The sequence below is a fragment of the Salinispora pacifica DSM 45544 genome (genome assembly GCF_000378845.1).
Taxonomy (GTDB): domain Bacteria; phylum Actinomycetota; class Actinomycetes; order Mycobacteriales; family Micromonosporaceae; genus Micromonospora; species Micromonospora pacifica.
Genome location: NZ_KB905359.1, coordinates 2,795,658 through 2,852,546, shown reverse-complemented (window position 1 = coordinate 2,852,546; position 56,889 = coordinate 2,795,658). Strand labels below are relative to the sequence as shown.

The following is a 56,889-nucleotide window of genomic DNA, read 5'->3' as shown; positions in this document are numbered from 1 at the left end:
TGCCGCTGCTCATCGCCGGAGGTCGGCACGAGTGGGATCAGGATTGCCGGTCGGCCCAACGCGGTCAGCTCGGCTACTGTGCCGGCGCCACTGCGCGCGACCACGATGTCGGCGGCGGCGAGCACGTCGGGCAGTTGCCCATGGATATAGTCCACGACGCGGTAGCGGGCCTGTAGGTGCGGCGGTAACTGCGCGGCGACCTGTCGCATGCGGTCCAGACTGTGTTCCCCGCACTGGTGCAGCACCTGGCAGCGTTGCAGGACATCGGGGAGGACCTCGGCGATCATCTGGTTTACCTGCACCGCGCCCTGCGCCCCGCCGGTGACGAAGACCAGTGGCAGGTGCGGCTCCAGTCCGTAGGCGGCACGGCCGGCAGCCGGGTCTCCGGTGAGCATGTCGGGGCGGACCGGGTTGCCGGTGACCACCGCTCTGGCCTGCGCTCGCTTCGACAGGTTCGGCAACGAGGAGGTGTGGCTTAGCAGCACCCGGCGGGCGACCAGGGCGAGAATCCGGTTGGCCAGGCCCAGGTTGAGGGTTTGCTCGTGCATGACCAGGGGGCGCCGGGCCAGCCAGGCGGCCAGACCGATCGGGACGGAGACGTAGCCGCCGGTGGAGAGGACCACGTGCGGCCGGACCCGCAGTACGGTCGCCATGGCCTGCAGTACGCCGATCGGAATCCGGAACGCGTCGGTGATGTTGCGCCACAGCTCCTGACGGTTGGGGGACCGCCGTAGCTTTCCGGTGGTGATGGCGCGGAAGGGTAGGCCCTCCTGCCGGGCGATCCTCGCCTCCAGTCCCTGCTCGACGCCGACCCAGAGAATGTCGGGCTCGGCGCCGGTTTCGGCGAGGCGGGCGCGGAGCGTTCGGATGGTCGTCAGTGCCGGATAGGTGTGCCCCCCGGTGCCGCCGCCGGTGACGATGATTCGCAAGCCGTGGAGCTGTCGAGCACTGTAGACGGCCATGCGTTCCCCTGTGCGGTGTCCGTCTGGCTCGGCGCGTCGAGGTGCTGGCATCCCTGCCGGCGAGCCAGGATGGACTGGGTGGGCGTTCTGACGTTGTGGTGGATCGACTATAACGTCAGCGAACCCCGTCGCTTCGTCGCCCGCCGCGCCGCCGCCGTGCTGCCCGCCGCCGGAGGATTGTCGGGTGCGGTGGCGGGTAGGTAACCAGGATGCAGACGTTCCTTCCGTACCCCGACTTCCTGGCCAGCGCGGCCGCGCTGGACCAACGTCGGCTCGGTAAGCAGCGGGTGGAGGCGATACAGGTGCTGCGGGGGCTGACCCGTCCGGGTTACGGCTGGCGACACCATCCGGCGGTGAAGATGTGGGCCGGCTACGAGGAGGCGCTGACCCGGTACGGGTTGGACGTGTGCGCGGTCTGGTGCGAGTCGGGCCGAGCCGACACCTGTGCCGCGACGCTCGTCACCGACTTCGCCGCCGCCCGGGGCGGGCGTATCGTACGCACCCAGGCCGAGCTGGCTGACGCCGGTGAGCTACCGCCCTGGTTGGGCCGCGACGACCTGCACCTGAGCCACCGTTCGTCGCTGCTGCGCAAGGACCCCGAGCACTATCGCCCCCAGTTTGGGGACATCCCGATCGATCTGGAATACGTCTGGCCCCGCTCTGATCGCGCCACCGGCTAGGGAGAACCACCGGCGGGCAGGAGCCGCCAGACCGTGACCGGCGTCACCGAGATGGGGCGGGGCGGCGGCTGCGTCGATATCGTCACCGCGGCGACACGGACCGGAGGGAGAGTGGCGGTGGCGGACGCGGAACTGCTTGTCGAGGTGGCCGGTCCGGTGGCGACCGTGGTGATCCATAATCCGGCCCGGCGAAACGCGATGACCCCGGCGATGTGGCGACGACTACCGGGGATGCTCGATCAGCTGGAGGCTGACCCGGCGGTACGGGCCCTGGTGCTCACCGGAGCCGACGGCACCTTCTGCGCCGGCGCGGACCTCGGTGACCTGGACGAGCTGCTGGACGCCGGTGACGCCAGTATCGCCGTCACGGCCGAGGAGCGGCTCGTCGACTTCGCCAAGCCGACAGTCGCCGCGATTCGGGGCGCCTGCGTCGGTGGTGGGTGTCAACTCGCCGTCGCCTGCGATCTGCGGCTCGCCGCCGCCGACGCGCGCTTCGGCGTACCTCCGGCCCGGCTCGGCCTGGTCTATCCGGCACCCACCACCCACCGGCTGGCCCGACTGGTCGGGCCGTCCACGGCGAAGGCTCTGCTCTTCACGGCGGAGCTGATCGACGCCGAGCGGGCGCTCCGGGTTGGTCTGGTGGACGAGGTGCTGCCCGCCGCCGCCCTCTCGGCCCGGGTCGGTGCGGTTACCGCCGCGGTGACCGCGCGGTCTCAGCTCAGCGTCAGGGCGGCCAAGGAAATCATCGACGGGCGGGCGGACGACAACCGGATCGCCTGGTGGCACGGGCAGGTGCGGGCCAGCGGGGAGGCCCGGGAGGGCGTGGCGGCGGCCAACGAGCGCCGACCGGCCCGCTTTCCGTGGTCCCCGCCCGAGATGGGGCCCGGCGAAACGGGCGGCACCGGGTAGCGGTTTGGGCGCCCCCGCCCGATCAGTGCCCTCGGGCGAGCAGGCCCCGAGGGCGGATCGAGTGGACCGGCTCGGTCGCGCCGCCCTCGTCCCGCAGGATGTGGTTGGCCGCGAGGATGCCGGTGGCGGCGGAGCGCTCCATCAGCGCACTGGGGAAGTCGGTGCGGATGCCGTCGCCGGCCAGGTAGAGCCGGGCGGCGTCGGTGCGGACGCCGGGCCGCTCCGCGTGGCTGCCGGGCGGGAACGCGGGCGCCTGGGCCTCCACCCGGGCCCGCAGCTCACGGATCCGCAGCCGCCCCGCCTCCGGCCAGAGGGGCCTCAGCTCGCGCCACATCCGTTCGGCCAGTTCCTCGGCGGGCACGTCCGGCTCGCAGGCGTACGCGTGCAACTCGACCACCGCGCCGCCGTTGCGCGCCGCCCAGCGGCGGGACTCCGCCTCCAGCCGGTGGTAGAGCGTCACCGAGTCGAGGGTGGGCTGCCGGGAGACCCCGCTGAAGACGGCCCGCCCGGGATCCACATCCCCGGCACACCAGTAGCGGGCCACCGCGTACGGCGGACCGGGTCGGCCGAACGCGGGCATTCGCGCTACCAGGTCGGGGGCGGCTTCGGCGAGGATGGGGGAGGCCGCGACCAGCGCCGCGAGGGCCGGTGGGTCGACGGCGAGCACGACGTGCCGGGCCTCGTACGCGCCGGCGGCGCTCACCACCTGCCAGCCGGCGGCGTCGCGGTGCAGCCCGGTGACCGCGGCCTCGGTGATGATCCGGCCGCCGTGTTGTTCGAGGTGCCGGGTGAGGGGCTGCCAGATCGAGGTCGCGTAGTCCGCCGTGGGGCAGTCGAAGGCCAGCCCTTCCGGGTTGCCCAGCAGGTAGAAGTGGAACTGGGCGATCATTTCGGCGGCGGACATCTCCGCTTCGTGGTTGAAGAACGAGTGGGAGAAGACCTCAAAGAGCATCGCCCGGGCTCGGTCCGGCAGCCGGAGCGAGGTGAGCAGGGCGTCGGCGGTGGTGTCGTCGAACTCGGCGTACGTCTGGATCGGGTCGTAGCTGAGCAACGGCAGCGCGGCGTCTCGGTTCATCGCGCGTAGGTCCCGCAGGCGCAGGCTGGGGCTGCGGAGCAGAAGGGCGAGCAGGTTCGCTGGCGCCGCGGGCGGCAGCTTGCCGAACTCCTCGGTCGGCCAGCGCGCGGACAGGACCGGGTAGCGCGGGATCTGCCGGAGGAAGCCCAGCGTCGGGTCGACCCGGCGGAGGATGTTCCGCCAGTTGTAGTACTGGCGGAAGAAGGCGTGGAACCCGTGTTCGTTGGTCCGGGTGCCGTCGGGCGACGCCTCCGGCCACGCGCCGAGCCGTCCGCCGATGGTGGGGGCGGCCTCCAGGACGGTGACCGGCACTCCCCGTTCGGCCAGCACCACCGCTGCGGACATGCCGGCGATTCCGCCGCCGACCACCACGGTCGGTGCGGGGCGCGGTACGCGCGACGGGCCCCCACCGCCCTGCTCCACCACCTGCTCGCGGACGCCGAGCAGCCGACCCGCCAGTTGCGACAGCGTCATCGTCCCAGTTTGCCGGAGTCGGACCGGGGTGGAGATTGGACTCGCGCTACTGATCCGTCACGATCGTGATCGATGGGCTGCGCGAGGGGTGCCGGCTGTCTACGATGCGCCACATGACGGGGCCCTTCGATCGTGCGTGGTGGACCGGGCGGCGGCTCCGAGGCAACAACGACCCCTGGACCCACTACGTGGTCTGTGGCCACGACGCCCTGGCGTACTGGGTGGTGAAGTCACTGCTCGGCACCGAGCCGCAGCTGACCCGGATCCGGATCACGCTGGTGGTGCCCAGGCGGCAGCGGACGGACAGCCCGGACGGTCGAGATCTCGACGGCATCGAGGTCATCCGGGCTGACCGGCTCGACGAGGTGACGTTTCGCCAGGCCCGGCTGGACCGGGCCGAGGGTTTGGCGTTGCTGCACCAAGACGATGTGGGCAACATGCACGCCGCGCTCTGCGCACAGGAGGTCCAGCCGAGCCTGCGGTTGGTGGTGCGGATGTTCAACACCAGCCTGGCCAACGGGGTGCGACAGATCTTCCCCGACTCGGCGGTGCTCTCCGACGCCGCGATGGCGGCCCCTGCCTTCGTCGCCGCCGCGCTGGGTGAGGTCGCGCCGGCTCACTTCCGACACGGCGGCCGGACCCTCTATGTGGCCCGCCGCGTCGATCTTCGCGACGAGGACATCGTCTGCCCGGTGGCGGATACCCGCGATCCGCGGGAGGTTCGGGTCCTGCCCGCGGACGCGACCGCCGCCGACGTGGTGCTCGCCGGGGCGGCCGGTACGCCACCGGGCACCGAGGTGGCAGCACGCCGACTGCGCCGGGCCCGGCGGTGGCGCCGGCCGGCCACGATGCTGCTCCGGGCGGTCCGCGGCTTCGCCACCCGTCGGATCGGCATCGCCGTGTTGGTGCTGCTGGCGGTGATCGTCGTGCTCGGCGGCCTCTACGCCAGCACCGCCGAGGTGAGCTGGGGGGAGGCGCTCTACCTGACCCTGGTCACCGCCCTGAGCGGGCAGGACCCGGACGCCGCCAAGCCGCTCGGCGAACAGGTCCTCCAGGTGGTCCTCAATCTCTCCGGGCTGGCCCTGATTCCGTTGATCACCGCTGTGGTGGTGGACGGTCTCGTCAACGCCCGGCTGGCGCTGCACTCCGGGCGGCCCCTGACCGACCGTGCCGGGCACGTGGTCGTGGTCGGCCTCGGCAACATCGGGATGCGGGTGACCGCCCAACTCCGCGACTTCGGCGTCGAGGTGGTCGCTATCGACAAGAACCCGGAGGCGCGCGGTGCGTCGCTGGCCCGGCGGCTCGGTGTGCCGCTGGTGGTGGGGGACGCCTCCGCCGAGGAGACCCTGCGTGCCGCCTCGGTAGCTACCTGCCAGGCCCTCGTCGTGGTCTCCACCGACGACGGGGTGAACCTGCGGGCCGCGCTGACCGCCCGCTCTCTTAACGACGATGTTCAGGTGGTGCTGCGGCTCTTTGATGGGCATTTCGCCGAGCGCGTCCAACGGTCCTTCGGTATCGGTGTCTCGCGGAGCGTGTCGTACCTGGCGGCGCCGTCGTTCGCCGGCGCCCTGCTGGACCGTGCCGTCATCGCCACCATCTCGGTTGGCCGGCACGCCCTGTTGGTCACCGAGGTCCCGGTAGCCGCCGGCTCCGCACTCGAAGGTCAGCCGCTCGCCGCCGTTGGTCGCGCGGGGAGCGTCCGGCTCCTCGCCCATGCCCGCTCCGGCCAGCGGTACGAGTGGGAGTTCGACCACCGGCTAGTGATCATGGCCGGGGACCGGTTGACGGTGGTTGCCCGCCGGGCCGGGCTGAACGCCCTGCTCCGTGCGGCCGGCCCGCTCGATGCAGAGGTTCCCGGACCCCCGGCCGGCTCGTCTCCGGAGGCCGCACTGCCCTCGGGTGGCTCGTCTCCGGGGGCCGCACTGCCCTCGGGTGGCTCGTCTCCGGAGGCCGCACTGCCCTCGGGTGGCTCGTCTCCGGAGGCCGTACTGCCCCCGGGTGGCCCGCCACTGCCTCGGGCGGGGGAGCAGGACGGTTCGGTTGGTCAACAACCCGACCCTGCCGACTAGCCCAGATCTCGGAAGGGCGCCAGCACCAGGGAGAAGCCCCTGATGCCCATGCCGCTGGCCGGGACCAGTGTTGTTCGGTCACCGTTCGGCTGGTCAGGAGGGTGCGCCGCTGAGGACCTCGACGGCACCGGTGTCGAGGGAGTAATAGGCGCCGACGATGGCGAGGTCCTGCTTCGCCACGAGTGGGGCGAGGTCCGGGCTGGAACGCAGGCCGTTCGCGGCCAACTCGATCTGGGCACGGATCATGGCATCGATCGGGTCGCTGCCCCCCGCGGCGGCTACCTGTTCGTACGCCGGCTGCAGGGCGGTGACGACCTCCGGCAGGTTGCCGGGCAGCGTTTCGCCGTCATGAAGGGAGGCGTACGCCGCCTTGATGGCGCCGCAACGTTGGTGACCGAGGACGACGATGAGCGGAGTGCCGCTGGTCAGGGGCCCGAATTCGACAGAACCGGTAACCACCGGGTCAACCGCCTCGCCGCCGGTGCGCGTCACGAAGAGGTCGCCCAGGCCGACGTCGAAGATGAGCTCCGGTGGCACTCGCGAGTCAATGCAGGAGAGGACCGCCGCGAAGGGCTTCTGCTCTTGGGCTACGGCCTGACGCCGGGCCGGGTCCCGGTTGGGGGCCTGCGGGTCGCCCTGTGCCCACCGCTGGTTGCCCTCCATCAGCCGTTCGAGTGCTGCCTTGGGTGTGGTGGGTGGTGCTTCGGGGGAGGCGCTGGTCGTTGGCGTCTGCGCCTCCGTCGATGAGCAGCCCGCGAGCGCGGCCACCGTGCCGACGAGCGCGCTGGAGAGCAACGCCCGCCGATTCGGGCGTACCACTCTATTCATTAATTTCCCCTGAACTTATTCATAGCCATACTCTCACCCTTGACCAGGGGAATTATACGTCGAAGCTCCCAGAAGCGGATACAATAGGCGATGCCACTTGGGTGCTGAGCAGCTCCACGCCCTCGACCCACGCGACAGCGGTCCGAGTCAGTTCGCGCGCTCGGAGGTCCGCCGCCGACGGTCCTGGTCGATCCGCCGAGGCAGCGGCACGTCATCCCAGGGCACCCGGTGCAGCACCCGGTCCAGCAGGAGGCCGAGGAGCAGCCCGGCGATCGAGTCCGTCAGCCAGTGCCAGCCCAGGTACATGGTCGTGGCGAATACCACCAGGGGCGGGACGACCCGCGCCGCGACGGCGAGCCGGGGTGGCAACGTGCGCCCGTATGTCTCCAGCAACCGGGCGAGGAGCAGGACGATCACGCCCCACCAGATGATCGTGTTGACGACGTGCCCGGACGGGTAGGAGCGGGTGAACTGCAGCGCCAACTCGTGCTGGAAGAGCGGCAGAGTCTGCTCCGGCGCGAGGAAGGGCTCTTTCCCGCTCGCGCTGGGCGCGGGCCGGGCCGTCGTCACCTTGAGTCCGCCGACGACAAGGTTGATCAGGATGAACCCGGCGACCGGTGGCAGCAGTGGGCGGGCGGAGCGGAGTCGTACGGCGAGCAGAACGCCGAGCCCGACGGCGGTCAGGGTCAGTGGGCCGCCCTGGCCGAGGTAGTTGAGGATGAGGGCGGCCCAGTACGCGGCGGCCGGGCGGTGCGCGTCCGACCAGTCGGCCACCGCCCGGTCGAGGCCGAAGAGGTGGTCGGCGGCGAGGGCGGTGGTCAGGGCCACCAGACCGGCGAGGAGCAGCCCGTCGAACCACCAGCCGGCCGGGCGGACCGGCCGGAGCCGTACCGCTCGCCACCGGGTCATTGCCTGCCGCATCTCGGCCACGCTACCGGCCCGTTCGGCCCCCGGCCCGGTTCGGGTGGCTGTGTGCCAAACCACGCGGGGAGGCGTTCCGGCGGGTGAGGGCGCAAACTGGAGTGCGTGCGGATCACCTCGGCTCTCGTAGACCCGGCGCTACTCGACCTGCCCTGGTCGACCCCGCTGGTGGAGTGGCCGGCGCAGCACCTGGTGGCGCTGCCGCAGGGCATCTCTCGGCACGTGGTCCGGTTCGTTCGGCTCGGCGGCTACGTGTACGCGGTCAAGGAGACCGGTGAGCGGGTGGCCGAGCGGGAGTACGACCTGCTGCGGGCCCTGGAACGGATCGACTTCCCAACGGTGGAGGCGGTGGCGATCGTCGCCGACCGGCAGACCGAAGCCGGGGAACCGCTGGACCCGGTGTTGATCACCCGGCACCTCCAGTTCTCCCTGCCGTACCGGGCGCTCTTCTCGCACACGCTGCGGCCGGAGACGATGGAGCGACTCCTCGACGCGTTGGCCGCGCTGCTGGTCCGGATGCACCTGACCGGCTTCTTCTGGGGCGACTGCTCGCTGTCGAACACCCTCTTCCGTCGGGACGCGGGCGCGTTCGCGGCCTACCTGGTGGACGCGGAGACCGGGGTGCTGCACCGCTCGTTGTCGAACGGGCAGCGCGGTGAGGACCTGGAGATCGCCCGGGTGAACATCTTCGGTGAGGCGTTGGATCTACAGGCGGCCGGGCTGCTGCACGAGTCGATCGACCCGGCCGTGGTGTGCGAGGAGGTCGTACAGCGGTACGAGCGGCTGTGGCATGAGATCACCTACGAGCAGCAGATCGAGCGGGAGGCTCGGCACGACATCGAGGGCCGGATCCGCGGGCTCAACGAGCTGGGTTTCGACGTGGCCGAGATCGCCGTGTCGACGATCGACAACGGGCGGTATCTGGTGCGGCCGAAGGTGGTGGACGCCGGCTACCACACCCGGCGGCTGCTTCGCCTCACCGGTCTGGACGCGGAGGAGAACCAGGCGCGTCGGCTCCTCAACGACCTGGACGCCTACCGGGCCGAGAGCGACCTGGTCGATGAGCAGCAGGCGGCACACCGCTGGCTGACCGAGGTCTTCGAGCCGGTGGTCCGCGCCGTGCCAGCGCACCTACGCCGCAAGCTGGAACCCCAGGAGATCTTCGCGCAGATCATCGAGCACAAGTGGCTGCTCTCCCAGCGGGCCGGCCGGGACGTCGGCATGGCCCCGGCGGTGCAGTCGTACCTCGGGGACGTGCTGGCGCACCGCCCCGACGAGCAGGCGGTGCTCGGGGTGGAGATCTCGCCCCCGGGCTGACTGGCGGCGCGCGCCGCCGTGGACCGACGCGGCCCGGTCAGTCCAGCCAGGTGCCGGCGCGCATCACCCGGACGACGTTCAGGTCGTCTCCGAGCACCACCAGGTCCGCTCGGAGACCCGGCTGGAGGGCGCCGACCCGATCGCCGAGACCGATCGCCCGGGCGGGCGTGGTGGCCACCATCCGGGCGGCCTCCGGGACGGCGACCCCGGTGGCGACCGCGTTCCGGAAGGCGGCATCCATCGTCAGCGTGCTGCCGGCGACCGCCCCGTCGCTGGCGAGCCGGGCCACGCCGGCAGTCACCGTGACCCGCTGTCCGCCCAGCTCGTACTCGCCGTCGGGCTGGCCGGCGGCGGCCATCGCGTCGGTGACCAGGGCGGTCCGCTCCACACCGGCGGTGGTGGTGGCGAAGGCGAGCATTCCGTCGTGTAGGTGTACTCCGTCGGCGACCAGTTCGCAGACCACGGTGGGAGCTTCCAGCAGGGCGATCACCGGCCCCGGCTCCCGGTGGTGCACCGGGCGCATCGCGTTGAACAGGTGGGTGGCGACGCTCGCGCCGGCGGCGACGGCGGCCTGGGTCTGCTGGTACGTGGCATCGGTGTGGCCGATCGCCGCGACCACGCCCTGGGCGGCGAGTAGCTTGATCGCCGCGGTCGCTCCCTCGCGCTCCGGGGCGAGGGTGACCATCCGGATCGTCCCCTGGCCCAGCTTCAGCAGCTCGGTCAGCTCCGCGGTGGAGGGGTCGCGCAGGTACGCCGGGTTCTGCGCCCCGCAACGGGCCGCGGAGAGGTACGGGCCCTCGAAGTGAATCCCGGCGAGCACCCCCTCGGCGACCAGTGGCCGATAGGCGGTGGTGGCGGCGCGCATCAGCTCGAACGGCGAACTCACCAGGCTGGCCAGCAGGGTGGTGGTGCCGTGCCGGAGGTGGAAGCCGGTGGCAGCCCGGGCCTCGTCGGGGTCTCCGGTGGTGAAGGTGTGTCCACCGCCGCCGTGGGTGTGGATGTCCACGAACCCGGGGAGGATCCAGTGCCCGTCCCGCCCGGACGGGTACTCGGCGACCGCGGTGATCTGCTCGTTGTTGATCTCTACGCAGCCCTGGCGGATCACCCCGGCGGGGGTCACCACCCTACCGGTCACCCGTACCGTCATCGCTTCTCCAGGCTGTCGAGGGCGAGTAGGGCGGCGCCGAGGCAGCCCGCCTCGGCGCCGAGGGCCGCCGGGACCAGCCGTGGCTCGCGGTGGAAGGTCATCCGGTCGTGCAGCGCGGCCCGCAGCGGGTCGAGCAGTTGGGCGCCGGCCCGGGCCAGCCCGCCGCCGAGCACGACCGTCTCGACGTCGAAGAGCGCCTGGCCGGTGGCGAGCCCGTCGGCGAGGGCCGCGACCGCCTCCGTCCAGACCTGCTGGGCCAGCCGATCGCCGGCGGCGGCGCGGGCGGCTACCTCGGCCGCGCTCGGCCCTGGTGTGCTGCCGGTCAGCTCCGCGTAGCGGCGGGCGACCGCTGCGGCGGACGCGACCGCCTCCAGACAACCGGCCTGCCCGCAGCCGCAGCGCGGACCGCCGGGACGGACCAGGATGTGGCCGAGCTCCCCGGCAGCGCCGTGCGCGCCGGCGGCAGCCGTTCCGTCGATCACATGGGCGGCGGCGATGCCGGTGCCGATGGCGACGAAGAGGACGTGTCGGTCGTTCTGGCCGGCGCCGAGGCGCGCTTCGGCGATGCCGCCGACGCGGACGTCATGGCCGAGCACCGCCGGTATCCCGAGCCGGGTCGTGGCCAGGGCCCGCAGCGGCACGTCGCGGAAGCCGACGTTGGACGACCAAATCGCCACCCCCGCTGCTTCGTCGATGACGCCGGGGACGGCGAGGCCGAGCGCCACCGGAGTGAGCCCTTCGCGGCGGGCGGTGTCCGCCAGGCCGTCGGCCACGTCGAGGATGGTGTCGACCACGGCCGCCGAACCACGGGCGGCCTGGGTCGGGTGGTGTTCGGTGCGCGCGGCGGTGCCGTCTCGGTGGACCAGGGCACACTTCATTCCGCTGCCGCCGACATCGATCGCGACCACGACCTGCTTCCGGTCGGGTGCGCCGTCCGGAGCGCTCAGCTTCCCGCCCGGCTCCCCGCTGCTCATGCCAGCACCACGGAGCGGGCGAGGTGCCGCGGTGCGTCGGGGTCGAGGCGACGGCTGGTGGCGAGCGTGACGGCGAAGCGCTGCGCCAGGATCAGGTCGGCCATCGGGTCCAGCGGTGTGCGACCGGCGGCCCAGTTTCCGATCACGCTGCGGCACCCGTGGGTGCGGCTGTGGACGAAGGCGGCACCGGTGGCCGCCACATCCTCCGCAAGCCCCGCGGGCAGGTCACCGAAGGCCCAGACCAGTCGGCCCGGTGCGGCGACGGAGATCGGGCCGTGCCGGTAGTCCATGGCTGGGTAGGCCTCGGCCCAGAAGGTGGCGGCCTCGCGGCACTTCAGCGCCGCCTCGTGAGCCAATCCGACGGTCCACCCCCGGCCGAGGAAGGTGACCTGTTCGATCTGGGCGGGGTCGATCGGTAGGGGGGCGCGTACCGCCACCTCGGCGTCGGCGGAGAGCGCGGGGATGTTGTCGCCCAGGTGGGCGCGGAGCAGGGCCAGCGCGGTCGTCGCGAATCGGGTCTGCACCACCGCGCGTTCGTCGGCGAAGGCCAACGGCACCGTGGCGTCAGCCAGATCGGCGGCGAGGGCGGCGGGGTCACCGACCAGGACGGTGGTGGGCAGCACTCCGCGGAGCGCGGCGAGCAGCTCGGTCACCTCGGTGGTGGTGCCGGAGCGCGTGATCGCGATCAGCCGGTCGTAGCGGCGGCCGGTGGGAAATTCGCTGGCCTGGAAGGCATCGGTCTCGCCGTGGCCGACGTGCTCGCGGCGGGCGGCGTAGGCCATCGCCATGAACCAGGAGGTGCCGCATCCGACGACGGCGACTCGCTCGCCGGGCTGGGGCAGCTCGGCTACCGAGGTGGCCAGCCGTGCCGCGGTCCGCCAGCAGTCGGGTTGAGTCGCGATCTCCATGTCGACGTACGACATCAGGGGTTCTCCAGAACGTGCGCAATTTGGCTCGTTAGGCCCGGCTTTCGCGCGCTATTGTGCGCCGATTCGGGTGGCGGTGGCAACCAGGCCGAGGATCGAGCAGAACCGGCGTTGCCTTTACCTAGTTTCGCGCACTAGTGTGCACGCACAATCACCAATCGTGCAGCCGCTGGAGGGTTCGGGGTGGACCGGTACGCGAGATGGAACGCCCTGCTTGAGATGCTGACCGACAGCGGTCGGGTCAGTGTCGAGGGGGCCGCCGAGCGTCTGGCCGTCTCGCAGGCCACCATCCGTCGGGACTTCGACCAGCTCGCCCAGCAGCAGATGATCACGCGTACCCGGGGTGGGGCGGTCGCCAACGGCGTCTCGTACGACCTGCCGCTGCGGTACAAATCCGCGAAGCACTCGGCCGAGAAGCAGCGGATCGGCGCGGCTGCCGCGGCGCTGGTGTCCCCGGGCACGGTGGTCGGCCTCAACGGCGGCACCACCAGCACCGAGGTGGCACGAGCGCTGGCCGTACGGCCGGATCTGAACACCAATGCCGAGGGTGCCCAGCTCACCGTGGTCACCAACGCCCTCAACATCGCCAACGAACTGCTGGTGCGGTCCCGGATGAAGGTCGTGGTGGCCGGTGGGGTGGTGCGACCCAAGTCATTCGAGCTGGTCGGCCCGCTGGGTGGGGCCCTGCTGCGGGAGGTCACCCTGGATGTGGCCCTGCTCGGGGTGGACGCGGTTGACCCGCAGCTCGGTGCCGCCGCCCACCACGAGGGGGAAGCGGCGATGAACAGCCTGATGGTGGCGCGGGCGAAGCGGGTGGTGGTGATCGCCGACTCCTCCAAGCTGGGTGGCCACGCCTTTGCCCGGATCTGTCCGGTGGACCGGATGGAGACTCTGGTCACCGACTCGGGTGCGGCGCCCGAGGTGGTCGCCGCCTTCCGCGCCGCTGGCGTGCGGGTGGTCTGTGCCTGACTCGCACGACCAACTCTTCTTTCGCCGCTTTCCGCCGCGATGCACGGATTGGGTATTGTGCAAAGGGTAGTACCACGTATTGTGTCGTGAGTGCCGCCAACGGGGGAGGTGCAGCTTGACGGCTGTCCTGGAGATAGCAGGTCTGCAAAAGTCCTATCGAAGCCGAAGGCGCGGCACCCGCAACGCGCTCGACGGCTTCGACATGCGGGTGGAGGCGGGCCAGGTGCACGGCTTCCTCGGCCCGAACGGTTCAGGTAAGACGACCACCCTCCGTACGCTGCTCGGTCTCATCCGGCCCGATGGCGGCCGGATGAGACTGCTCGGGCACGAGGTCCCGGCCGAACTGTCCGCGGTCGCCGGTCAGGTCGGCGCGATCGTGGAGAGCCCGCAGTTCTTCCCACACTTCACCGCTCGGGACACCCTGTCCCTGCTGGCCGGCGCGGGTCAGGTCCGCTCCACCCGGATCGACGAGGTGCTGGAGTTGGTGGGGCTGCGCGACCGGTCCCGGGAGCGGGTGAAGACCTACTCACTCGGCATGAAGCAGCGGCTGGCCGTCGCCTCCGCCCTGCTGAAGGAGCCGCGACTGCTGATCCTGGATGAGCCCGCCAACGGGCTCGACCCGGGTGGCATCCGGGAGATGCGGGCGTTGATGCGGAACTTGGCCGAAGCGGACACCACGGTGCTGCTCTCCAGCCACATCCTCGCCGAGATCCAACTGATCTGTGACTCGGTCACGATCATCTCGTTGGGCCGCCGGGTCGCGTTCGGCCCGGTGGAGAAGGTGCTGGCGGCCCACTCGGCCGGCACCGTCCGGGTGCGCCTGGAAGCGGTGGCCGACCTGCCGGAGGCGAGTGAGGCGCTGACCCGGGCTGGGTTCCGGGTCACCCGGGAACCGGACCACCTGCTGCTCGCCGGGGTAGAGGAATCCGCCATGGTGACCCGCCTCCTCGCCGGTCAGGGCCTGTACGTCAGCGAGTTGACCTGGGTCGACGCCGATCTGGAGAGCGTCTTCCTTGAGCTGACCGCCACCGCGCCGGCCCCCGGCCAAAGCCGGCAGGTCGACCAGTCGGCGCGGCCCGCCACGGTGGGTCAGCGCAGCGCAGGAGGGTGGGGCGCGTGAGTCTCTACCGTGCGGAACTACGCCGGCTGGTGCTGCGGCGCCTAACCCGCTGGGCGACCGTGCTGGGTCTGGCGGTGTTGGCAACCGTGGCCGTCGGGGTCTTCCTGTCGAACCAGAAGATCGACGACGCGGCCTGGGCCAAGGCCGAGGTGGCTGCCGAGCAGTACTGGCAGCAGCAGGTGCGGCAGACCGAAGAGATTCGGGCGGGGTGCGAGCAGGCGGCGGCCCAGGGCGACCAGTCGGATCGCTTTCCCGCGGACTGCTCCCAGATCTCGTCCCCACCCCGGGACGCCTTCCCGGCGGAACAGTACCTACCGACCACCTTTGACTTTCGGGCCAGCTTCGGCCAGACGCTGACCGCGCTCGCGGCGATCCTGGCCCTGGTCGGTTTCGTGGTCGGCTCCTCGTTCGTGGGCGCCGAGTGGAACACCGGCGGCATGATGACCATGCTGTTGTGGCGGCCGAAGCGGGTGACTGTCCTGCTCACCAAGCTGGCCGCCCTGCTCACCGGGCTGCTGGCGTTGGCGGTGACCACGACGGTGCTCTGGTTCGGCAGTTTCTGGCTGATCGCCACCACGCGTGGCAGCACCGAGGGGATGACCGCCGGTGCCTGGCAGTCCTTCGCCCTGACCGGCCTGCGTGGCGGGGTGCTCGCCCTGGTCGCCGCTGCTCTCGGCTTCGGGCTGGCCTCGCTCGGCCGGCACACCGCGATGGCGCTGGGTGGCGCGGTCGGGGTGGTGGTGGTCGGGCAGTTCGGTCTCGGAGTGCTGCTCAGCCTGACCGAAGCGAAGTTCATCGAGGCATGGTTGCTCCCCACCTACGTGCAGGCCTGGGTGGAGAAGGAGGTCGTCCTCCGGGACTGGCAACTGTGCCAGAGCAACCCCTTCGGTCCATGCGAACCGGAGACCCTGACCCTCACCTGGCAGCACTCGTCCGGGCTGCTCGTGGCGGGGCTGGTGCTCGTCCTCGGCGGTGCGTGCTGGGCGATACGTCGGCGAGACATCTCCTGACGCCCCCCGGACCGCGCCCGCCGGACCGCGCCCGCCGGACCGCGCCCGCCGGACCGCGCCCGCCGGACCGCGCCCCCCGGACCGCGCCCGCCGGACCGGCTCGCCGTCCGGTGAGCCTTCCAGCCGGCCCGCTTGCCCCGCCGCTGGGCCAGCCGTCTCGTGCGGCTGGCCCAGCGGCGCACTAGGCTGAGGCACTCCCGGGTCGGCCGTACCGAGCCGACCGCCCCCGCGAGGAGGGTCATGCCGCCCGACACCGCCCCGACCGCCGCCGAACCCTCCGGCGACGGGCGACCTGGCGACGGGCGCGGGCGCTCCGTCGTACCACCGCCCCGGCCGGTGCCTGAGGCGGAGGCCGTCGCCTCCGCCGACCTTGAGCCGGACGTCGCGGGGGTCGACGGCGGTGCGTTGGCCGACGCCGACGGCGGTGCGTCGTCGGGCGACGCCGCGCCGGGAGGCGCCCTCGGCTCGACCGCCGGACTGACCGAGCGAGAGCGGGACATCCTCGACTTCGAGCAGCAGTGGTGGCGGCATCCGGGCGCCAAGGAGCAGGCCATCCGGGACCGGTTCGGCTGCACCGCCACCCGCTACTACCAGCTGTTGAACGGGTTGCTGGACAACCCGGCGGCCCTGGCTGCCGAGCCGCTCCTGGTGGGGCGGCTGCGTCGCCTGCGCTCGGCCCGAGCCCGCGACCGACGTCGCTGAGAGGCCGACCCACGGCCGGCCCCCGCGGTCGGATCAGCGCTTTTCGTGCATGCGCAGGCCGTTGCCGATGGCGAAGAAGGTCGGAGCCCACTCGCCGATGAAGATCCCCCAGCGGTCGGCGCGGGCCATGCCCGCCCGCTCCAGATGCTTCGAGAGGAACCAACTGCCAAACGACAGGCCAATGCTTATGAAACCCGCGAGGTAGGCGTGCTCGGCTCGGAGGCCGGTCTCGTGTAGGCGCTGCAACATCCGCGATCCCCCTGTCGCAAAAGTCGGCTCGTGCCACGGAAGCCCGGCGGGCCACCAGTGCTGACGCTACCTGCTGCGATGGCGCGGGACGGAGAATTCAGCAACGGAGGGTGAGGAGGATTCGGGTAGGGCCAACTGGCCGATCTCTTCGTCCGGATCGTCAGTCCGCCCCGTTTGAGCTGGACGCTCGCCGATGAGCCCGGCAGACTGCCGGACGTGGCGGGTGACGTGCGGTTGGAGCCGGTTAGTGAACGCAACCTCGAACCGTTGCTCTCCGTAGCTGCTGCGGAGGCGGATCCGGCCGATGTCATGCCGCCGGTCGAAGCCCCGGCCGGCTGGTCGCAGGCCCGACGGGAGGCGTTCCGCGAGTTCCACCGGGCCAGCTTCGCCGGGTTGCCGGGGCCGACCCGCACCCGGATGTACGCCGTCCTCGCCGCCGGCGAGGTCGTCGGGGTGATCCGGATGACCCGCTGCGACGAGCCGGAGGCGGTCGAAACCGGGCTGTGGCTGGGGCGTTCGGCGCGGGGCCGGGGGATCGGAGCGGCCGCGCTCCGGGAACTACTCCACAAGGCCGCCGCGGCCGGCATGCGCCGGGTGGTTGCGGCGACCACCCCCGACAACCGGGGTGCGCTCTCCGTGCTCACCAACTGCGGCGCGCGGCTGCGCGAAGCGAACGGCCAGGTCCACGCCGAGTTGTCGCTGGACGCCACGCCGAAGGATCACTGACGTTTCTTCGCGTACTCGGCCAGCCAGGTGACCTGGGCCGGGTCCAGGGAGGGGCGTACGCGGGTGCGGGCGACCGCGACGTGGGCGGTGGTCACCGTCGCCGCGGCGAGTGATTCGCGCATCGCGGCGAGCGCCGCCTCCCGGACCAGCGCCGCGCAGTCCGCGGCGGAGAAGCCGTCCAGGTCACTGGCGAGCGCGCCGAGGTCCACCTCCGGTGCGAGCGGCACGGTGCGCGACGCCGCCCGCAGGATCTCCGCGCGGCCCGCCTCGTCCGGCGGCGGAACGTAGACCAGCCGTTCCATCCGGCCGGGGCGCAGGAGGGCCGGGTCGACCAGGTCTGGGCGGTTGGTCGCACCGACCACAACCACGTTGCGTAAGGACTCCACGCCGTCCAGTTCGGTGAGGAGGGCGGCCACCACCCGGTCGGCCGTACCGCCGTCGGTGGCCTGGCCGCGTACCGGCGCCAGCGCGTCCACCTCGTCCAGGAAGACCAGTGTCGGCGCGGCCTCGCGGGCCCGGCGGAACAGCTCGCGCACCGCGCGCTCGCTCTCGCCCACCCACTTCGACAGCAGCTCGGCGCCCTTCACCGAGAGCACGTTCGCCCGGCCGGAGCCGGCCAACGCGGTCACCAGGTACGTCTTGCCGCAGCCCGGCGGGCCGTAGAGCAGCACCCCGCGGGGCGGCTGCACCCCCAGCCGCGCGAACGTGTCCGGATAGGTGAGGGGCCACAACACCGACTCGGTCAGGGTCTGCTTGACCTCGGCCAGGTCCCCCACGTCGTCGAGGGTCACCGACGCCAACTCCAGGGTCGACGCGGCCATCGTGGTCGGGCGGACCACCGCCAGCGCCGCGTGCAGGTCGGCCATCGTCATGCGGGGCTGCTCCACCGTCTTCTGCCGCAGGGCGGCCCGGACCCCCGCTTCGCGGACCAGCGCGGCCAGGTCGGCGGCGACGAAGCCGGGCGTACGCGCGGCGACCTCGTCCAGCCGTACGTCCTCGGCCAGCGGCACCGGTCGGGTCAGCATCCCGAGCTGCTCCCGGCGCCGGGCGGCGTCCGGCAACGGGACGCTGACCCGCAGCGAGAGCAGGTCCGGGGTACGCAGGGCGGGGTCCAGGGCGTCGAGGCGGCTGGTGGTGCAGACGACGGCGGCCCCGGCCGCGACGGTCTCGGCCACCACCTGGCGGAAGACGGTGGCCACCGGGCCGGGCGCGGCGGCCGGGGCGAGCGCCTCCACGTCGGTGACCAGCAGGATGGCCGGTCCGTTGACGCGTACCGCGGCGGCGGCGGCCCGCAGCCGCTCGGCGGCGGCCGAGTTGGTCAACGCGGCGAGCTCCGGCCCCCAGAGCGGCCGAACGCGCGCACCGACCCGGGCGGCGACCGCGCGCACGAGCGCGGACTTGCCGGACCCGGCCGGGCCGTCGAGGAGCACCCCGAGCGCCACCGTGGTGCCGAGTCGGCGCAGCACCGCACCGTGGTGGAAGCCGAGGTCGAGCAGCTCGGTCAGCTCCTCGGCCTGGGCGCGCAGCCCGGGTAGCTCCTCCACCGCGGGTGCCGTTGGGTCGGTCGTCTCCGCCGGCTCGGTTGTCTCCGTCGGCTCGGTATCCCGTGCCCCGGTGGGCGCGGCGGCCCGGGGCGGGGGTGAACCCTCGGCGGGGGAAAGCGCCCCGGACGTCGCCAGGCCGTGGGTGGCCGGGCCGTGGGTGGCCGGGTCGTGGGCGGCGAGGTCATGGGTGGCGGGGCCGTGCTCCCACCCGATGGCCGTCTCCATCGTGACCAGCGCCGCCGACGCCGGTGCGGCGGCGGTGACGGTGAGCAGGGTGCTGGTCCAGGCGTAGCCGACCCGGTTGGCCAGGCTCTGCCGGGCCGCCGTCAGGAGGCCACGTAACGCCGGGTCGGGCAGCACCGCCGGGGGCAGCGCCTCCGGGGGTGGCAGCTCCTGCGGCAGCAGCGAGACATCGTCGCCGGTGGTGACCACCTTGCCGAGTAGCGCGAGCCGAAGCAACTCCGGGGAGATGGCCGCGACCACCTGCGGTGCGCCGGTGAGCACCACCCGGGCGGCGGCGGTGACCGGGGTGGGGCCGACGGTGACCTCACCGCCGTCGCGCAGGCCAAGATTGCCCAGGGTCAGGTCATCGGCGTACAGCAGCCCGGGGGTGGCCTCCGGCTCACTCGCCTCGGCCCGGGCGGCGGTGACCCGCCGACCGGCCAGCCGGACCGGGTCGCCGGGGCGGATCCCGAGCGCGGTGAGCACCTCCGGGTGCAGCCGCACGATGCCCCGTCGGGCGTCCCGCGCGGCCGGCTGACGGCTGGCGGTGAGTACGAGTTCTGGTCCCCCCACCCACCGAACCCTAGCCGGTACGCGGAAGGGGTCTCGGTAACCACCGCGGTGGCGCGACAGCCTGGCCGGGTTCCCGGTTCAGCCTGGTCGCGGTGGAGCTGCCGATCGGTTTCGGCGCGGGGTTCGCCGCCCTCCAGCCTTGCCAGTCTGGCAAAGATTTTTGCGTGTTCGGGTCGTGTTGCCGGAAGGTGGCACTTCCACGTAATCCGGTGATCGGGAGAGGAACCTGTGATGACTGACTTCGACGCCCTCTTCAATGTTGACTACTGGGACCAGCGATACAGCGAGGCCGGGCCGGTGTGGAGCGGCGCCCCGAACCCCGTTCTCGTCGCGGAGGTTGCCCCCCTCACCCCGGGTACGGCCCTGGAGGTGGGCTGCGGCGAGGGTGCGGACGCGATCTGGCTGGCCGGAAACGGCTGGCAGGTCACTGGTGTGGACTTCTCCGCGCAGGCCCTCGCCCGCGCCGCCGAGCGGGTACCCGCCTCCCTGGCCGGGCGGCTGCGGTGGGAGCGGGCGGACATTTGCGACTGGCAGCCCGACGACGGCCCCCGCTACGACCTGGTAACCACGTCCTACCTGCACTTCTCCGGGGCGCTGCGGCGACGGGTGTTCGCCACTCTCGCCACCCGGGTGGCCCCGGCCGGCCACCTGCTGATCGTCGGGCACCACCCCAGCGACCTGGACACCGCCATGCCCCGACCGCCGGAGCCCGACCTGTTCTACACCGCCGACGAGTTGGCGCAGGACCTGCCCGCCGGGGACTGGGAGGTGCGTACCCGGGCCGCCCGCCCGCGCGCCGCCACCACCCCCGACGGCACGCCGGTGACCATCCACGACACCGTGCTCACCGCCCGCCGCACCCGCTGACGCCGACAGCGCCGGGCCCGGCGCCCAGCCCGCCGATGGCCCGGTGCTCTCCGCCGACAGTGGTGCGTTCTGTGTTCACTCAGGCAATCCTCAGCTCTTCCCCCGTAGCGTGAGCCGCATGAGATCGCCGTCACCGGCCGCGTGGATCCGGCGCGCCCTGCCCACCCGTCGGCGTGCGCTGGCCGCGGCGGCGGTGGTCGTCGTCCTGCTCGCCGCCGGAGTCGCCGGGACCCTCCGGCCCGCCGAGCCGGACCTGCGCACCGAGGCGGCGCTGATCACCGTCCGGTCCGGGCCGAGCGGCGACGAGCCGGTCGAGCTGGACACCACGCTGTATCTGCCCCCCGCCGCGGCCGCCGACGCCCCGGTGCCGGCGGTGCTGCTCGGGCACGGCTTCGGCGGCACCAAGGAGTCGGTCCGCGCCGACGCCGAGGAGTTCGCCCGCCGCGGGTACGCGGTGCTGACCTGGACCGCGCGGGGCTTCGGTCGCAGCGGCGGGCAGATCCACCTGGACCACCCGGACTACGAGGTCCGCGACGCGCAGCGCCTGCTGGACTGGCTGGCCGCCCGCCCGGAGGTCGTCACCGACGCCGCCGGGGACCCGCGGGTGGGTGTGGTCGGCGGCTCCTACGGCGGTGCGCTGGCGCTGCTGCTCGCCGCGCGGGACCAGCGGGTCGACGCGATCGTGCCGATGATCACCTGGAACGACCTCGCCCGCTCCTTCCTGCCGGAGCAGAGCGGCGAGGGGCCGGAGCAGGGGGTGTTCAAGAAGGGCTGGGCCGGGCTCTTCTTCGGCAGCGGCGGCAACCCCGGCCCCGCCACCCTCGGTGGCTCCGGCCCGGCCGGCGGCCTTGCCCCCGGTGGCGGTTCCGTCCCGGGCGGCTCCCTCCCGGAGAACGCGGCCACCACGGCCGGCGCCGTTGACCCCTCCTGCGGGCGGTTCGCCGCCGACGTGTGCGCCGCGTACCTGCGGATCGCCACCACCGGGCGGGCCGACCCGGCCGCCGTCGCACTGCTGCGCCGTTCCAGCCCGGCCGGGCAACTCGACCGGATCGAGGCGCCGACGCTGCTGGTGCAGGGGGCGGCCGACACCCTCTTCCCGCTCGCCGAGGCGGACGCGAACGCCCGGGAAGTCGCCGCGACCGGCACCCCGGTCCAGGTGGCCTGGTTCACCGGCGGGCACGACGGCGGCGACGGCCCGAAGACCGACCGGGACCGGGTACGGCACCTGACCGTGCGGTGGCTCGACCACTACGTCAAGGGCGAGGGCGCGGCCCCCGCCGACGACTTCACCTTCTCCCGGATCGCCGGGTTCGACGCCCTCGACCGGGGTCTGGTCGCCAGCGGCTTCCGCGCCACCGGCTACCCGGGCGTGACCGGCACCGGCCAGCAGCCGGTGTCGGTGAGCGGTCCGGCCCAGTCAATCGCCAACCCGCCGGCCGGCAACCCGGCCGCGATCTCGTCGGTGCCCTTCGCCGGGGAGCTCTCGTCGCTGCTCGACGGGGTCGCCGGGGACATTCCCGGCCAGCACGCCCGGTTCGAGTCCGCGCCGCTGCCGGCGGCGGTGGACGTGGTCGGCGCGCCCACCATCTCCATCCGGGCCGCGTCCCCGACCGGCACGGCCGTACTCTTCGTCAAGCTCTACGACGTTGCCGGTGATGGGTCAGCGACCCTACCGAACGGGCTGGTCGCGCCGATCCGGCTGGCGGGGCTACCGGCGGCCGTCGAGGACGCCGAACCGGTCACCGTCACGCTGCCGGCGATCGTCCGCCGGATCGAGGCCGGGCACCGGCTGCGGGTCGTGGTGGCGACCTCCGACCAGGCGTACGCCACCCCGGTCGAACCGGCCGTCTACAGTGTGGCCCTGGCGGGCGGGGCGGTCACCCTCCCCACGGTCGCCAGCGAGCCGATCCCCACCGACGCCGTCGTCTGGCGCTGGGTGCTCGCCGGGCTGCTCGCCACGATCGTGGTCGGGCTCGTCGTGGTCGTCGCCGTCCTCCGCCGCCGGCACCGGCGTCGAGAGAGCCGGGTCCACCCGGCGTACGCGGGCGTCCCGCTCGCCGTCCGGGAACTGCGCAAGGAGTACGCGGACGGCTTCGTCGCCGTCTCCAACGTCGACTTCGAGGTGCACCCCGGGCAGGTGGTGGGCCTGCTCGGCCCGAATGGCGCGGGCAAGACCACCACGCTACGGGTCTTGATGGGGCTGACCCAGCCGACCACCGGCGAGGTCTACGTCTTCGGGCACCGGCTGGTGCCGGGCGCCCCGGTGCTGTCCCGGATCGGAGCCCTGGTGGAGGGCCCCGGCTTCCTGCCGCACCTGTCCGGGCTGGACAACCTGAAGGCGTACTGGCGGGCGACCGGGCGGCCGTGGGCCGACGCGCACCTCGACGAGGCGCTGGAGATCGCCGGGCTGGGCACCTCGGTGCACCGGAGGGTCCGGACGTACAGCCACGGCATGCGGCAGCGGCTGGCGATCGCGCAGGCGATGCTCGGCCTGCCGGAGCTGCTGGTGCTCGACGAGCCGACCGACGGCCTGGACCCGCCGCAGATCGCCGAGATGCGCCGGGTCCTACGGCGGTACGCCACCGGTGGCCGGGCGGTGCTGGTCTCCAGCCACCTGCTCGCCGAGGTGGAGCAGACGTGCACCCACGCGGTGGTGGTGACCAAGGGGCAGATCGTCGCGTCCGGCCCGGTTGAGGAGATCGTCGGCGAGTCGCCGAGCGTCCTGCTGGAGGTCACCGACCCGGTGGCCGCGCGGGAGGTGCTGGACCGGCTCGCGGGCGTCTCGGTGCTGCCCGACGGCGACGGGCAGCTCGTGGTGGACACCAACGGCACTGCCCGCAGCGAGGTGGTCGCCGAGTTGGTGCGGGCCGGTATCGGGGTGGACCGGGTGGTGCCCCGGCGGCGCCTGGAGGACGCGTTCCTGGCCCTGGTCGGCGAGAACTCTCGGGGAAGCGGGGATCGATGATGGCGCAGACGACGGTCGAGCCCGGCGCGGGAGGCTCCGGCGGCACCCCGTCCGGCGCGGCGGCGGGCTACCGGCCCTTCGCCACGCTGCCGTTGCGGGCCGAGTTCCGGCGGCAGGCGTCGCGGCGGCGGACCCAGCTCGCGTTGGGCTTCATGGTGCTGCTGCCGCTGATCATCCTGATCGCGTTCCAGTTCGGCTCCGGCGACGACGACAATGGGCGTGGCGAGTTCGGCAGCCTGGTCGAGTTCGCCACCTCCGGCGGGCTGAACTTCACTCTCTTCACCCTCTTTGTCTCCGCGTCGTTCCTACTGGTGGTCGTGGTGGCGCTCTTCTGCGGCGACACGGTGGCCAGCGAGGCGAGCTGGGGCAGCCTGCGCTACCTGCTCGCCGTGCCGGTGCCACGGGCCCGACTGCTCGCGGTGAAACTACTGGTGGCGCTCGCCTACTCGGCGCTGGCGCTGCTCCTGCTCGCCGGCACCGCGCTGCTGCTCGGCACCGTGCGGTACGGGTGGGGGCCGCTACGCAGCACGGTCGCCGCCCAGCTGGAGCCGGGGGAGGGGCTGTTGCGGCTGCTGGCGGTGCTCGGCTACCTGGCCGTCGTACTGCTGGTGGTGGCGGGTCTGGCCGTGCTGCTGTCGGTGTCCACGGACGCCGCGTTGGGCGCGGTCGGCGGGGCGGTGCTGCTCTGGATCCTGTCCAGCATCCTCGACCAGATCACCGCCCTCGGCGTGCTACGGGCCTTCCTGCCGACCCACTACAGCACCGCCTGGCTGGGTCTGCTGTCGACACCGATCCAGACCGACGACGTGGTCCGGGGAGCGATCTCGGCGATCAGCTACGCGACGCTCTTCTGGGGCCTGGCCTTCTGGCGCTTCACCCGCAAGGACGTCGTGTCCTAGCAGCACGCGAGTGCGATCGGTCCACCGTGCTCAGCGGTGCCATCGGCCATTCGCGGTAGCGGCATGTTGGCAGTCGGCGTGTCGGGACTGCCACTGCCGCAACGCCTGCCGGATCAGCTCACCCTCGGTGTGAGCGGTGCGCGCTTCCCGGGTGAGCCGTTCCAGCTCGTCGGCGGCGCGGTCGAGGTAGGCGTACACCTGCTCGGGGTCTAAGCCGCGCCACCGCCGCCGGGCGAAGGTCGCGGCGCGAACCTGGGATGAGAACAGGCGTCGGGCTCGGTGGATCATGGCGGTCACGTCCTCTCAGGTTGGGTGGGGTGGGGGGCGGCGCCGAGGCGGGCGGGGGCGACCGGCACGTCCGCGCGTGGCGTACCGGCCGGAGCCCGGCACCCGCCCCGGGCCCTTTCCCACGTCGCGCACGTTCGCGAGCGGGCGTTTGGTGGTCGGGGCGTCGGCGCCCAGAGCCAGCACGTCTGCGCTACCTCGCCGCTCCGCCCCAGCAGCGCGGTGGCGAAGTGATACCGGAGTGCGTCTCGATGGGTGCGCTGTCACCTGCTCGGTCGCCCAGCCGCCGCTGGCCGTCGGCCTGGGTAGGCACACTGTTACCCCACTTCTTATCGCCCGTGTTCAATCCGCAGCTGACAGTAGCACACTTTACAAGCAATGCTGGTAAAGACAAGGTTGTCGACCATGATCAAAAATGCGAGTGGTCAGATGAGGTTATGCCTCATGCCGTCCCGCTTTGGAGAGTCATCCGGGATGACCTTCGTGCTCGGATCAAGGCGGGCATCCTCAAGCCTGGTGACAAGTTGCCCAGCACGCGGGAGCTTGCGGACCAATATGAGACGAGTCCGGTCACTGTTCGCAAAGCGGTCGATATCCTCATTGAGTCTGGTGAGTTACTGGGTAGGCAGGGAATGGGCGTTTTCGTGGCCATTCCGCCGGCGAGTGATCGTTGAGGTGCTAGGTTCGGGCGGAGCTCTCGCGGGCTGTCCATGACGAGTTTCGCTGATCCCGGTCGCCGCAGGGGCCTGTCATTGAGGTGACCGGTCAAGGGCGAACTTGGGATTGCACTCCGGCAGCGGCGCTCCGCCCTGCGGAAGCGTTCTACCACGGGCGTCGGGTGGATTCTTCGGGGGCAGTATTCGAGTTCTCCCGCGAGCGGTGCCGGCGGACAGCCGGCACCGCACCTGGGCGGGGAAAGCGGCAATCAGGTCCGCGCGGGCCCGACCCATCGTGTAGGCGAGCCGAAATCGACTCGCCTACTGCCGCTACGGTATTAGCTGTCAGCGATGCGGATGAGGCCACCGACGGCTCCGATGTACGCGGCGCCGTCGGGTCCGATGGAGATCGGGGCGTAGTGGTTGTTGACAAGTGGTCCGGCTCCGGCCAGCCTGCTCCATACTCGTTCGCCGGTGTGCACGTCGATCGCGGTGAGGTACCACGCGTCCGGATGTCCAAGCAACTGACCGCCGGGACGGAACGCCAGTTCGTCGGCGGACGGGTGGGTGTAGGTGTACAGGAGTCCGTTGGCCAGCGAGACCTTGCTGACCACACTCGGAATCCGCTCGACCGTGTTGGACCAGTCGACGGAGCAGCTTCGGTCGGGATAGTCGACGTGTATCCGGGTCAGACCCGGTGCCGTGTCGGGCTGCCTGGCCCCGGTCAGCCCTTTGAGTAGCGCCTGCCCGTCGAACTGGTATCCGTGATTGTTCTCGACGATGATGTCACCGCCGACGGCGACGAGGCTGTTCTCGGTGGCGCTGGTGCCGGCGGGAAAGACCGGCTGGGCGCAGATTTCGGTCGGTCCGTGCTTACCGCGGGCGAACACGAGTACTCGCATGGCGGGATCGGCGTTGTCGGTGATGGCCACGTAGCCCCCATCCGGACCGGAAGCCGGGCCGATCAGGGTGGGGGTGGTACCGCTGCTGTGGCTGATCTGACCCGGTTTCTGGCGGCTCCCTCGGTCGTAGGGGGCGCGCCAGGTGACCTCGGGCTGGCCGCTTGGGGTGGCGTCGAACCGGTAGAGCGCGTGGTCGCTGACGACAAAGACCCCGCCGGACTCGTCCACCGCGATGCTGTTGGCGATCTGCTCACCGTCGATGTCGTGCGTTTCGATCCGGCCGTTGGCCATGTCAAGCGTGCCGACGGTTCCGTCCTTGGCAGCGAACCAGAGCAGTCCCGACCAGTCCGGCAGGGCCGACACGATGCCGCTGGTGCCGATGGCGGGGGTGAGGTCGTAGCTGCGTTGGGGCACGAGGCGGTCGTCCTGGACGGCGACGACCAGGATTTCGCCGGTGTTGGTGGGGATGATCGCCTGGTCGTGGTTGTCGAGGTAGAAGTACACGCCGCCGGCGATCTCGGTGGGGCTGGTGCTGGTGCTGCCGGGCAGGCTCAGGGCGGTGATCGCCTCGAGGGTGTCCGGGTCCAGTAGGAGCAGCCGAGGTGCCTGGCCGGGGGTGATGCAGACCGTGACGATCCGGCCCTTGGAGTCGAAGGTGACTGAGAGACACACTCCGCCCTGCAACCGGCTGCTCACCGTCAGGTCGCGGCCGGTCGGGCCGGGGTTTCGGTACGCGTCGGTCTGATAGGCGTCGCCGTGGATGTTGCTGGAGCCGTTGGCGGCCATGAAGGGATGTCGCGGCACCGCTGCGGTGTCGATCGGGTGGGCTGTGGCCGGCTGACCCGTGAATGGCTGTAGTCCAACGCCGCGGGGATCGACGGGGATGGGCAGGGCGCGTCCAGCCGAACTGTCAACTGTGGTCGTACCAGGTAGAGCTAGGCCGATTGCCGTCATGACGGAGACTAGGGTGAGACCTCGCTTACGTACCTTCATGGCCCTGATTGTCGACGAACTTCGATAAAAGGTGAAGAGTGGCGGTGTGTGGGTTGCATCGGAAAGATCATTCAAACCCGGTCGTAAGGTTCACGATCAACACCACTCTCGCAACGCTCGGCGACTTCTACACCCGATCCGGCCTCAGAACCCCACCGCCGCCAGGCCCGACCTGCCCAAACGAGCACGTGCCCGCGACAGCGTGTGCTCGCTGTGCGCCGTCGAAGGCTGACTCAGCCCCCGCGACCGCACCGTCGCCCTGCTAGACGAGTTCTTCCGAAGTCCTGCAGTGGTCGTAGGCGGTCAGTGACCGGGTGACGGGTGCGCCCCCGGCCTGCTCAGCCAAATCCAGCCGTTCTTCCGGCTCAGGCCCGACATCGTCCAGGCGACCGGCGGTGTGGCGGGCGGCCGGGCCGCCGGCGCACTCGGCGCGCGGCTCAGCCCCCGGCTGCTGATGAGCCTTGCGCCACCACCTTCGCCCTGATTAGCCAGGTCATCTGGAACGGACCGACGGTCGCCCGTCAGCCCAGGTGTAAATCCTGTTGTCCGTCCTGGTTGGCGCGTCCGGAATCGCCTGTAACAGCGGTGCCTTCGCGCAGCTTCGACACGGCGTGCCCGATACCGGCCTGGGTCGGGCTGTCGGCGGTTACTACGCGATCGACAACGCAGCACAGGGGCATGGCAGCAGCCAGCCTGGCCGGTGACGCACTCAGCGCGCGTGGTGTTTGCACTGTTGATTGGCGACGGTTGGGTAAGCAACGGCGAGGTGTGTTTCGTGCCGTTCGCCCGTTGTCAACCAGCTCCACGTGGTTGTGTGGTTCGTTGATTGCGTCTACCCGGCGCGATGTTGAGCTGGGTGTCGTGAAGCGGTTAGGTCAGGAAACGGGTACGGCGGCGTCCGATCAGGTAGCCCGCGCCGCCGAGGAGCAGGAGCGCACCGCCGATGCCGGCCACGGTCGCGGCAACCGCCCGAGCACGGTCCCGGGCGGTGCCAGCGCTCAGGACCGTCCCGCCCGTCACAGGGAGTTATGTAGTGGCCGTCGTGGCGGGCCGGGTAGAGCGGAGGTGCGGTGCCGCTGCGGGGTGAATCACATTTCGCCACAGGGTGGGAACGGGTGGTCATTGGCCGTCATCGCCGGCTTACACTCGGCGGCACAACTGAATGCCTCATCCAGAGGGGCTGAGGGACACGGCCCGAAGACGCCCCGGCAACCACCCCACATGATCACCCAGAGTGACTGGCGGGACAGGTGCCAATTCCGGCCCCGCCGCAGAGTGCGTCGCGGGGGCAGATGAGAGGAATCTCGAGATGACGTCCACCCTCGCCCCGTCCGGGATCGACCCCGCCACCAGCCCGGCCCGCGCCCTGGTCTGTCGCGCCTGTTCGGCCCGGTACCCGCTCATCGCCCAACACGCCTGTTACGAGTGCTTCGGCCCGCTGGAGGTCGACCACGACCCCGCCGTGCTGGCCGCCGTCACCCGCGAGCAGATCGAGGCCGGCCCACGCAACATCTGGCGGTACGCGCCGCTACTGCCGGTCGGTCAGGACCCGGCCACCCGGGTCACCCTCGACCCGGGCTTCACCCCGCTGGTCGCGGCCCCGCGGCTGGCCGCCGAGGTGGGCCTCACCGCGCCGCTCTGGGTCAAGGACGACAGCGCCAACCCGACCCACTCGTTCAAGGACCGGGTGGTGTCGGTGGCGCTGACCGCCGCCCGGTCGTTGGGCTTCACCCGGTTCGCCTGCGCCTCCACCGGGAACCTGGCCAACTCGGTCGCCGCGCACGCCGCCCGCGTCGGCGCCCCGTCGGTGGTGTTCATCCCCAGCGACCTGGAGCAGGGCAAGGTGCTCACCACCGCCGTCTACGGCGGGGACCTGGTCGCGATCGACGGGTCGTACGACGACGTGAACCGGCTCTGCGGCGAACTGGTGGAGACCGACGAGTTCGAGGACACCGCCTTCGTCAACGTCAACGTGCGGCCCTACTACGCCGAGGGCTCGAAGACGCTCGGCTACGAGGTTGCCGAGCAGCTCGGCTGGCGAATCCCCGCGCAGGTGGTGATTCCGATGGCCTCCGGTGAGCTGCTGACGAAGGTCGACAAGGCGTTCGCCGAGTTGGTCGAGATCGGCCTGGTCGAGGCGCCGGCCGGCGGCTGGCGGGTGTTCGGGGCGCAGTCGGCGGGCTGCAGCCCGATCGCCGCTGCCCTGCACGCCGACAGTGACACCATCAACCCGGTCAAGCCGACCGGCATCGCCAAGTCGCTGAACATCGGTGACCCGGCCGCCGGCCCGTACGCCCTGGAGTCCGTCCGTCGGACCGGCGGTTGGATGGCGGCGGCCGACGATGACGAGATCCGGGCCGGGATCCGGCTGCTCGCCCGTACCGCTGGGGTCTTCGCCGAGACCGCCGGTGGGGTGACCGTGGCGGTGCTGCGAAAGCTCGTCGAGTCCGGCCGGCTCGATCCGACCGCCGAGACGGTGATCTTCAATACCGGTGAGGGGCTCAAGACTCTGGACGCGGTGGCGGATCAGGCGGGCCCGAGTCACCGGATCAAGGCGTCGCTGCGGGCGGCCCGGGACGCCGGGCTGATGGGTTGATACGTCATTTAGTGCTTGATGAGGCCCGGACTGCGTGAAACCTGCCCGTGCGGGCTTGACGTCCGGTTTTTCAGGGCGGAAAATGGCTAATGCGGGAGGGCTCTCGCCGGAGACTTGTTCTTTCGACCCAGCGCCAGCGGCGTTGTGTGGGAGTCCCTCCCGACCACCCCAAATTTTCTGCTGCTGCTGCCCTGGCCTCCTGCCTGGTTGCGAAGATCCGGCCGTCGAAAAATGACTGGACCGGCCAGCGCCTCGTGGCGGAGGCTGCGGGTATGGGCATCTCCATCACCCCCTTCGGCCCCGCCGACGACCGAGCGATCGACGTGGCGGTCCAGATCGAGGCGGCCGCATCCGCTGTTGATCTGCCTGACTTTCCGCTCTTCTGCCCGCAGCGGTTCATCGGGTCCGTGCGGCATCCAATGCCCGGCGACGCGCCGGTGCACCTGCTGGCCCACCTCGATGGCGCGGCCGCCGGCCTGCTCACCCTGGAGTTGCCGCAGCTGGACAACACCGAGAACGTCTTCGTCGACCTGAGTGTGCATCCGGCCGTTCGGCGCCGGGGGGTCGGGCGGGCACTGTTCGACCGCGCGGTCGAGCTGGCCCGGGAACACCGGCGCAAGCGGCTGACCGCGATGACCCTGGACACGGTGGCGGCCGGTGCCGCCTTCGCTCGTACGCTCGGGGCGAACTCCGTGCTGGCTGACGTCCGCCGCCGGTTGGACCTCGACCAACTCGACCCCGCGGCGCTGGCCCGCATGCTGGCCGACGCCCAGGACCGGGCCACCGACTACCAGTTGGTGTTCTGGCGGGGCCACACCCCGGCGGAATATCGGGCCGACGTCGCCTACCTCGAGGGGCGCCTCGTCACCGACGCGCCGATGGGGGACCTGGCGTGGGAGCCGGAGCGGTACGACGTCGAGCGGGTCCGGGCCACCGATGTCGCGCTGGACGCGCGCGGCCGGCGTCGGTACCACACCGGAGTACGCCACCGGGCTTCCGGCCGGCTCGTCGGCTGGACCATGCTCGACGTGGCGGCCACCATCGACTGGCACGCGCTCCAGCAGATCACCATCGTGGACCCGGAGCACCGGGGGCACCGCCTCGGCCTGCTCGTCAAGCTCGAAAACCTGCGGTACCTGCGGTCCCACGAACCGGCGGTGCGGGTCATCAACACCTTCAACGCCGCCGCCAACGACCATATGATCAGCATCAACGAGCAACTCGGGTTCCGGGTGGCGGATCGCTGGACCAACTGGCAGTTGACCATCTGATCTGTGACGCGGCCCTACTGATCGTGCCGACATCTGTTGCATGATGTCGGCATGACGGAGACCCCGCACCCCCTGTACGACAGGCACGCCGAGACCCTCGACCGGGCGCTGACCGCCATCTCACAGCGCGGGTACTGGTCCGCCTACCCCGAGTCGCCCAGCCCGCGGGTGTACGGCGAGACCGCCGCCGACGACGGCAAGGCGGCCTTCGAGGCATACCTCGGTCGTGACTTCCCCCTTGACCAGGCCGGCGCCGGGAGCACGGTCCAGACCGAGGTCAGCCCCTTCGGCGTTGACCTGGGCGTCGGCTACCCGCACGCGAGCGCCGACCATCTCACCACCGCCGCCGCCACGGCGCTGCCGTCGTGGCGGGACGCCGGGCCCCAGGCCCGGGTGGGCGTCTGCCTGGAGATCCTGGATCGGCTGCACCGCAACGTCTTCGAGCTGGCCAACGCGGTGCAGTTCACCAGCGGGCAGGCGTTCGTGATGGCCTTCCAGGCGGGCGGTGCGCACGCGTTGGACCGGGCGTTGGAGGCGCTCGCCTACGCGTACGCGGAGATGACCCGGCACCCGGGCACGGCCGGCTGGGAGAAGGCGGCGGGCAAGGGCGACCCGCTGCGGATGACCAAGACCTTCCACGTGGTGCCGCGGGGTGTCGCGCTGGTGATCGGCTGCAACACCTTCCCGACCTGGAACTCGTACCCGGGGCTCTTCGCCTCGCTGGTCACCGGCAACCCGGTGATCGTCAAGCCGCACCCGCGCGCGGTACTGCCGCTCGCGATCACGGTGCGGTACGCCCGCCAGGTGCTCGCCGAGGCCGGCTTCGACCCGAACCTGGTGCAGCTCGCCCCCGAAGCGCCGGGCGAGAAGCTCGCCTCCACGCTGGCCCAGCATCCGGCGGTACGGATCGTCGACTTCACCGGCTCCTCCGAGTACGGCGACTGGCTGGAGGCCAACGCCCGGCAGGCGCAGGTCTACACCGAGAAGGCCGGCCTGAACGCGGTCGTCATCGACTCCACCGACGACTTTGGCGGGATGTGCCGCAACCTGGGATTCACGCTGACCCTTTACAGCGGCCAGATGTGCACCACCTCGCAGAACATCATGATTCCCCGGGACGGCATCGAGACCGACCAGGGGCACAAGAGCTTCGCCGAGGTGGCGGCCGGCATCGCGGCGGCGGTAGGCAAGCTCACCGCCGATCCGGCGCGCAGCGTGGAGTTGACCGGCGCGATCGTCAACGACGGGGTGTTGGAGCGACTGGACGAGGTGACCAAGGTCGGTGAGGCGGTGCTGGAGTCCCGTACCGTCACCCACCCGGCCTTCCCCGGCGCGGTGGTCCGGACGCCGACCATCGTCCGACTGACCGCCGACGACACCGCCACCTACACCCGGGAGTGGTTTGGCCCGATCTCGTTCGTGATCGGGACCGACTCGACCGAGCACAGCCTGGAGCTCCTGCGTGCCACGGTGGGTGAGCAGGGTGCCTTGACCGCGGCGGTCTACTCGACTGAGGACGCGGTGCTGGACGCGGCCGAGGTGGCGGCGGTCGAGGTCGGGGTGCACCTGTCGGCGAACCTGACCGGAGGTGTTTTCGTGAACCAGTCGGCGGCCTTCTCCGACTTCCATGGCAGCGGCGCCAACCCGGCGGCCAACGCGGCTCTCACCGACGGTGCCTACGTCGCCAACCGGTTCCGCATCGTGCAGAGCCGTCGCCACGTCTGAGCGGACCCACCCTCGCATCCGGGGCGCGCAAGCCTAGCTCCGCCGCACGTCCCGGATCTGCGCCGGCGGGCGGTCCGGGCGGACGACTCCTTCGCGGTGTTGTCCGCCCGGCGTCCCCGGCGTCCCCGGCGTGACTCCGGTGGCGAAGAGGGGCTAGGGCTTGCGAGCGATGCCGGCCCAGTAGTAGGCGGCGTGCGGGTCGGTGGGCGCGCCGTCGTCGGGCTGCCAGGCCGCCACCGGGACGATTCCCGGCTCCACCAGGTCCCAACCCGCGAAGAATCGGGCCACCTCGTCGCGGCTGCGGGGCACGAGGGTCATGCCGCTGCCAACGGCAGCGTCAACGGCCTTCTTGACGGCCTCCGGGTTGAAGTCGCCGGTCGGATGGGTGATCGCTACGTAGCTACCGGACGGCAGGGCGTCCATCAGCACGCGGATCTTGCGCCACGGGTCCTCGGCGTCCTCGAGCAGCATCAGGGTCGCGACAATCGTCAACGCGACCGGCCGGTTGAGATCAAGTACCTCGCGCAGCTTCCGGTGGTTGACAATCAACTCCGGCTCACGCAGGTCGGCGTGGATGTACTCGCTGCGCCCCTGCTCAGTGCTGATCATCAGGGCTCGGGCGTGGGCCAGGACGATGGGATCGTTGTCGACATAGACCACTCGGGTCTCCGGAGCGATCTCCTGGGCTACCTCGTGCAGGTTCGGCCTGGTCGGGATGCCGGTGCCGACGTCCAGGAACTGCCGTACGCCGGCCTGCCCGACCAGATAGCGGGCCACCCGGTGGACGAATCGACGGTTCTCGGCCGCCATGGACCGCACCGTCGGGATCGCCGATATCAGGGCCTCGGCGACGGCCCGGTCAGCGGCGAAATTGTCCTTACCCCCGAGCCAGTAGTCGTAGATCCGCGCGGAATGTGGCACACCATTGTCGATTGCGGATGAATGGGGTCGCTGCTGATCTTCCGTAGCCGGGTTATTGCCGGGCACGGTCACCTCCTACTAAGGACGCTCGTGGAGCGGGCGGCGTTCAGCCTAGCCGGACATCGACGCCAACGACATTTCTGGAGATCAGTGCGACTGCGGTCCGGGCGCTATCGGGCGCACGCACCCCTGGCTGGGCCCGCCGGTCGGTGTCCCGGACCCGTTCGGCGTCGTACCGCGTCCCTTCAGGCCGGGCGGCGCATCTGTAGCTCGGTGAGGGTCGGGATCGTCGGGTGCGGAAGGCGGCGGCCGGTGTCGACGAACCCCAACCGACGGTACGCCCGGTAGGCCCGCTCGTTACCGACCACGACCTCCAGCATCAGCTCCGGACGACCGCAGGCGCGGGACCAGCCGGCCACCGCGTCGATCAGGTCGGGGAGCAGTCCGCCACCCCGCCAGGATGGGGTGATGTAGACGGCGAAGATGACGGTGAGCCCTGGTTCGTCCGGAGTCGCCGCGCCCCCGGCATGTCCGACCAGCCGGCCGCTCGGGTCCGCGACGAACTGCGCGTTGGCGCTGCCCGTCGAGGTGTACGCGATGCGCGCCGCGTAGTCGGCGTGGGGGCGGGCCGCCGCGTCGGCAAGCGTCTCCAGGAAGGCCAGCGGTGCGTCGGCGAGCATCTCCAGCCGCAGCGCCCGCATTCGGGCGGCGTCGGCCGGCTGGACCCGACGGATCCACGCCCGCCGGGTCGATGCCGGCCCCGGGGCGGGATCGCTCGTCATGTCGGTTATTTATCACAACGATGCCCGACGATGGGAGCCACTCACCGTATGTCCGATTTGTGGTCGTGCGCCGTCGTCACGCCTCGTGTAGCGTGCGATTTCGGTCACCGGTTCAGCGGCCGTCGCCGATCGTCGAACCGGTACCACCCGCCGGCCGGCGTGCCGGCTCGGCCGGGGTGAGTGGAGTCGCGCATAGTTAGGAAGTGCACCGTGGCACAGGGCACCGTGAAGTGGTTCAACGCCGAAAAGGGCTACGGCTTCATCGCCGTTGACGGGGGGCAGGACGTCTTCGTCCATTTCTCTGCTATCGAGATGGACGGCTACAAGGCGCTGGACGATGGCCAGCGGGTGGAGTTCGAGATCGCCCAGGGGCAGAAGGGCCCGCAGGCCGAACGGGTGCGCGTCGTCGCCTGAGCGACCGGCGCTGCCTCGGGGGCGACCGGCGTAACGGTCGTCCCCACGATTGTCACCACCCAGCCGACCGGCTCGGGCTGGCGCCCGGCCGGCGTGCGGCTGGGTGACGTTGCTCCGCCGGGCTGCCCGCTGTGCCCGCCGGCCGCCCGCTGCGCCCCGGCTGCTGTTCGTTCGTGCCCCGGCTCTCGCCGCACCGTCACCTCCGAGCCCCACCTGAGGAAGAGCGAGCCCTACCTGAGGAAGCAGGTAGGGCTCGTTGCCGTTGTCGCCGCGTGGTCGGCGTACGAGGGGCTGGTGAGCGTCGTTCGGCGGGCGGTGGAAGTCGACTGCCCTGGGCGATCGTGCTTGCACTCGGCAAGGGGGAGTGCTAAACAGGTCCTTGGCACTCGCATACCGTGAGTGCCAATGGTCGGGGCGGGAGGGCCACGGTTGCAGCGGCGTCGCAGGACGCGGGTGCGGCAGTTGGCCGGTCGTCGCGGGCTATCCGGCCCGGCCGACGGACGTCGCCGTCGCCAGGTGGCGATGTCTGAAGGTGCGTAACCAGGCGGCCCATCCGGGAGACACCCTCTCGGGTGGCCCGTGAGTGTCCAGGAGGACAACGCCGTATGGCCAAGATGATCGCGTTCGACGAGGAAGCTCGCCGCGGCCTCGAGCGGGGCATGAACCAGCTCGCTGACGCTGTGAAGGTGACCCTCGGCCCCAAGGGCCGTAACGTCGTGCTCGAGAAGAAGTGGGGCGCTCCCACCATCACCAACGATGGTGTGAGCATCGCCAAGGAGATCGAGCTCGAGGACCCGTACGAGAAGATCGGCGCTGAGCTGGTCAAGGAGGTCGCGAAGAAGACCGACGACGTCGCCGGTGACGGCACGACGACGGCGACCGTCCTGGCCCAGGCCATGGTCCGCGAGGGCCTGCGTAACGTGGCCGCCGGCGCCAACCCGATGGCCCTGAAGCGGGGCATCGAGACCGCGGTCGCCAGCGTCTCGGAGGAGCTGCTGAAGCTCGCCAAGGACGTCGAGACCAAGGAGCAGATCGCCTCCACCGCCTCCATCTCCGCTGGTGACCCCAGCGTCGGCGAGATCATCGCCGAAGCGATGGACAAGGTCGGCAAGGAAGGCGTCATCACCGTCGAGGAGAGCAACACCTTCGGCCTGGAGCTTGAGCTCACCGAGGGTATGCGCTTCGACAAGGGCTACATCTCCGCGTACTTCATGACCGACCCGGAGCGGATGGAGGCCGTCTTTGACGACCCCTACATCCTGATCGTCAACAGCAAGATCTCCTCGGTCAAGGACCTGCTCCCGATCCTGGAGAAGGTCATGCAGTCGGGTAAGCCGCTGCTGATCATCGCCGAGGACATCGAGGGCGAGGCCCTGGCGACCCTGGTCGTCAACAAGGTCCGGGGCACCTTCAAGTCCGTCGCCGTCAAGGCCCCGGGCTTCGGTGACCGCCGCAAGGCCATGCTCGGTGACATCGCCATCCTCACCGGTGGCCAGGTCATCAGCGAGGAGGTCGGCCTCAAGCTGGACGCCGTCAGCCTCGACATGGTGGGTCGCGCCCGCAAGGTCGTGGTGACCAAGGACGAGACCACGATCGTCGACGGTGCCGGCGACGCCGAGCAGATCCAGGGTCGGGTCAACCAGATCCGGGCCGAGATCGACAAGAGCGACTCCGACTACGACCGGGAGAAGCTGCAGGAGCGGCTGGCCAAGCTGGCCGGCGGCGTTGCGGTGATCAAGGTTGGCGCGGCCACCGAGGTCGAGCTGAAGGAGCGCAAGCACCGCATCGAGGACGCCGTTCGCAACGCGAAGGCTGCCGTCGAGGAGGGCATTGTTCCGGGTGGTGGCGTCGCGCTGGTGCAGGCCGGCAAGACCGCCTTCGACAAGCTCGACCTGACCGGTGACGAGGCGACCGGCGCCCAGATCGTCAAGATCGCGCTGGACGGCCCGCTGCGGCAGATCGCCGTCAACGCCGGCCTCGAGGGTGGCGTCGTCGTCGAGCACGTCCGTGGCATCGAGGCCGGTCACGGCCTGAACGCCGCGACCGGTGGCTACGTGGACCTGATGGCCGCGGGCATCATCGACCCGGCCAAGGTGACCCGTTCGGCGCTGCAGAACGCGTCGTCGATCGCGGCGCTCTTCCTCACCACCGAGGCTGTTGTGGCGGACAAGCCGGAGAAGACCCCGGCTGCCCCGGCTGGCCCGGGCGGCGGGGAAATGGACTTCTAAGTCCAGTTTCGCGAGACCAGAGGGGCGGGCCGTTCAGTGGTCCGCCCCTCTGCGTGGCTACGTTGGCAGCGGCCGTTGGTTGCGCCGCTTCTGCGTCTGGTCGTACGGCTGGGGCGCCGGGACCGGCTCGTCCACGACCGGCACCGGTTCGTCGGCGGGCGGTTCGTCGGCGCCGTCCATCTCCGCCTGCTGCTCGGCGTCGCCGAAGTCGAGGCGGTCAAAGGGCAACGGCGGCCCGGGCTGTTCGTCGTCCGTCGTCATGTGGGCCTCCTCCACCGAAACGGTAGGGGCCGTTGCCGGCTAGTGGGGGGCGAATGACGCTATCGGATGACCTATCCGATTCGTCGGTTATTGCTCCCCGAGGCTCCGCCGGTATCCGAAGAAGACCCGTTCGATCCAGGCACCTGCGCTGCCCGAGTAGAACCGAACCGGCCCCACCCAGCCGATCTGCGCCTGCGTGATCCCCGCGGCCCGTTGATCGGCGAGGCAACGACGCAACAGCACCCCACCGATCCCGGACCCCGCCGCGGCCGGCGCGGTGCCCATCGGGCCGAACCAACCCGGCCGAGATGAACCCCAGGCGGCGAAGCCGAGGAGGTCGCCGTCGCGTTCGGCGAGGTGGCAGCCGGCCTGGTCCCGGCCGATCGACTCGGCCACCTCCGCGGCCCAGGTGCCGTCGAAGGCCTCCGACACGAACGCCGTCAGCGCGGGCAGATCCGCCGGCTCCGCCCGCCGTACCGTCACTCCCCGACCCGCCAGCCGCTGCTCCGCCGGTGCCGTCGTCCGTAGTGCCGGGCTCTCGGCGCCGGAGAGGTCGGCGGTCATGTTCCAGGCCGTACTGTCCCGGGCGTACCCGAGCGCCTCCGCCGCGCAGATCGCCGGCGTGTAGCGCACATCAATGCCGGGCCAGGCATAGTACGGCGGGTTGCCCGCCAGCCGTACCTCCCTCGCCCCGAGCCCGGCGAACTGTTGCTCGGCGCGCGCCACCAGCGCCCGCGCCACCCCCCGCCGCCGGTGCGCCGGCTCCACCGCGACCAGATCCACATGCGCGGCCGGGTTGCTCGGTGCGGCGAGCGAGCCGAGCAGTACGCCGATGAGCCGGGCGTCCCGGTAGGCGCCCAGCGCGACGACGGGGCGGCTGGTAACCGCCCGCGGCCAGAGCGTCGCCACGATGGCCCCCGCCTCGGCGGCGTCGTCCGGCAGATCCAGGGACCGGCCGCACAGCTCGATCACGGTCGGCAGCTGCTCCGGCGTCAGCTCGGTGATCTTCAGGTCCATGGACGCTGACCCTAGGCCACCGGAACACTGTTGTTAAGAAGGTTCCCTGCTGCCGGCGCACGAGACCCGCCTTCGCCCACCGGGCGGCCGGTACGAGCCGGTCCAGCCGTCCGCAACCTCGGCCTACGCACGTCGTTCAGCCTCGGGCGGCGCGGACGGCGGCGTACGCGTCCACCAGGCCGGCGCCCGCGACATGCGCCTCGTCGCCGCACCGGTCGCCACTGACCCGGACCGCGGTGGCGGTCTCGGTCAGGATCTGGCGGGTCCGAGGTAGATCGCCGATCAACGCCGGATTGGCCGACCACATCAGCGCCGCCACCCCGGCCACCTGCGGAGTCGCCATCGACGTGCCGCTGAGCGCGCCGTACCCGCCACCCGGAAGCGCGCTGAGCACATCGGTACCGGGGGCGACCAGGTCCGGCTTGGCGACGCCGCCGGGCCCCGGGCCGCGTGCGGAGAAGTCGGCCACCCGTCGCTGCCGGTCGACCGCGCCGACGGTCAGGACATCCGGGTGGAAAGCCGGGGGATCCTCGATCGAGCGGCAGCGGGGCCCGGTGTTGCCGGCGGCGACCACCACGAGGATCCCCGCGGCGGCCAGGGCGGCAACGGCCGGCTGGAGTGCCGCAGAATCACAGCCCTCCAGCGCCGGGCAGCCCCATGAATTGGTGAGAATCTCCGGCGCGCGGGGTGGGCGACCGTCGCGGAACGGGTCCCCGCCGGTGGGGAAGGGCGCCAGCATGAACTGGAGGCAGTCCAGATAGAGCGCGGGGTTGCCGAGGTTACGGTCCAGATTGACGCAGCCGGTCCAGGTGGCCCCGGGGGCGACCCCGGCCCCCTCCCGCCCGACCGCGCTGCCGAGGGTGTGGGTGCCGTGCCCGCCCCGGTCCCGCGGGGCCGAGGTGGCGTTCCAGGGGTCGAACCACGAGTCGTCCCCGCCGCGGAAGCCGGCCGCCAGCCCCGGATGGGTGCCATCCACCCCCGAGTCGGAGCTGCCCACGGTCACCCCCGTACCGGTGATCCCCAGCTCCGACCAGACGCGGTCGGCGCGGATCAGCCGGATGTTCCACTCCGCGCCCGGCGGCGGTGCGGCGTCTCCCCGGGCGATCGGGGCGGGCGCGGGCAGGGGGCGGACCCGCTGGCTGACCAGCACCCGATCTACCTCGGGACGGTCTGCCAGCCAGGCCCGCGCCAGCGGCCCGCCGTCGACCTCGATCGCGTTGACCAGATAGTAGGGCGTGTGGTCCAGCCGGAACCGGCGTAGCTCCCGGCGCAGGTCGGCCTGCGTCCGCTCGGCGGTCTCCACCAGCCGCCGGTAGACCTCGGCGGCCCGGCGGTCGCGACCGGCCCGCCCGGTGGCGGCGGGTACGTCGCTCAGGTCGGCCTGCTCCCGGAGCACCACGAAGAGCCGTTCACCGTGCAGCCCGGGCTGCCCTGGCCCGACGGCTACCGCCCCGGTCGCCACCAGCAGGGTGGCCGCCGCCGTCCCGGCCACCGTCCGACTGGGTCGGGCGCCCGGACGTCGGACGAGCGCCACCCCGTACCCGAGGGCGAGCAGGACCGCGACGGTGCCGCCGGCACCGGCGGCGACCGCCACCCAGAAGGGCACGTCCCGGGCGGCGGCCAGCACCAGGCTGACCTCCTCCGGGTCGGCCCAGGCGAGTGGGCCGAAGACGCTCAGCCCAACCAATCCGGCGGTGGCGGGCCCGACGCCGGTCGCTGTCCGCCGGGCGGCGGCGGCCAGGGCCGCCAGCGCGAACCCGGCCGGCGGCAGCGTCAGCAGCAGCGGCAACTGGGCGCCGGACTGCCCCACTCCCGCCCCGAGCAGCAGCAGAACGACACCGGCGACCAGACCGTCCACCAGCACCAGCCGACCTGGACGCGGCGGGGTGTCGGTGCTGCGGCGGGACCAGAACGCGGCCGGCAACAGCGCCGCTGCCAGCCCACCGACGGCCGCGGCGGCGAGCGCGGCGAGCAGCGTCTCCAACAGCCCGCCGAGCGCACCGACCCAGACCCACGGCAGCAGCAGGGCCAGCCCGCTCGCGAGCCCGAGCAGCGTCACCGGGGCGGGGCGTGGGGCGCGCCGTCGACGCCGGTCCGGTTCGTCTTCCGGGCCGATCGGCGCGATCCGGTGGGTGACCAGCCGGTGGATGACCAGGGCGGCCAGCCCCGCTGTGCCGGCGAGCGTCGCCAGATACGCCTCGTGCTGCACCGGTGGCAGCGCCCGCGGCAGGCTCAGCGCGCCGAACACCAGCAGACCCACCAGCCAGAGCTGGCCGACGGTGCGAACCACCCGGGAGCGGGGCAGCAGGGCGAGCAACAGGGTGGGGACGCCAGCCAGCACCACCACCGCGACGGTGGTCACCGGCCAGAGCCAGACCAGCCGGTCCACGCCGACCAGGAGGAGGAGTTGGTCGGTCAACCAGCCGCCGAGTTGGGTGACCACGGTGAGGCCGACGATCCACAGGCCGAGGAGGACGGCGGCGACCACCGGCGCCGGGCTGCTCCGCGGTGGGCCGGCCGGGCTCGGGAGAGGGTGGGCTGGCCAGGGCTGCACCGGCACACCGTACGTTGCCGTCGGATTCGCCGCAGTAGCTCGTCGGATTCACCGGCGTGCGTCGTCGGAGCACCGTCGGTCGGTGGGGGACGGAGTGTTCCGGAATACGCTGCTGCCCTGGCCGGGACGAGGAGGGCTACCGTGGAGGCGTGCGTGACCCGAATGTGTCCCGAGCGACGGCCAGCCAGCTCTCTCCGCAGCGGCGCACCGCCGACCTGCGCCGCCTGGCGGTCGAGCACTTCGATGTCCTGATCATTGGCGGCGGGGTCACCGGCGCTGGCGCCGCCCTGGACGCCGCCTCGCGTGGCCTGAAGGTCGCCCTCGTAGAGGCGCGCGACTACGCGGCCGGCACCTCCAGCCGGTCCAGCAAGCTGATCCACGGCGGCCTACGCTACCTCGAACAGCTCGAGTTCGGCCTGGTCCACGAGGCGCTCACCGAGCGGGGCCTGCTGGCCACCCGGCTCGCGCCGCACCTGGTCCGCCCGGTGCCGTTTCTGGTGCCGCTGCCCGGTGGTGGGCTTCGGGACCTGCCGGCCCGGACGTTGCGCCGCTCCTACTACGGCGCGGGCGTGGCAGCGTATGACGCCTTCGCCGGTGTCTTCGGCGGCGGCCGAGGGATGCCGCTGCACCGGCACCTGACCCGCGAGGGGGCCCGCCGGACCTTCCCGAGCCTCAAGGCGGAGGGGCTGGCCGGCGCGATCCGTTACTACGACGGCCAGGTCGACGACGCGCGGCTGGTGGTCACCCTCGCCCGGACCGCGGCCAGCCTCGGCGCGACCGTGGTTAACAGCGCGCGCGCCGTCGGTCTGATCCGGCAGGCCCGCGAGGTGACCGGGGTTCGGGTTCGGGATCTGGAGGCGCCGGCCGACTCCCCGGACGCCGAGTTCGAGGTACGGGCCCGCACCGTGATCGCGGCGACCGGGGTGTGGAGCGACGACATGTCGCGGATGCTCGATGACGTCGGGCTACGCCCCCGGATTCGGGTCCGGGCCTCGAAAGGCGTGCACCTGGTGGTGCCCCGATCGGCGATCACCGGCGAGACCGGGCTGATCCTGCGGACCGCCACCAGCGTGCTCTTCGTCATCCCCTGGGGCGGGCACTGGATCATCGGTACCACCGACACCGACTGGCGGCTGGACCGCTCCCACCCCGCGGCCTCCGCCCGGGACATCGAGTACCTGCTGGCGCAGGTCAACACCATCCTGGACCGGCCGTTGACCACCGCCGACATCGAAGGCGTGTACGCGGGTCTGCGACCGCTGCTGGCCGGCGAGGCGGACTCCACCTCCAAACTGTCTCGGGAACACGCGGTGATCGAGCCGATGCTCGGGCTGCTGCTGGTCGCCGGGGGCAAGTACACGACGTACCGGGTGATGGCCGCGGACGTGGTGAACCGGGCGGCACGCCGGCTCGGCGCGGCCCGGCGGTCGCGCACGGCCGACCTGCCGTTGCTCGGCGCCGACGGCTACTCGGCGATGTGGCGGGACCGGGCGGACCTGGCCCGCCGGCACGGGGTGCCGGTCGGCGTGGTCGAGCATCTGCTGGAACGGTACGGCAGCCTCGCCCTGGAGTTGTTGGCCCTGATCGACGCCGAACCGTTGCTCGGCGCGCCGTTGGCCGGCGCGCCGGAGTATCTGGCCGCCGAGGTGACCTACGCGACCCGGGCCGAGGGGGCGCTGCACCTGGAGGACGTGCTGGACCGGCGGACCCGGATCTCCATCGAGACCGCGCACCGTGGCCTGGAGTCGGCCGAGCACACGGCGGAGCTGATGGGCGCGGTGCTGGGCTGGGACGCCGATACCCGGGCCCGGGAGGTGGCGCACTATCGGGCGCGGGTGGCGGCGGAGCGTAACTCACAGCTGATGCCGGATGACGCGACGGCCGACACGGCCCGGCTCGGTGCACCCGATGTCCGCGGCTTCGCCGCCGACCGGGGGGATGGGGATCCGGTGGAGCGCGCCGCCCCCTCCGCGTAGCCACGGCGCCGAGTCAGCGCACCTCGCCGGGTCGACCAGGCCGGTCGATCAGAGCACCTTGCCCGGGTTGAACAGGCCCGTCGGGTCCAGCGCCGCCTTGATCGCCTGGTGGACCCGGATCCCGACCGGACCGACCTCCTCGGCCAGCCATTCGCGTTTGAGTAGGCCGACTCCGTGTTCGCCGGTGCAGGTGCCTCCCAGTTCGAGCCCCAACCGCATGATCTCGTCGAACGCGCGTCGTCCCCGGCCGAGGCTCGCCGGGTCCGCCCGGTCGACCACGATGTTCGGGTGCAGGTTGCCGTCCCCGGCATGCCCCACCACACCGATTGGTACGTCGCACTCGGCGGCGATCCGCGCCACCCCGTCGAGCATGGCGGCCAACGATCCGCGCGGCACCGCCACGTCGTCAATGACCAGGCCGCCGTTACCGGCCGGGTACGTGTCAGCGGCGAACCGTTCCATCGCCGGGTGCGCCAGTCGTCGTGCCTGTAGCAGCGCCGCCGCCTCGGCCGCGTCAGTCGCCGCGTACACCTCGTCCGCGCCGGCCGCCGTGCAGACCGCCGTGAGCGCGGCCAGGTCGTCGGCGGCGCGCGCGCCGGTGTCAACGGCGGCCAGTAGCAGCGCGGCCGCATCCTGGCGCAGGCCCATCGGCCGGTACGCCTCGATGGCGCGCAGGTGCGTCTGGTCGAGCAGTTCCAGCAGGCTGGGGGAGAGACCCTGGGCGGCGATCTTCGCCACCGCGGCCCCCGCGGCGGTGGTGCTCGGGAAGACCGCCACCATGGTCAGCGACTCCGCCGGAGCGGGCCGTAGCGCGACGGTCACCTCGGTGAGCACCCCGAGGGTGCCCTCGGAGCCGACGAAGAGGCGGGTCAGGTCGTACCCGGCCACCCCCTTCGCGGTACGCCGTCCGGTGCGCAGCACCTCGCCGGAGGCGAGCACCACCTCGAGGCCGAGCACGTACTCGGTGGTCACGCCGTACTTCACGCAGCACATGCCACCGGCGTTGGTGGCGACGTTCCCGCCGATGGTGGACGTTTCCCAGGAGCCGGGGTCCGGTGGGTACCACAGCCCGTGTTCGGCGACCGCGGTGCCGAGAGCCGCGTTGACCACTCCCGGTTGTACCACCGCGATTCGGCTGACCGGATCGATCTCCAGGATGGTGGTCAGGGCCGAGGTGCTGATCACGACGGCGCCATCCACCGCGTTCGCCGCGCCCGCCAGTCCGGTCCGGGCGCCCTGCGGCACCACCGGCGCCCCGTGCCGCGCCGCGGCGCGTACGACCGCCGCCACCTGGGCGGTGTCCCGGGGGCGGGTGACCACGAGTGGTGTGCCGGCGGCACAGAGATCTGCCTCGTCCCGCTGGTGCGTCCGGAGTAGGTCCGGGTCGGTCAACACCGCGTCGTCACCGAGCGCGGCACGCAGCTCTTCGAGGAGGGGACCCATGAGCCGAGGCTACGACCCGCGCCGCCCGACCCCCAACCCGCCCTCGCGCCCGATCCACGCCCGCCCTCGTGCCGGCCCTTTCCGCCCCGCACCCGCCCTCGTGTCGGCCCTTTCCGCTCCGCCCCGCACCCGCCCTCGTTGTCTGTCCGTTCCGGGCGCGGTCCGGAACTGCCGGGAAGAGGATTCGACCGGGCGCGGGGTGGGTAGTACCCGCCGTGGGCCGGGACGAGCGACCTTCGCTGGTGTAGCGACTCGGTCGCGGGATGGCGGTGGTATGGACATCGACGGCGCCCGGATCGCGGCGACGGTGCAGCGGCTGCGCCATCGTGGTCAGGCGACCCTCCAGGAACGGGTGTCCCGGGTCCGTGCGACGTTGGTGCTCTCCGTGCAGGCGGGACTCGCCGCCGGCATCTCCTGGCTGGTGGCGCATGAGCTGCTGGGCAGCCCGCAGCCCGTCTTCGCACCGATCTCGGCGGTCGGTACCCTCGCCGTCTCGGTCGGGCAGCGCTTCCGCCGAACGATGGAGCTGATCGTCGGGGTGGCGGTCGGGGTGGCGGTCGGCGACCTCTTGATCTTTCTGCTGGGCACCGGGCCGTGGCAGCTCTGTCTCGTGGTGACCTCGGCGATTCTGCTGACCGTCTTCGCCGGCGGGAGCGTCGCGATCCTGATCCAGGCGGCGGCGACGGCTGTTCTGATCGTCACGCTCAGCCCGGCCGGGCACAACCTGGAGCTACCGCGGTTCCTCGACGCGTTGATCGGCGGTAGCGCCGCGCTACTGGTGACCGCGCTGCTGCTACCGCTGAACCCGGTACGGGTGCTCAACCGGGCGGCCCAGCCGGCGTTGGACCTGCTCGCCAACCAGCTCGACGCGACCGCTGAGGGGCTGCGAAAACGGGACCGGGACAAGGTAGAACGCTCGCTGGAGAAGCTCCGTGACCACAAGGAGGAGGTGGCATCGTTCGACGAGGCGATCCAGGGCGCGAAGGAGACCGCCACGCTGTCCCCCGCGCGTTGGCACCGCCGCGACGAGTTGACCCACTATGCGGAGGCGGCCGACCCGATCGAACGGGCGATTCGAAACGCCACCACGCTGACCCGGCGTGCCATCACCCTGGTCGAGGACGCGGAGCCGATCCCCGACATGATGCCAGCCTCCATGATTCACCTCGCTGAGTCGGTGCGGCTGCTCCGGCACGAGTTCGCCGTCGGCGAGGAGCCGGAGCGGGCCCGCGAGCGGTCGCTGCGCGCGGTCAGCGAGGCCGCGCGGGCGTACACCGAGGGCGTGGGTTTCTCCGGCAGCGTGGTGGTTGCCCAGGTGCGTACCGTCGCCAGCGACCTCCTGGTCGCCTCCGGTGTCGCCCAGGACGAGGCGAACCGCCTGGTTCGCGAGGCCTTCGGCGACCTGAAGCAGAACAAGCGCGCGGTGCAGTCGGAGCAGTCCGAGGAGCCAAAGCAGTCCGAGGGGAAGCCAAAGCAGTCCGAGGGGAAGCCGGAGCAGCCCGAGTAGAAGTGGAGCCTCGCCAGCGGTGGGCCGATCCGGCCGGGGTGTGGTTCATGCTCCCCGCCGCCGTCCCGGCAGCCATCGCGAAACCGCCGGTCATTCGAGCGCGGCGAGTGCAGCCAGCAGTTGGTCCACGTGCTCCCGGGTGCTACCCAGCCCGATACTCGCCCGCAGCGCGGTCGCCGGCAGGTCCCGCCGACCGCTGCGGGCGGACGCCTCCGAAAGTAGCCGCCGGGCGAACGGGTGGGCGCAGAACAGTCCGTCGCGTACCCCGATCCGGTGCCGGCGGGCCAGGTGCGCGGCGACCTCGGCCGAGTCCCGGCCCGCCAGCACGAACGAGACGATCCCCACCCGCGGCGCGGCCGGCTCGAAGGCGTGCAGCTCGACCGCGTGCGGCAACTCGGCGAGGCCCGCGCGTAGCCGGTCCAACAGCCGCTGCTCGGCGTCGTGCAGCGCAGCCCGGTCGGCGCTGGCGAGGGCGTCACACACCGCGGCGAGCGCTACCGCGCCGAGCAGGTTCGGCGTGCCGGCCTCGTGCCGTGCCGGTCCGGCCACCCACCGGACGTCGTGGGTCGCGCCGCCGACGTGGCTGGTCGCGCCACCACCGGCCAGGTACGGCGGGGCGGCGTCCAGCCAGTCGGCCCGCCCGAGGAGTACTCCCGCGCCGAACGGCGCGTACAGCTTGTGACCGGAGACGGCCAGATAGTCCAGATCGAGGGCGCGGACGTCAACGGGGGCGTGCGGGGCGAGCTGCGCCGCGTCCACCGCGATCCGGGCCCGGTGCCGTCGGGCCACCCGCGCCAGCTCGGCCACGGGCCACCGCTCGCCTGTCACATTGCTCGCGCCGGTCACCGCGACCAGCACCGGCGGCTCGCGATCGACGCCGCGGCGCAGTTCGCTGAGGGCGGCGTCGAGCGCGCGGACCGCGCCGGCGGGGTGCTCTGGCATGGGTAGCCGGACCGGCCCGCGCGGCCAGGGGAGCAGGTTGGCGTGGTGCTCGCCGCCGAACGTCACCACCGTGGTGCCGGCGGGGAGCGCCCGGGCCAGCAGGTTGAGCGCGTCGGTCGTGTTCCGGGTGAAGACGACGTGGTCGTCGGGGCGGGCGCCGAAGAAGTCACCGACCGTCTGCCGGGCCTGCTCGTAGGCCAGGGTGCAGTGCTGCGACAGGGCCCCGGCGCCCCGGTGCACACTCGCGTACCAGGGAAGCAGCGCGGTCACGGCGTCCGTCGCGGCCTGCGCGCACGGGGCGCTGGCCGCGTAGTCCAGGTTGATCTGACCGGGGACGCCGAGCACGGCGAGTGGGCCGGCGACGGTCGGCGACGGGGTGAGGGCGCAGGTCATCAGGGTGGCTTCTCCGGAGTCAGGGACCCCAGGCGGGTGAGCGGGGTCCGCGCTTGCCCGACGCACACCGCGCCCGGCCCGGTCATCACCCGGGGCACCCCACCGCGAACCTCGACGAGGGTTGCCGGCCAGCAAGCCGGGGCTTGTCGCTGGCGCTCGTGACCTGCTCTGCAGTCTAGCGGGCAGCGGTGTGGCCGGCCGGGCGGGTCAGTGATGACTACGCTGACGGCATGGCCGACACCCCGCCCGGCGCGCCCCCGCCGTCGCCGACCAGCGCCGCACCGACGGCTGCTCCGCAGATGCCGTCCCGCCGCCGGAACTGGCGTCGCTTACTCGTTCTCGCCTTGGTGATCCTGCTGATCGCGGCCTCCGCTCTGGTCATGGTCTGGCAACTGGGCGAGAGCCTCGGCGCGGAGGCGCTGCTGATCGGTGTGATCGCGGCGGTTCTTCCGGTCCCGGTGCTGGTCGCCTGTTTTCTCTGGCTCGATCGGTATGAGCCGGAGCCGCTGCGGTACCTGGTCTTCTGCTTCGCCTGGGGTGCGTTCGTCTCCACCACGGTGTCGCTGTTGGTCAACACCTTCGCCGCTGGCCGGTTCGAGGCGGCGGGGTTGCCGACCGCGCTCACGGCGGTGTTGGTCGCGCCCTTCATCGAGGAGCTGACGAAGGCGCTGGGGCCGATCCTGTTGCTGATCTTCCGGCGGCGGGAGATCTCCGGAATCACCGACGCCCTGGTTTACTGCGGGCTCTCCGCGATCGGCTTCGCGATGGTGGAGAACATCCTCTATCTCGGCGGATATGGATATCGGACGGGCGTGGAGGAGTTCGGTCCGGCAACCGGCACGCAGCAGGTTATCGCGATCTTCATCGTCCGGATCCTGCTCTTCGGGTTCGCCCACCCGCTGTTCACCTCCATGACCGGGGTGGGGCTGGGAATCGCCGCCCGTAGCGCCGACCGGCGGGTGCGGGTGCTGGCTCCCGCGGCCGGCCTGCTACTGGCGATGATGTTGCACGGTGCCTGGAACCTGCTGCCGACGTTGACCCAGGCCACCGGGGAGCTGTTGATTCAGCTCTACGGCCTTATCGGCGTGATGGTGCCGATCTTCTTCGGCATGGTTGGGCTGGCGATCTGGCTGCGCTCCTGGGAAGGGCGGCTCACCGAGCGGGTCCTGCCCGACTACGTCCGTTCCGGTTGGCTCACCCCGCCGGAGGTGGCGACGTTGAGCAATCTCGGCCGCCGGCACGCCGCCCGGGTGTGGGCCAAGCGGGTCGGTGGCGACCAGGGGCGGAAGGCGATGCGCGGCTACCAGTTCGCCGCCACCCGGCTCGCGCTGCTGCGCGACGGGATGCGTCGTGGGCTGGATGACCGCCCGGCGGAGCGAGAGCGGGCGCTGGCCGAGGAGCGGTACCTGCTGGAGCTGATCAGTGGTTACCGGTCGTTCTTCGTCGGCCGGGATCCGCGCGTCCCGGCTGGCGTTTGGGACGGGCACCGCTACCACCTGCGGTTCCCGGATGGGTCGCAGCGCGCGGTGGCGGCGCCGGAGGAGCCGGTGGTACCGATCCCGGTCGTGCTTGCGCCGCCTGCGCCGTCCGTTCCGCCCGGCTATCCACCACCGCCCGGCTATCCACCACCGCCCGGCCACCCCGCCCCGCCCGGCTATCCGCCACCGCCCGGCTGGTACGGGCCGCCCGCCTCCGGTCCCCGTGGACAGTCCTGACCCCGGTCCTGTCGGACGCCCGGACGGCGGTCGGCAGGACGGAGGCGGTCAGGACCGAAACGGTCACGTCATCAGACTGGTGAGGAAGTCGCCGAGGCCCTGTGCCAACGCCATCAGCACACCCCCGATCGCTTTCACCATTTCCGCCGCGCCATCGGGTCGGAACGCCATGAAGTAGATCAGGAACGCGATGAAGCCCCAGAACAGCAACTTCTTGAGCAGTACCGGCATCGTCCCTCCCCAGGGCACCTGGTGCGGCTAACTTCCCGGGAAGGAGCGGAGCAAACGGCTACCGGTGGGGCTACAGGTAGAGGCCGGTGGAGTCTGGTTCGACGCGTTCGGCGGCGACGGCGTGCACATCCCGTTCGCGCAGCAGCACGTATCCGCGGCCGTGTAGCTCGACCTCGGAGCGGTCGTCCGGGTCGAACAGCACTCGGTCACCGGAGACGATGGAACGGACGTTCGGCCCCACCGCCACCGCGGCTGCCCAGGCCAACCGCTTGCCGACGGCGGCTGTCGCCGGAATCACGATGCCGGCGGTGGAGCGACGCTCACCCTCACTGCCCTCCATGCGGACCAGCACCCGATCGTGCAGCAGCCGGATCGGCAGGCCGGAGTCGAGATTCTCGTCGTTGGTCACGGGGGCAGACGCTACCGTGTCCCGCTCCGCCGTCCGGCCGTGGTTCCCCGGTCGTGACCGTGGGCATCCGGTGGCGGATTAGGCCCACGATGATTGGATTGACGGCGTATCCTGTCCGACCTACCGGTTACGCCGGAACGCGGGACGCGAGGAGGTGCGCTTGAGCCGATTCGAGCGGATGCGTGGGGGGCTTCGGCGCGCGTACGAGTCGTATCGGTCCCGGCGGCGATCGGCGGGTCTGCGCGCCGGGACGCCCGGCACCATCTCGGCGGAGGTGGCCAACCCGGCACCAGCCCCGCCACCACCACCGGCGGTCAGCGGCGTGGAGCCATCCCCGCCGCTGCACAGCTCGACGACCAGCCGGGACGACGCGGATGTGCCGCACGCGCTCCGGATCGGGGCCGCCTGGTCCTGGCGTCTGCTCGCGATCGGGATCGTGGCCTGGGCCCTGCTGCGGATCGTGGGTCAGATCCGGATCGTGATCATTCCGCTGGCCATCGCGCTGTTGCTGTCGGCGCTGCTGGCCCCGGCCGTTGGTTGGCTGCTCCGGGCCCGGTTCCCGCGGTCGCTGGCGACCGCCGTGGTGCTGGTGGGTGGGCTGGCCGCGGTGATCGGCACGCTGACCCTGGTGGTCAATGAGTTCATCCAGGGTGTGCCGGAGCTCAGCGAGAAGTCGTCCCAGGGCGTACGCCAGATCCAGAACTGGCTGCAGACCGGCCCGCTGGGCCTCGACGACCAGCAGCTGAACAACTACATCAACGACGCCGAAGCGTGGCTCAACGAGAACGTCGATGGACTGACCAGCGGGGCGCTCTCCACCGCGGCCACCCTGGCCGAGGTGTTGACGGGCACGATCCTGGTGCTCTTCGCGACCTTCTTCTTCCTGCGTGACGGCAGCCGGATCTGGCGCTTCCTGGTTCGGCTGGTGCCGGTCAACGCCCGCTGGAAGATCGATGACGCCGGCCGGGCCTCCTGGCAGACCCTCGGCGCGTACGTACGGGCCACCGTGCTGGTGGCCTTCATCGACGCGCTCGGCATCGGCATCTTCCTGGTGATCTTCGATATCCCGTTCGCCTTTCCGCTCGCCGCGTTGATCTTCCTCGCCTCGTTCATTCCGATCATCGGTGCGACCTTGTCCGGTGGGGTCGCGGTGCTCGTCGCCCTGGTGGACAGCGGACCGATCACCGCGTTGATCATCTTGGGTGTGGTGATCGGTGTGCAGCAGCTTGAGGGGCACGTGCTCCAACCATTGATCATGGGGCGGGCGGTGGCCATCCACCCGCTCGCGGTGATCGTTGGTATCGCCGCCGGCGTGGTACTCGCCGGGATCACCGGGGCGCTGATCGCGGTGCCGTTGATCGCGGTGCTCAACACGGCCGTACGCCGCCTCGCCATCCGTACCGTTCCGGAGACCCCGTCGGACGCTGTCGTCGTCGCGAGTAAGGCCCCCTGACCCGTCCACCGGAGGGCTACCCGGTCGCGCCCTTCGCCAGGCGTTCGAGGGCGCCGCGGGCCACGTCGGGGCGGGTCGTGTACCAGAACGGCGGAAGCGAGCGGCGGAGGAAGGGGCCGTATCCCCGGGCGGTCTCCAGCCGGGAGTCGAGCACCGCGACCACCCCCCGGTCGCCGGTGGCGCGGATCAGCCGGCCCACGCCCTGGGCCAGCCGAACGGCCGCGATCGGCACGCTGACCGCGGCGAACCCCGACCCCCCGTCGGCGTCAACGGCGGCGGCACGGGCAGCGGCGAGCGGCTCGTCCGGTCGTGGGAAGGGCAGCCGATCAACGACCACCAGCTGACAGGCGTCGCCCGGCACGTCCACCCCCTGCCAGAGCGACATCACCCCGAACAGGCAGCTCGCCTGTTCTTCGCGGAATCGGCGGACCAGCAGTGGCAGCGCCTGCTCGCCCTGGAGTAGCACGGGCAGGTCGGTGCGTTCCCGGAGCAGCTCCGCCGCCTGCTGCGCGGCCCGCCGGGACGAGAAGAGCCCGAGCGTCCGTCCGCCGAGCGCCTGGACCAGTTCGAGAAGCTCCGCGCCGGCCGCATCGGGCAGTCCGGAGACGCTGGGCCGGGGTAGGTGCGCGGCGACGTAGAGGATCCCCTGCCGGGCGTAGTCGAACGGAGAGCCGACGTCGAGCGACTGCCAGTCCGGACCGGAGGTGACCGGCGCATCGGTCGTGGCAGCCGGAACCTCCAGGCCCAGAGCCCGGGCAACGGTGTCGAAGCGGCCCCCCAGGGTCAGGGTGGCCGAGGTGGCGACGACGGTGCGTTCTTCGTAAAGGTGGGTGGCGAGGGTGCCGGCCACCGAGAGCGGGGCGACCACCAGCGCCCGTCGCCCGGTGGAGTCGTTGCGTTCCACCCAGGCCACGTCGTGGTCGGCCTCCTCCAACAGCCGTTGCGCGGTGCCGGACAGCTCGTCGAGTACCGCCTTGGCCTGCTGTTTGCGGACCGGGTCCGGGTCGTCGGCCTTGACCTCACCGATCGCGTCGAGCGCCGCGCGGGTCGCGGCGTCAAGCAGCGTGCATGCCTCCTGGAGCGGGGCCGGTAGACCGGTGGTGAGCCGACCTGCGGGGGCCTCGGCGAGCCCGACGGCCAGGGCATCACCGGCCGCGGTGAGCGCCTCGGCCGTCTCCGGGCGGAGTAGTGGGCGGGCTTGACGGGTGGACCGGTCTATTGACTCCGGCACCAGCTCGGCCTGTGCGGCGGAGGAGACCCGATCGGCCAACTCGTGCGCCTCGTCCACGATGAGCAGCTGGTGTGGCGGAACGATGTGTCGCCCGGCGAGCATGTCCACCGCGAGCAGGCTGTGGTTGGTCACCACGACATCGGCCTCGCGGGCGCGGGCCCGGGAGGCGTCAGCGAAGCACTCGGCGCCGAACGGGCAACGGGTCGCACCGACACACTCCCGCGCCGGCATGGACACCAGGCGCCAGGCCTGCTCGTCAACGCCGGGATCAAGCTCGTCCCGGTCGCCGGTGTCAGTCTTCTCGGCCCAGTCGCGGAGCCGCTGGACCTGCCGGCCGAGGCGGCCGGCTTCGCCGAGCCACGCCGTGCCGCCCGGTCTCGGCGCGTCGAAGAGGGTGTCGCCGGGCTCCGCCTCGGTGGCGTTGTCGAGCCGGGCCAGGCAGAGGTAGTGGTGCCGCCCCTTGAGCACGGCGAAGGTGGGCCGCCGGCCGAGCAGCGGCTCCACCGCGTCGGCCAGCCGGGGGAGGTCGTGGTCAACCAGTTGGGACTGGAGCGCGAGGGTGGCGGTGGAGACCACCACCGGGCCGTCAACGGTGAGCGCGGGCGCCAGGTACGCCAGGGACTTGCCGGTGCCGGTGCCGGCCTGCACCAGCAGGTGCTCGCGGGCGGTTACCGCTGCCTCAATCGCTGTTGTCATCTCCTGCTGACCCGGGCGTGCTGCCCCTCCGGGGACCGCCTCGACCGCCGCAGCGAGTAGGTCAGCGCCGGTCACCCCACCGCCGGAGCGCCGGCCGCCGGTTCGGGACTTCGGGCTGGCGGAGTCGGTGGCGGTGCGGGGCGGGGTCACCGTGTGACGGTACCGGGCGGCACCGACTGCCGGCCCCCGGCGGGTGGCGCGGCGTTGTCACGATCCGACATCTGACCGGTGACGTCCAGTTATCTCCTTGCTACGTGTGATCGACCGAATCGGCTAGGGTGCCAGTCATGCCGAGCGACACGGTCCGCGTGATCTACCGCAAGTACGACGGCAGCGCCCACCGCGACTACCCTGCTCGCCGGCTTGCCGAGGACGACCTTGGCGTCTGGCTCGGCGTGCCGGTCGGCACGCCCTCGGTCTACCACGGCCGGCCCTCCGTCGAACAGATCCCGTTCGTGCTCTTGGTACCGCATCACGCGTGGTGGACCGGCATGTTCAACCCGCCGCCGCGGACCAGCGAGGTCTACTGCGACATCGCCAGTCCCGCCCGCTGGGAGAACGACGACACCGTGCATCTCTTCGACCTTGACCTGGACGTGGTGCGCCGGCGTGGCTCCGGTCTGGTGGAGTTGCTGGACGAGGATGAGTTCGCCGAGCACCGTAAGCGGTTCGGCTACCCGGGCGAGGTGGTTACCGAGGCGCACACCGCGGCCCACTGGCTGTTCGCCGCGCTGGGCGATGGCACCGAGCCGTTCGCTACGTCGTACCGAAAGTGGCTGGCGCTGGTCATCTGAACGGGCTGGACCATGCCCCCCACCGACCAGTTAGTCGGGTCGCTCTGGTGGGAGAATTGTCCATTTTTTCAATCTTATCGGTTTCGCAAGTTGCGATCCCTTCTGGGCTCCGATCCGAGGTCCATGGGCGATTTCAGAGTGTTTGGGCCGTTTGGGGTTGGTGGGTAGTTGTCTGGGTGGGCGGTGGCGCCGGTTTCGGGGTGAGCGGCGATGCCGGTGTTGCCGCTGTCGAGCTGCCCCAGCTGTGCTCGAAGCCGTTCGTGTGAGGTAAATCGCTGCCCATCCTGAGCGCAGCCCGACAGCGTGCGTTACCGCATGTTCATGCCCCACTGGGGTGGTGGTGTCGTGGGGCAGGTTCGGCATCGGATGCCTGGGGTAACCGCCGCCTGCCGGCTCGGCACCCTGGGACGGCAGGCTCCAACCGACAAAGGTGAACAGATGGTTAACTAAATGTGAATGGGAGTGGGCTAGTGGTGGGCCGGTTCATTTGGCATTTCGGCGGCACCTAGCATTCCCACTCGGGTCACCGTGAGGTGGCTGCCACCACCCCCCGCCGACACGACGAGGTCCGTCCTGTGAAGTTTTCCTTCCGCCCGAACGAGGGTGCCTTCTACGAGCTCTTCACCAGGGCCGCGCAGAACCTGGTGCGGGGCACCGAGCTCCTTAACGAGCTGGCCCTGCCTGGCGTGGTGGTGCAGTCGGTCAGCGAGCGGCTCACCGAGGTGGAGCACGACAGCGATCAGATCACCCACGAGCTTTACAAGAAGATCAACTCTACCTTCATCACACCGTTCGACCGCGAGGACATCTACCGGCTTGGCTCGCTGCTCGACGACGTCATGGACCACCTGGAGGCGGTCGGCAACCTGCTCTACCTGTACGGCCTGACCGAGCTGCCGTCGCTGCCGCGGGAGATGCATGAGCTGGTCAACGTCTTGGACCAGCAGGCGAGGCTGACCGCTGAGGCGATGCCCCGACTGAGGTCGATGCGGGACCTCGAGGACTACTGGATTGAGTGCAACCGCCTGGAGAACGACGGCGACCAGGCGTACCGGATGCTGTTGGTCCGGCTCTTCTCCGGCGAGTACGACGCCTTGACCGTGTTGAAGATGAAGGAGGTCGCCGACGAGCTTGAGGCCGCCTGCGACGCCTTCGAGCACGTGGCGAACACCGTCGAGACAATCGCCGTCAAGGAGTCCTGATCCGTGACCCCTGAACTCATCGCCGTGCTGGCGGTGATCGCAGTTGCGTTGGTCTTCGACTACACGAACGGATTCCACGACGCCGCCAACGCGATCGCGACCAGCATCTCCACCCGGGCGCTGACCCCCCGGGTCGCCCTGGGCATGGCGGCGATCGGCAACTTCATCGGTGCGCACTTCGGTGCGGAGGTCGCCAAGACCGTCGGCAGCGGCCTGGTCGAGCTGCCCACCGGTACGTCCAGCCTGGCGATCGTCTTCGCCGGCGTGGTCGGTGCCATCGTCTGGAACCTCATCACCTGGTACTTCGGCCTGCCGTCGTCCTCGTCGCACGCCCTGATCGGGGGCTTGGTCGGCTCCACGGTGGCGGCGTCCGGCGTGGTGCTGTGGAGCGGCATCGGCCAGAAGGTCGTCATTCCGATGATCCTGTCGCCGATGGTTGGTCTCCTGCTCGGTTACATCGTGATGGTCGCGGTGCAGTGGATCTTCCGGCGGGGGCACCCGGGCAAGCTCAACCGGGGCTTCCGTTGGGCCCAGAGCGCCTCGGCCGCGGCCATGTCAGTCGGCCACGGCATGCAGGACGCGGCGAAGACGATCGGTATCGTGGTGCTCGCCCTCTTTGTAGGTGGTTTCCAGGACAGCCCGACACACATCCCGGAGTGGGCCTTCTGGACCTCTGCCGCGGTGCTCGCCGCCGGCACGTACGCCGGTGGGTGGCGGATCATCCGAACCCTGGGCCGGAAGATTATCGACCTACGGCCGCCGGAGGGCTTCGCCGCCGAGACCGTGGCCAGCTCGGTGCTCTACTTCAACGCGCTGGTGCTGGGCGCGCCGATCTCCACCACCCACACGATCACCTCGGCGATCATGGGTGTCGGCGCCACTAAACGGCTCTCCGCTGTGCGTTGGGGGGTCGCCGGCAACATCGTGGGCGCCTGGATTCTCACCTTCCCGGCTGCCGGCAGCATCGGTGCCCTGACGTACTTCCTGGTTCGTCCGTTGTTCAGCTGAGGTGGGGGCAATGAGGTGGGGGCAGGGGCACTGGGCGTTCCGCCGGCCGGGATCTAGGCTCGCTCCATGACGAGCGACGGCGATGGCTTCCCTGCCCCATCGGCGCTGGTGGAGCACGCCCGCCGGTTCCGCGAGCAGGGGAGCGTTCCGGCAGCACCCCGGGTAGCGGCCACCGTACTGCTGCTTCGCCCCGCCGCCCCGCCGCCGGCCGACCGGGGCGGCTTCGAGGCATACCTGATCCGCCGGGTCGCGGCGATGGCCTTCGGCGGCGTGTACGCCTTCCCCGGTGGCGGCGTGGACCCATCGGATTCGATGGCCCACGTCGACTGGGCCGGGCCGACCCCGGCGCAGTGGGGGACCCGGCTGGGGCTGGCGCCGACGGCGGCGCAGGCGGTTGTCTGCGCCGCCGCGCGGGAGGTGTTCGAGGAGGCCGGGGTCCTGCTCGCCGGCCCGGATGCCGACACGGTCGTCGGCGACGTTGCTGGCGGTGACTGGGAGGCGGCCCGGGTGGCTCTGGAACGGCGGGAGGTGGGCTTCGCTGACCTGCTCGCCCAGCGAGGGCTCACCCTCCGTTCGGATCTACTGCTGCCGTGGAGCCGGTGGATCACACCCGAGTTCGAGCCGCGTCGGTTCGACACGTACTTCTTCGTCGCCCGGCTACCGGTGGGGCAGCGTACCCGGGATGTCTCTGGTGAGGCGGACCGCACGCTCTGGATCTCCCCGGCCGACGCCTGCGCCGCCGGGGAGCTGGCCATGCTTCCGCCCACCCTGGTCACTCTCGGGCAGGTGGCAGCCTGCCGGGATCTGGCCGGTGTCATCGCCGCCGCGGCGACCCGTGATCCGGCGACCCCGGTGATGCCTCGGCTGGAGGACTCCGGCGCCGGCCCACCCCGGTTTCTCCTGCGCTGACTGGTCAGTCAGGACCCTGACCCATCGCCGGCGCCGAATTCGGCTGATCCGCGCCGTAGCCGGTAGGTTGCTGTCTATGCGATGTGGCTGACTCGTGGTTTGCCAAGGCGTACCCGCCCTCGGGACGACGGCGGAGCCGCGAGGCGAGCAGGTGGAGGCGCGATGGTCCGGAGCGGCTACGACGAGCAGCTTGATCGGTTGGGTGGCGCCCTGGCGGTGATGAGCCGGGAGGCCGCGGCGGCGATCC

49 protein-coding genes, 1 pseudogene and 2 riboswitches (2 of these 52 running past the window's edge) are annotated in these 56,889 nt (G+C 71.4%); of the genes and pseudogenes, 28 read left to right on the top strand and 22 right to left on the bottom strand.

Annotated features, from left to right (window positions below):
• A protein-coding gene (locus SALPAC3_RS0112895) for a UDP-N-acetylglucosamine--N-acetylmuramyl-(pentapeptide) pyrophosphoryl-undecaprenol N-acetylglucosamine transferase (protein WP_018221645.1) crosses the window boundary here: on the bottom strand, positions 1–962 show its 5' portion. It extends 208 nt beyond the left edge of the window; 962 of the gene's 1,170 nt are visible here — the first part of the coding sequence; the start codon lies at positions 960–962; the stop codon falls past the left edge of the window.
• 78 nt (positions 963–1,040) lie between these two features.
• On the opposite strand from SALPAC3_RS0112895, the gene SALPAC3_RS29085 reads away from it, so the two are divergent.
• The 3 genes from SALPAC3_RS29085 to SALPAC3_RS0112885 all read left to right on the top strand — a co-directional run bounded on the left by SALPAC3_RS29085 (position 1,041) and on the right by SALPAC3_RS0112885 (position 2,551).
• Entirely contained in the window at positions 1,041–1,166 is a 126-nt protein-coding gene (locus SALPAC3_RS29085) for a hypothetical protein (RefSeq protein ID WP_269744919.1), read from the top strand.
• A gap of 5 nt (positions 1,167–1,171) precedes the next feature.
• Positions 1,172–1,642, top strand: coding sequence for an MSMEG_6728 family protein (locus SALPAC3_RS0112890; RefSeq protein WP_018221644.1), 471 nt, complete (start codon positions 1,172–1,174; stop codon positions 1,640–1,642).
• Positions 1,643–1,753: 111 nt separating this feature from the next.
• Positions 1,754–2,551, top strand: coding sequence for an enoyl-CoA hydratase/isomerase family protein (locus SALPAC3_RS0112885; protein WP_026185516.1), 798 nt, complete (start codon positions 1,754–1,756; stop codon positions 2,549–2,551).
• 22 nt (positions 2,552–2,573) lie between these two features.
• Here the strand turns inward: SALPAC3_RS0112885 and SALPAC3_RS0112880 are convergent, their stop codons facing one another.
• The gene (locus tag SALPAC3_RS0112880) at positions 2,574–4,100 is read right to left on the bottom strand and encodes an FAD-dependent oxidoreductase (protein ID WP_018221642.1); all 1,527 of its coding nucleotides are present in this window, start codon (positions 4,098–4,100) and stop codon (positions 2,574–2,576) included.
• Positions 4,101–4,213: 113 nt separating this feature from the next.
• Here SALPAC3_RS0112880 and SALPAC3_RS0112875 point away from each other — a divergent pair, with 113 nt between their 5' ends.
• Complete coding sequence (locus tag SALPAC3_RS0112875) at positions 4,214–6,169, top strand: potassium channel protein (protein WP_050563744.1); 1,956 nt, start codon at positions 4,214–4,216, stop codon at positions 6,167–6,169.
• Between the two features lie 93 nt (positions 6,170–6,262).
• Here the strand turns inward: SALPAC3_RS0112875 and SALPAC3_RS0112870 are convergent, their stop codons facing one another.
• Positions 6,263–6,832, bottom strand: coding sequence for a carbonic anhydrase (locus SALPAC3_RS0112870; RefSeq protein ID WP_026185515.1), 570 nt, complete (start codon positions 6,830–6,832; stop codon positions 6,263–6,265).
• 312 nt (positions 6,833–7,144) lie between these two features.
• Positions 7,145–7,981: a phosphatase PAP2 family protein gene (locus SALPAC3_RS0112865; RefSeq protein ID WP_018221639.1), complete on the bottom strand. Its 837-nt coding sequence runs from the start codon at positions 7,979–7,981 to the stop codon at positions 7,145–7,147.
• A gap of 42 nt (positions 7,982–8,023) precedes the next feature.
• Between SALPAC3_RS0112865 and SALPAC3_RS0112860 the strand changes: the two genes are divergently transcribed.
• Complete coding sequence (locus SALPAC3_RS0112860; RefSeq protein ID WP_018221638.1) at positions 8,024–9,235, top strand: DUF4032 domain-containing protein; 1,212 nt, start codon at positions 8,024–8,026, stop codon at positions 9,233–9,235.
• Between the two features lie 37 nt (positions 9,236–9,272).
• Here SALPAC3_RS0112860 and nagA read toward each other — a convergent pair whose 3' ends face one another.
• Genes nagA through SALPAC3_RS0112845 form a run of 3 tightly spaced genes read right to left on the bottom strand, consistent with a single transcriptional unit; the run spans position 9,273 to position 12,279 of the window.
• Positions 9,273–10,382, bottom strand: a complete 1,110-nt coding sequence (nagA, locus tag SALPAC3_RS0112855; protein ID WP_018221637.1) for an N-acetylglucosamine-6-phosphate deacetylase — start codon at positions 10,380–10,382, stop codon at positions 9,273–9,275.
• Positions 10,379–11,356: an ROK family protein gene (locus SALPAC3_RS0112850; RefSeq protein ID WP_018221636.1), complete on the bottom strand. Its 978-nt coding sequence runs from the start codon at positions 11,354–11,356 to the stop codon at positions 10,379–10,381. The genes nagA and SALPAC3_RS0112850 overlap by 4 nt, the downstream gene beginning before the upstream one ends.
• On the bottom strand, positions 11,353–12,279 hold the full coding sequence (locus SALPAC3_RS0112845) for an SIS domain-containing protein (protein ID WP_018221635.1): 927 nt from the start codon (positions 12,277–12,279) through the stop codon (positions 11,353–11,355). The genes SALPAC3_RS0112850 and SALPAC3_RS0112845 overlap by 4 nt, the downstream gene beginning before the upstream one ends.
• Positions 12,280–12,465: 186 nt before the next feature.
• Between SALPAC3_RS0112845 and SALPAC3_RS0112840 the strand changes: the two genes are divergently transcribed.
• The 4 genes from SALPAC3_RS0112840 to SALPAC3_RS0112825 all read left to right on the top strand — a co-directional run bounded on the left by SALPAC3_RS0112840 (position 12,466) and on the right by SALPAC3_RS0112825 (position 16,083).
• Positions 12,466–13,251: a DeoR/GlpR family DNA-binding transcription regulator gene (locus tag SALPAC3_RS0112840; RefSeq protein WP_018221634.1), complete on the top strand. Its 786-nt coding sequence runs from the start codon at positions 12,466–12,468 to the stop codon at positions 13,249–13,251.
• Positions 13,252–13,393: 142 nt separating this feature from the next.
• Positions 13,394–14,371 carry an ATP-binding cassette domain-containing protein gene (locus SALPAC3_RS0112835; protein WP_269744934.1) on the top strand — a complete coding sequence of 326 codons (978 nt, stop codon included), beginning with the start codon at positions 13,394–13,396 and terminating at the stop codon, positions 14,369–14,371.
• On the top strand, positions 14,368–15,381 hold the full coding sequence (locus tag SALPAC3_RS0112830; RefSeq protein ID WP_018221632.1) for an ABC transporter permease subunit: 1,014 nt from the start codon (positions 14,368–14,370) through the stop codon (positions 15,379–15,381). Before SALPAC3_RS0112835 ends, SALPAC3_RS0112830 begins: the two co-directional genes overlap by 4 nt.
• Positions 15,382–15,621: 240 nt before the next feature.
• Entirely contained in the window at positions 15,622–16,083 is a 462-nt protein-coding gene (locus tag SALPAC3_RS0112825) for a DUF3263 domain-containing protein (protein ID WP_018221631.1), read from the top strand.
• Between the two features lie 33 nt (positions 16,084–16,116).
• On the opposite strand, the gene SALPAC3_RS0112820 is transcribed toward SALPAC3_RS0112825, so the two are convergent.
• Entirely contained in the window at positions 16,117–16,332 is a 216-nt protein-coding gene (locus SALPAC3_RS0112820; protein ID WP_018218042.1) for a hypothetical protein, read from the bottom strand.
• A 216-nt stretch (positions 16,333–16,548) separates the two neighbouring features.
• Between SALPAC3_RS0112820 and SALPAC3_RS0112815 the strand changes: the two genes are divergently transcribed.
• Entirely contained in the window at positions 16,549–17,058 is a 510-nt protein-coding gene (locus SALPAC3_RS0112815; protein ID WP_026185514.1) for a GNAT family N-acetyltransferase, read from the top strand.
• Here the strand turns inward: SALPAC3_RS0112815 and SALPAC3_RS0112810 are convergent.
• Positions 17,052–19,397, bottom strand: a complete 2,346-nt coding sequence (locus tag SALPAC3_RS0112810; protein ID WP_018221629.1) for an AAA family ATPase — start codon at positions 19,395–19,397, stop codon at positions 17,052–17,054. The two genes, SALPAC3_RS0112815 and SALPAC3_RS0112810, sit on opposite strands and share 7 nt — an antisense overlap.
• 231 nt (positions 19,398–19,628) lie before the next feature.
• Between SALPAC3_RS0112810 and SALPAC3_RS0112805 the strand changes: the two genes are divergently transcribed.
• The 3 genes from SALPAC3_RS0112805 to SALPAC3_RS0112795 all read left to right on the top strand — a co-directional run bounded on the left by SALPAC3_RS0112805 (position 19,629) and on the right by SALPAC3_RS0112795 (position 24,128).
• On the top strand, positions 19,629–20,264 hold the full coding sequence (locus SALPAC3_RS0112805; RefSeq protein ID WP_018221628.1) for a class I SAM-dependent methyltransferase: 636 nt from the start codon (positions 19,629–19,631) through the stop codon (positions 20,262–20,264).
• Positions 20,265–20,382: 118 nt separating this feature from the next.
• Positions 20,383–23,229, top strand: coding sequence for an alpha/beta fold hydrolase (locus SALPAC3_RS0112800; protein ID WP_018221627.1), 2,847 nt, complete (start codon positions 20,383–20,385; stop codon positions 23,227–23,229).
• Positions 23,229–24,128 (top strand): ABC transporter permease, encoded by a 900-nt coding sequence (locus SALPAC3_RS0112795; protein WP_018221626.1) that lies wholly within the window; start codon positions 23,229–23,231, stop codon positions 24,126–24,128. Before SALPAC3_RS0112800 ends, SALPAC3_RS0112795 begins: the two co-directional genes overlap by 1 nt.
• A 30-nt stretch (positions 24,129–24,158) precedes the next feature.
• Here SALPAC3_RS0112795 and SALPAC3_RS0112790 read toward each other — a convergent pair whose 3' ends face one another.
• Positions 24,159–24,425, bottom strand: a complete 267-nt coding sequence (locus tag SALPAC3_RS0112790) for a DivIVA domain-containing protein (protein ID WP_018221625.1) — start codon at positions 24,423–24,425, stop codon at positions 24,159–24,161.
• A gap of 326 nt (positions 24,426–24,751) precedes the next feature.
• Between SALPAC3_RS0112790 and SALPAC3_RS27125 the strand changes: the two genes are divergently transcribed.
• Positions 24,752–25,087: a GntR family transcriptional regulator gene (locus SALPAC3_RS27125; RefSeq protein ID WP_408640403.1), complete on the top strand. Its 336-nt coding sequence runs from the start codon at positions 24,752–24,754 to the stop codon at positions 25,085–25,087.
• A 320-nt stretch (positions 25,088–25,407) separates the two neighbouring features.
• On the opposite strand, the gene SALPAC3_RS0112780 is transcribed toward SALPAC3_RS27125, so the two are convergent.
• The gene (locus SALPAC3_RS0112780; RefSeq protein WP_026185512.1) at positions 25,408–26,964 is read right to left on the bottom strand and encodes an NHL repeat-containing protein; all 1,557 of its coding nucleotides are present in this window, start codon (positions 26,962–26,964) and stop codon (positions 25,408–25,410) included.
• A gap of 870 nt (positions 26,965–27,834) precedes the next feature.
• Positions 27,835–27,990, bottom strand: a pseudogene (locus tag SALPAC3_RS29080) (cell wall anchor protein); the annotation flags it as partial.
• Between the two features lie 138 nt (positions 27,991–28,128).
• Positions 28,129–28,263, top strand: a riboswitch (SAM riboswitch).
• A gap of 10 nt (positions 28,264–28,273) precedes the next feature.
• On the opposite strand from SALPAC3_RS29080, the gene thrC reads away from it, so the two are divergent.
• From thrC to paaN, 3 genes are all read left to right on the top strand, one after another.
• Entirely contained in the window at positions 28,274–29,560 is a 1,287-nt protein-coding gene (thrC, locus tag SALPAC3_RS0112770) for a threonine synthase (RefSeq protein WP_018221622.1), read from the top strand.
• Between the two features lie 272 nt (positions 29,561–29,832).
• Positions 29,833–30,831 (top strand): GNAT family N-acetyltransferase, encoded by a 999-nt coding sequence (locus SALPAC3_RS0112765; protein WP_018221621.1) that lies wholly within the window; start codon positions 29,833–29,835, stop codon positions 30,829–30,831.
• 51 nt (positions 30,832–30,882) lie between these two features.
• Positions 30,883–32,556, top strand: a complete 1,674-nt coding sequence (gene paaN / locus SALPAC3_RS0112760; protein WP_018221620.1) for a phenylacetic acid degradation protein PaaN — start codon at positions 30,883–30,885, stop codon at positions 32,554–32,556.
• Positions 32,557–32,709: 153 nt separating this feature from the next.
• Here paaN and SALPAC3_RS0112755 read toward each other — a convergent pair whose 3' ends face one another.
• On the bottom strand, positions 32,710–33,489 hold the full coding sequence (locus SALPAC3_RS0112755) for an SAM-dependent methyltransferase (protein ID WP_196230337.1): 780 nt from the start codon (positions 33,487–33,489) through the stop codon (positions 32,710–32,712).
• Positions 33,490–33,722: 233 nt separating this feature from the next.
• Entirely contained in the window at positions 33,723–34,259 is a 537-nt protein-coding gene (locus SALPAC3_RS0112750) for a GNAT family N-acetyltransferase (RefSeq protein ID WP_018221618.1), read from the bottom strand.
• Positions 34,260–34,469: 210 nt separating this feature from the next.
• On the opposite strand from SALPAC3_RS0112750, the gene SALPAC3_RS0112745 reads away from it, so the two are divergent.
• The gene (locus SALPAC3_RS0112745; RefSeq protein WP_007073263.1) at positions 34,470–34,673 is read left to right on the top strand and encodes a cold-shock protein; all 204 of its coding nucleotides are present in this window, start codon (positions 34,470–34,472) and stop codon (positions 34,671–34,673) included.
• Positions 34,674–35,278: 605 nt separating this feature from the next.
• On the top strand, positions 35,279–36,901 hold the full coding sequence (gene groL / locus SALPAC3_RS0112740; RefSeq protein ID WP_018221617.1) for a chaperonin GroEL: 1,623 nt from the start codon (positions 35,279–35,281) through the stop codon (positions 36,899–36,901).
• A gap of 57 nt (positions 36,902–36,958) precedes the next feature.
• On the opposite strand, the gene SALPAC3_RS0112735 is transcribed toward groL, so the two are convergent.
• From SALPAC3_RS0112735 to SALPAC3_RS0112725, 3 genes are all read right to left on the bottom strand, one after another.
• Entirely contained in the window at positions 36,959–37,162 is a 204-nt protein-coding gene (locus SALPAC3_RS0112735; protein ID WP_018221616.1) for a hypothetical protein, read from the bottom strand.
• 87 nt (positions 37,163–37,249) lie between these two features.
• A complete protein-coding gene (locus SALPAC3_RS0112730; protein ID WP_018221615.1) occupies positions 37,250–38,179 on the bottom strand; it encodes a GNAT family N-acetyltransferase in 930 nt (309 codons plus the stop codon).
• A gap of 136 nt (positions 38,180–38,315) precedes the next feature.
• A complete protein-coding gene (locus SALPAC3_RS0112725; RefSeq protein ID WP_018221614.1) occupies positions 38,316–40,667 on the bottom strand; it encodes a S8 family serine peptidase in 2,352 nt (783 codons plus the stop codon).
• 230 nt (positions 40,668–40,897) lie between these two features.
• On the opposite strand from SALPAC3_RS0112725, the gene SALPAC3_RS0112720 reads away from it, so the two are divergent.
• The gene (locus SALPAC3_RS0112720; protein WP_018221613.1) at positions 40,898–42,709 is read left to right on the top strand and encodes a glycerol-3-phosphate dehydrogenase/oxidase; all 1,812 of its coding nucleotides are present in this window, start codon (positions 40,898–40,900) and stop codon (positions 42,707–42,709) included.
• A 48-nt stretch (positions 42,710–42,757) separates the two neighbouring features.
• On the opposite strand, the gene SALPAC3_RS0112715 is transcribed toward SALPAC3_RS0112720, so the two are convergent.
• Positions 42,758–44,152 carry an FAD-binding oxidoreductase gene (locus tag SALPAC3_RS0112715; protein WP_018221612.1) on the bottom strand — a complete coding sequence of 465 codons (1,395 nt, stop codon included), beginning with the start codon at positions 44,150–44,152 and terminating at the stop codon, positions 42,758–42,760.
• A 274-nt stretch (positions 44,153–44,426) separates the two neighbouring features.
• Between SALPAC3_RS0112715 and SALPAC3_RS0112710 the strand changes: the two genes are divergently transcribed.
• The gene (locus tag SALPAC3_RS0112710) at positions 44,427–45,659 is read left to right on the top strand and encodes an FUSC family protein (RefSeq protein WP_018221611.1); all 1,233 of its coding nucleotides are present in this window, start codon (positions 44,427–44,429) and stop codon (positions 45,657–45,659) included.
• A 90-nt stretch (positions 45,660–45,749) separates the two neighbouring features.
• Here the strand turns inward: SALPAC3_RS0112710 and SALPAC3_RS0112705 are convergent, their stop codons facing one another.
• The gene (locus SALPAC3_RS0112705; protein WP_018221610.1) at positions 45,750–46,994 is read right to left on the bottom strand and encodes an aminotransferase class V-fold PLP-dependent enzyme; all 1,245 of its coding nucleotides are present in this window, start codon (positions 46,992–46,994) and stop codon (positions 45,750–45,752) included.
• Between the two features lie 44 nt (positions 46,995–47,038).
• Positions 47,039–47,158, bottom strand: a riboswitch (SAM riboswitch).
• 24 nt (positions 47,159–47,182) lie between these two features.
• On the opposite strand from SALPAC3_RS0112705, the gene SALPAC3_RS0112700 reads away from it, so the two are divergent.
• The gene (locus tag SALPAC3_RS0112700; protein WP_018221609.1) at positions 47,183–48,709 is read left to right on the top strand and encodes a PrsW family intramembrane metalloprotease; all 1,527 of its coding nucleotides are present in this window, start codon (positions 47,183–47,185) and stop codon (positions 48,707–48,709) included.
• Between the two features lie 63 nt (positions 48,710–48,772).
• Here SALPAC3_RS0112700 and SALPAC3_RS28375 read toward each other — a convergent pair whose 3' ends face one another.
• Together SALPAC3_RS28375 and SALPAC3_RS0112690 are read right to left on the bottom strand one after the other, a co-directional pair.
• Positions 48,773–48,940: a hypothetical protein gene (locus SALPAC3_RS28375; RefSeq protein WP_018218073.1), complete on the bottom strand. Its 168-nt coding sequence runs from the start codon at positions 48,938–48,940 to the stop codon at positions 48,773–48,775.
• A 70-nt stretch (positions 48,941–49,010) separates the two neighbouring features.
• Positions 49,011–49,349 carry a GroES family chaperonin gene (locus tag SALPAC3_RS0112690; RefSeq protein ID WP_018221608.1) on the bottom strand — a complete coding sequence of 113 codons (339 nt, stop codon included), beginning with the start codon at positions 49,347–49,349 and terminating at the stop codon, positions 49,011–49,013.
• 178 nt (positions 49,350–49,527) lie between these two features.
• Between SALPAC3_RS0112690 and SALPAC3_RS0112685 the strand changes: the two genes are divergently transcribed.
• Positions 49,528–50,802, top strand: a complete 1,275-nt coding sequence (locus tag SALPAC3_RS0112685; RefSeq protein WP_018221607.1) for an AI-2E family transporter — start codon at positions 49,528–49,530, stop codon at positions 50,800–50,802.
• A 16-nt stretch (positions 50,803–50,818) separates the two neighbouring features.
• On the opposite strand, the gene SALPAC3_RS0112680 is transcribed toward SALPAC3_RS0112685, so the two are convergent.
• Entirely contained in the window at positions 50,819–52,879 is a 2,061-nt protein-coding gene (locus SALPAC3_RS0112680; RefSeq protein WP_018221606.1) for an ATP-dependent DNA helicase, read from the bottom strand.
• A 137-nt stretch (positions 52,880–53,016) separates the two neighbouring features.
• Between SALPAC3_RS0112680 and SALPAC3_RS0112675 the strand changes: the two genes are divergently transcribed.
• The 5 genes from SALPAC3_RS0112675 to phoU form a co-directional block, all read left to right on the top strand.
• Entirely contained in the window at positions 53,017–53,523 is a 507-nt protein-coding gene (locus SALPAC3_RS0112675; protein WP_018221605.1) for a DUF402 domain-containing protein, read from the top strand.
• A 575-nt stretch (positions 53,524–54,098) separates the two neighbouring features.
• Complete coding sequence (locus tag SALPAC3_RS0112665) at positions 54,099–54,725, top strand: DUF47 domain-containing protein (protein ID WP_018218078.1); 627 nt, start codon at positions 54,099–54,101, stop codon at positions 54,723–54,725.
• Between the two features lie 3 nt (positions 54,726–54,728).
• A complete protein-coding gene (locus tag SALPAC3_RS0112660; protein ID WP_018221604.1) occupies positions 54,729–55,733 on the top strand; it encodes an inorganic phosphate transporter in 1,005 nt (334 codons plus the stop codon).
• Between the two features lie 66 nt (positions 55,734–55,799).
• A complete protein-coding gene (locus tag SALPAC3_RS0112655) occupies positions 55,800–56,642 on the top strand; it encodes an NUDIX hydrolase (RefSeq protein WP_018221603.1) in 843 nt (280 codons plus the stop codon).
• A 162-nt stretch (positions 56,643–56,804) separates the two neighbouring features.
• Positions 56,805–56,889, top strand: the 5' end (the start) of a protein-coding gene (gene phoU, locus SALPAC3_RS0112650; RefSeq protein ID WP_018221602.1) for a phosphate signaling complex protein PhoU. 560 nt of this gene lie beyond the right edge of the window; 85 of the gene's 645 nt are visible here — the first part of the coding sequence; it begins with the start codon at positions 56,805–56,807; its stop codon lies off the right edge, out of view.

Coding starts and splice junctions, on each gene's coding strand:
- SALPAC3_RS0112705 (WP_018221610.1), bottom strand. CDS start 46,994: ATGACCTGCGCCCTCACCCCGTCGCCGACCGTCGCCGGCCCACTCGCC.
- SALPAC3_RS0112750 (WP_018221618.1), bottom strand. CDS start 34,259: ATGACGAGCGATCCCGCCCCGGGGCCGGCATCGACCCGGCGGGCGTGG.
- paaN (WP_018221620.1), top strand. CDS start 30,883: ATGACGGAGACCCCGCACCCCCTGTACGACAGGCACGCCGAGACCCTC.
- nagA (WP_018221637.1), bottom strand. CDS start 10,382: ATGACGGTACGGGTGACCGGTAGGGTGGTGACCCCCGCCGGGGTGATC.
- SALPAC3_RS0112805 (WP_018221628.1), top strand. CDS start 19,629: ATGACTGACTTCGACGCCCTCTTCAATGTTGACTACTGGGACCAGCGA.
- SALPAC3_RS0112850 (WP_018221636.1), bottom strand. CDS start 11,356: ATGAGCAGCGGGGAGCCGGGCGGGAAGCTGAGCGCTCCGGACGGCGCA.
- SALPAC3_RS0112825 (WP_018221631.1), top strand. CDS start 15,622: ATGCCGCCCGACACCGCCCCGACCGCCGCCGAACCCTCCGGCGACGGG.
- SALPAC3_RS0112845 (WP_018221635.1), bottom strand. CDS start 12,279: ATGTCGTACGTCGACATGGAGATCGCGACTCAACCCGACTGCTGGCGG.
- SALPAC3_RS0112735 (WP_018221616.1), bottom strand. CDS start 37,162: ATGACGACGGACGACGAACAGCCCGGGCCGCCGTTGCCCTTTGACCGC.
- SALPAC3_RS0112730 (WP_018221615.1), bottom strand. CDS start 38,179: ATGGACCTGAAGATCACCGAGCTGACGCCGGAGCAGCTGCCGACCGTG.
- groL (WP_018221617.1), top strand. CDS start 35,279: ATGGCCAAGATGATCGCGTTCGACGAGGAAGCTCGCCGCGGCCTCGAG.
- SALPAC3_RS0112655 (WP_018221603.1), top strand. CDS start 55,800: ATGACGAGCGACGGCGATGGCTTCCCTGCCCCATCGGCGCTGGTGGAG.
- SALPAC3_RS0112800 (WP_018221627.1), top strand. CDS start 20,383: ATGAGATCGCCGTCACCGGCCGCGTGGATCCGGCGCGCCCTGCCCACC.
- thrC (WP_018221622.1), top strand. CDS start 28,274: ATGACGTCCACCCTCGCCCCGTCCGGGATCGACCCCGCCACCAGCCCG.
- SALPAC3_RS0112875 (WP_050563744.1), top strand. CDS start 4,214: ATGACGGGGCCCTTCGATCGTGCGTGGTGGACCGGGCGGCGGCTCCGA.
- SALPAC3_RS0112765 (WP_018221621.1), top strand. CDS start 29,833: ATGGGCATCTCCATCACCCCCTTCGGCCCCGCCGACGACCGAGCGATC.
- SALPAC3_RS0112820 (WP_018218042.1), bottom strand. CDS start 16,332: ATGTTGCAGCGCCTACACGAGACCGGCCTCCGAGCCGAGCACGCCTAC.
- SALPAC3_RS0112710 (WP_018221611.1), top strand. CDS start 44,427: ATGGACATCGACGGCGCCCGGATCGCGGCGACGGTGCAGCGGCTGCGC.
- SALPAC3_RS0112685 (WP_018221607.1), top strand. CDS start 49,528: ATGCGTGGGGGGCTTCGGCGCGCGTACGAGTCGTATCGGTCCCGGCGG.
- SALPAC3_RS0112780 (WP_026185512.1), bottom strand. CDS start 26,964: ATGAAGGTACGTAAGCGAGGTCTCACCCTAGTCTCCGTCATGACGGCA.
- SALPAC3_RS0112870 (WP_026185515.1), bottom strand. CDS start 6,832: ATGGAGGGCAACCAGCGGTGGGCACAGGGCGACCCGCAGGCCCCCAAC.
- SALPAC3_RS0112675 (WP_018221605.1), top strand. CDS start 53,017: ATGCCGAGCGACACGGTCCGCGTGATCTACCGCAAGTACGACGGCAGC.
- SALPAC3_RS0112795 (WP_018221626.1), top strand. CDS start 23,229: ATGGCGCAGACGACGGTCGAGCCCGGCGCGGGAGGCTCCGGCGGCACC.
- SALPAC3_RS0112880 (WP_018221642.1), bottom strand. CDS start 4,100: ATGACGCTGTCGCAACTGGCGGGTCGGCTGCTCGGCGTCCGCGAGCAG.
- SALPAC3_RS28375 (WP_018218073.1), bottom strand. CDS start 48,940: ATGCCGGTACTGCTCAAGAAGTTGCTGTTCTGGGGCTTCATCGCGTTC.
- SALPAC3_RS0112890 (WP_018221644.1), top strand. CDS start 1,172: ATGCAGACGTTCCTTCCGTACCCCGACTTCCTGGCCAGCGCGGCCGCG.
- SALPAC3_RS0112715 (WP_018221612.1), bottom strand. CDS start 44,152: ATGGGTCCCCTCCTCGAAGAGCTGCGTGCCGCGCTCGGTGACGACGCG.